Below are 43,299 nucleotides of genomic sequence, written 5' to 3'. Positions count from 1 at the left end.
AGTGACTAGAGCAAAGTGGTGTTCCCAGCTGGCATCGTTGAGGCTCCACACCACGCCGAGGTTTTCCAAGGCCACAATGCGCTCGGAGCTGATGGTACCCACGCGGTACGCCCTGCGCTGGGTCTGCAACCAGGTCCCAAGGTGAAGGCCTTGGTAGGTGCATCCATCTGGAGCATTCACGTGGCCATACTCTTCTCGGTAGGATTCTAATATCGAGAAGGCGTCCTTCCATGATCGTTTCTGGTCTCCCATGAGATTCCAGCCTTCTCTAACGACGCCACCCGTTCGGGGCTCAGCTGTCCACGCCTGTACTTCATCCGTTGTTTGCCTACCCAGACACCCAACGGGACACCATCGGTCACAAAAGACTGGGGCAACCTCTACATTGCCGTGCTGATCCCGATAGAGCAGCAACAGATCGTATCGCTTCGCCCACAGGCTTTGATGATGAGGCATCCACTCCATGCCAAGGTCAGCCAGCCGCGCGGCACGATCCGCGGCAGCTTTCCTTTTGCTTGAGATTCTCGTTGGGTTTTAACCCACCGACCAAGACTCATGCCACGAAAAATGAGGGTGTTCTTCACCTCCACAGTCCCATGAACATCTCGATAGTCCTCTAAGAGCAAGAACATTTCATCCCACACCAGATCACGGACGGTAGCGGTCTTCAGTGGAGATTAATCAGAGTAGTCATACTTCTTAGGAGGCAACTGCGGACTAATTATCACGCAACTCCTCAGAACTCGTTTCCGACGAGCTGCGGTTAGGCGGCGAGTAGGTGCCGGTCCCAGGCGCTGAGTTCGCCGTAGTCGTCGGGGACCCAAGAATCCATTCGGAAATTTCCTGGTCGTAGATGTCTTCCTCCCGGATCACCGGCTCAAGGAAGCGTTCGAGATAGCGTGCCAAGCCTGTCGTTGGCCCGTATCAGGGAGCACTGGTATTCATAGTCTTCTTGAACACCCAACCACTCCGCAATATGCCGCAAGTTGGTGGCGTGGAGGATCTGCCAAGCCCCGTGGTGTCGCTCGATCATGGACACCTCCGCCAGCGTCATCAGTTCCTTATGGACGGTGGGCCGGCTAAGACCGTTGCCCGCACAATATCCGCTGTGGTGGGGGAGTGGCGGCCACGTTCGATGGCTTCATAAACAAGTGCGGCTGGGGCACCCAGTGCCCTGAACACGGGGCGAATCCGTAGATCTTGCCCTTACGCCAGGCATGAGCTTTCGCAACGTCCTTCCACTGCTCTGGCAACCCCAACAGGTAGCTATCAGCGTGGCGGCCCTGGCGTCCTGAAGCTTGGAGAGCATTCCACCGGAGTGCCTAACCAGGCGGGGAAGAAGCGGGCAATAGTGCCATGGTGCTTACCCATCTCCCTAGCAAAAGACCGGCACCCCACATCAACCAATAGAGTTCCTTTAGCCCTAGCGAAACCAATCACAGCGCGCAGAAGGAACCGCAGGGTGATACCTTCACGCCCAGTTTCAGCTAGACGTTGGTCAAGGATCGCGTAGAGCACATTTTCAAGATCATTGATTTCAGCCATCACCGACGCGGGGAACGAACCTCAGCAGTGCCCCCGCCGTGGGTTAAGGGATGGCCTGTGTCGCATTTATTGCTATATTCTTTCCCAGCATTAGGGACTCCCTGTTTCTGGCTACCCACGCTTGGGCTTTGTCCATTCGAGGGGCAACAGCCGGCCTAGGTGTGCCATGTCTTGGTAGAGGGCAGCGAGACCAGCGAAGTCAGTTGTCAGGCGTTCCTGAACTTGGGGAAGAGTGATCGAGAAGTTAGAGAGGTGGACAGGACAGCCATACGAGCTTCCGAGGCGCTCTTGTAGCGGGCAGTGTCGTAGATCCCGGTGCGGGCAACCTTACGCAACACCGATGTGCCGCGAGCCGACAGAAGGCCGGTAGTTCTGGGTGTGGTGGCCACGGTCAGACCCGCTGTGGTGCGGGCATCTTTGCGTGTCCGCACCTGGCGGATAGATGCAGCCAGTGCGCGACGCAGGGCAGCCACGGCGGTGGCAGGGTTGCGTAGGCGCATGATGTCGTACGCCTCGTGCAGGGGAGTGTCGAGGACCTGGTGGCCCGTCATGGACTTATGCCAAGAACCCGGAGGGCGGATACAACCATCGGTGATGTTCTGGTGTGGTCCAGGGTCAAGACTCGGGAAACGAGACGCGAGAGCTTCCACAAGCTCGCGGGCATCCTCGGCCGCCAAACGTTCTACCAAGGGAATGTAGATGTGACGGCCACCGCTGGGAGAGTGGTCTGCCACGAACCGAAGCCCACACGAAGTCACTAGTGCGCTGATGGCGGCCGCGTCAGCATCCACCACGCCTTGCAGAGCTTTGGAAGTATCAAGATCCAAACACAATGTCTGCACGGATCCATCCGAGCCGTGAACCATGACGGCGGCCGCGCGGTTTGGCAGCGATCGTGTAATGCGAGGCGGGACCAACCGGGGGCGAGGGTACTTTCCTGCCCTCGTGGCAAAACGCATGACGGGAGCGCCGGCTATCAAGGACGCCAACGAGGCCCATGCCTGAGCATGGACAGATGCCTCGACTGACACTCCGTGTGTGTCAACTGAGCTGGTTGTACCCAAAAAAGCATGTGCGTGTATGATGGAGTTATTCCTTAGCAAGAGCGGGCATGACAAAGCCGCTGTTGTCGAACTAGTTTGAAACGGATTCCGGGAAGTTTCACGGTTTCAAACTAGAGAGTTTTTCAGTCAAGGCCCGCCTAGTGCGGGCCTTCTGCTTTAAGAAGCCTGCGCGATAGGCAAAGCCCCCTGCGTGCGTAGTTGTTCGAGGTCAACGGCATCGAGGTGGGCTTCGATGATGGGCGCCATGTAGTCGATACCATTTGTATCGAGAATTTCGAGCAGCTCAAAGAGCTTCGCAGTCCGCTCCATGTCGAGCTTGACTGTGAACGAATGCCGTTGTCCCTTGGAGGGTCGGCCAATACGAGATTTCGTCACTGGTGCCATAGGGTCAATTATGTGCGTTTCATCAAATGAAAATGGGCATTTGGCAACCGTTGGCGTGTCATCCGGTTGGACTCGCTGACAGGCGTGACGAGATTGGTCGCTACGAAGTGAGTCCTAGTCTTGGCACGGGACGCAGTTGACATGGTTTCCCTCTCTGCTCGTCGCTTGCCTCTAACACTAAGAATACATCTAAAGTGCAATTCTACGCTTTATCAGTACTTGGGTGCTCCATGCCCTGGCAACCAGGCAGCAGCTTCTAGGTCTTGTAGGTGCTTGAATGCAAGACCGGCGGCAGCATTGTCACCCTGAAAAATTTCGTGAAGCATTTGGGGTCCACTCTCCGAAGAGATTGCATGCCCGGTTACCCAAGCGTCACCAGTCGCAATCGCCATTCCGTCTTGGAGATTGAAGGCAGCATGGCCCGGGGTATGCCCTGGCGTCATGATCACCCTAGGACTCCCTGGCAGATCCAGCCTGTCGTGATTATGGAAGACCCCAGTCGGTTCCAGGGACACCTTTGTCAGGCCTCCAGCTTGTATCGCATCGTGCATCCAGACGGACACAAGTGGATCACCCTGGAGAGCAAGTACGTCATCAAGGGTTACCTGGGAAGCTACTACTCCCCGAAGAACATCTGCCTCTTGGTCGCTACAAAGAACAGGGATTCCGTACGTGCTCGACAGCAACTGGAGGGGGCCTACATGATCCACGTGAGCATGGGTGACCAAAATTGCAGTGCAATCGCTCCAAGACAGGTCCAGATGCGAAATGGATTTCTCGACATTGGCCAGATCTGCGGGGTATCCACAATCGATCAATGTGAAATCTCTGCCCTCCGTGGCGACAACCCAATTTGAACCCGGACCTTCAAAGTGATGGATTTGGTCAGCAACGGTTGTGGCTCGTTCAGCAGCTACCCAGTTTTCAAGACTCAAGGCAGCAGCTTCCCTGTTGATTCTTTAGCCACTGCTCGAACGAGGGCGCCACGATTTAGGCGAGCGGTTTCGGTATCCATGATGACTACTCCGTGAGATTGCAGCACTTCGAGGGCCTCCACAATCGACCCTTCCTTGAGCTGAGTTGCCTGTTCTATGTCCCTTGCAGATAGGGGCTTAGCTGATCTTCCGATCGTCCTCAGAACGATTGTGCAAGCCTCACTGAAGAGGGGCATTGCAGGATCACTTGGGAGGCAGTATTGGGTTTCACTCATGGATATCTCCGGGAGGTCTGTCATCGGAAACAGCCAACCGGGCATCCGCCAGGAGAGCATCAGTTCTGCAACTGCAGAAGCGAGATTAATTCCAGCGGTTGCATGAAAAATAAGTCAAATTGGTCACTTTCAGGCTGTCAAACGTGGATGCCAGTGTTTCTCCGGTAGGTTTGTATCCCTTCTTGAAGCCCGCGCTCCCTAATTCCTCCCGCGAATCCGGGCAATCGTTCCGGTTCGTTTAGGCTTACGGAGCCTTGGAGATCCTGACCTGAATGCAAGTGATGAGGGATGGAACCTTAGAACATTCATCCGATTGGACAGTTTTTGCGTTCAAGTGCGTAGATATTTCATCCGATTGGACAGTATTACCTGCGCTCTCTCCAAAAGTGCTCGAATTCGCGTACCAAAATCGGTGAATCGCACTCTTTATAGGTAGGGCATGAGGATTCTTCCGACCCATGACAGTTGGGCCCTAACGGCCGTAAAAGGATATTGAGAGGTGCCGGATGGAAAATGTGGAGTTGAGCGCAGCCGCTTGGATTCTGGTTGATGTCCTTGAGACGGGGGCGCTGGGCCTACTTTCTGTTGGTAGTTCCCATTTTCCGGGTTCATCAGTTAGGAAGAACCTGGACCAGAGAGCCAGATTGCTGCTCATGGAGAACCTGCGCACTGCAATCCAGCAAGGATCCTTGGTTGACAAGATTGAGGTCAATGAAGGGGCGACATGGCGAGTGCTCGTGGAGCCTATTAGGTCTCCAACCACGGGCCAAGTGGTGGCAGCGCATTGCATTTATGCTGCCCCGGATACAGCGTTGCCTCCTAAGCCAATCATCGGTTCCTTGGAATGGAAGATCGACCCAAAGACGGGTGCAATTGAATCCGAGTGGAATGCTGGGATGTACGAACTTTACGAACTCGTCCCTGACGCCGGACCTAGCCCAACTGGCGATATGACGCAGTGGGTCAATCAGTTCATTGCTCCCGAAGATCAAGCCATCATGAAGATGACGATTGACGCCTCTATCTCCGCTCATGACGGGGAACGGTACATCGTTTCTTACCGGATCAAAAACCGGTGGAGAAGACGGTGGCGTGAAGATCCTGCAAGTATCGGGGCGAGTCACCACATCCCCACTCAACGGATCAATATGGTTGCGAGCCATCACTCGGGAGATTGGCTCTATGGCATCAAGCATCATGCCGGAAGGTCTGAAAGTCGACACCTCAGGCCTTCTTCAAGCCCTGTTGAACCTCAGTGATGACATGATTTTCTTCGCTGTTGATTCCACAACCTGGCAAATCTTCATGCCCTCGCCCAACTTGGAAAGTCATGGGCTGGCCGTCGGCGAGGGCGGGTTCCTGGCAAATATGATTGCCCCTGCGGATCTTCAAGATTGTCTTGTGTACCTGACCAAACAGCTGACAGCAACCGCACCACTAGCATCCAGAAGGAAATTCAACTTCCAAACAGTTTCCGGGGTCAACGTGCCTATGACTATGGCTTCAGAGCCCTTTGCCACCGAGACGGACAAGGGTCGATACATAGCTTGCCGGCTTGTTCAGGAAGTCAATTCCCGCTGACGTAGTCCAGCCAAGCCTGTTGTAGCTCGTCACAACGGGCGGTATCAAGAGTGAACACTATGGCCCGTCTGCCCTGTTCTGAACGTAGCCGAGGCTTAATGACCCCCGTGCTTTCGAGCACGTCGAGGGCCCCGTTGAGGGTGGTGCTCAAAATGTTCAGGGAAGCCCGGATCTCAGCCTTCGTCGCGCCTTCAGGGCGCGATCGCAGAAAACGGACAACCCCAGCTCGCACACTGTTTCCCAGTGCCTGCACCGCAGCTTCAACGAGATCAGACCAGGCGGGATCTTCAGTGCGGATAATTCGGGGCATGTAGTTCATCATACGACCTTTCGCGTATAAGCGGTCGACACAACACATTGCAGATACCTCATGTGCGATCGAATTTCAATGTCTTAAATGTTGTTTACTTCTTAAACATAATCTACACTTAAAACATCACCAAGACAGTTTGAACCCGAGTTTGGACCCGTAGCGGTCTTTAAGCGTGAAATAACCATGACTGGAAGGCACGACTCCAACGCCTTTGTGTCAGCCAAGTCGTCCCGCGGAGAGCATAAAAGTCGACAAGTTCCCTCGCCGACAAAGAAGGCTACAGCCGGGACAGGATCGAAATTGATCACCCGTCTGACAGCGTGCGCTAGATACCTCCACGGTCGATACCTCAACACCCTTGATAGGACATACCTTCATGACGACTCCGGCAGTGGGCTCTACTTCTTTGTTCTCAGACGTAACACCAACACGACCGCTAACAGCTAAGGAACAGGCTGCTGTTCAGCTCACTCGACGAATCAGAATCAGTCTAGAAAGCGCCTACACACTGATTGTCGAAGCGTTTGAGTCCCGTGCGTGGGAAGCCCTTGGTTACCAAAGCTGGGATATGTACTGCAAGGGCGAATTCAGTGGCATGAACCTCCAACCACCTCTGGAGCAACGCGAACAGGTCATATTGTCGCATGCGTGAGGCAGGGATGTCCTCACGAGCAACCTATAATGGATTCTGCGTAACTCGATACTTCAGGAAGCTACTCGACCGTGGCAGGTAGATGCTCTTCGCCAGCGGAATTCTCTCTACCAGGTGTTGGCATGATGCAACACCTGGTAGATTCGCGCATTTCGAAGCAGTCCTGGGCCACGGTCGAGTCTAGTGAATAGCTCAGTCGCAGCAACCTAATGGCTCGTGAGGACATCCCTGCCTCACGCATCGGACAATATGACCTGTTCGCGTTTGCTCCAGAGGTGGTTGGAGGTTCATGCCACTGAATTCGCCCTTGCAGTACATATCCCAGCTTTGGTAACCAAGGGCTTCCCACGCACGGGACTCAAAACGCTTCGACAATCAGTGTGTAGGCGCTTTCTAGACTGATTCTGATTCGTCGAGTGAGCTGAACAGCAGCCTGTTCCTTAGCTGTTAGCGGTCGTGTTGGTGTTACGTCTGAGAACAAAGAAGTAGAGCCCACTGCCGGAGTCGTCATGAAGGTATGTCCTATCAAGGGTGTTGAGGTATCGACCGTGGAGGTATCTAGCGCACGCTGTCAGACGGGTGATCAATTTCGATCCTGTCCCGGCTGTAGCCTTCTTTGTCGGCGAGGGAACTTGTCGACTTTTATGCTCTCCGCGGACGACTTGGCTGACACAAAGGCGTTGGAGTCGTGCCTTCCAGTCATGGTTATTTCACGCTTAAAGACCGCTACGGGTCCAAACTCGGGTTCAAACTGTCTTGGTGATGTTTTAAGTGTAGATTATGTTTAAGAAGTAAACAACATTTAAGACATTGAAATTCGATCGCACATGAGGTATCTGCAATGTGTTGTGTCGACCGCTTATACGCGAAAGGTCGTATGATGAACTACATGCCCCGAATTATCCGCACTGAAGATCCCGCCTGGTCTGATCTCGTTGAAGCTGCGGTGCAGGCACTGGGAAACAGTGTGCGAGCTGGGGTTGTCCGTTTTCTGCGATCGCGCCCTGAAGGCGCGACGAAGGCTGAGATCCGGGCTTCCCTGAACATTTTGAGCACCACCCTCAACGGGGCCCTCGACGTGCTCGAAAGCACGGGGGTCATTAAGCCTCGGCTACGTTCAGAACAGGGCAGACGGGCCATAGTGTTCACTCTTGATACCGCCCGTTGTGACGAGCTACAACAGGCTTGGCTGGACTACGTCAGCGGGAATTGACTTCCTGAACAAGCCGGCAAGCTATGTATCGACCCTTGTCCGTCTCGGTGGCAAAGGGCTCTGAAGCCATAGTCATAGGCACGTTGACCCCGGAAACTGTTTGGAAGTTGAATTTCCTTCTGGATGCTAGTGGTGCGGTTGCTGTCAGCTGTTTGGTCAGGTACACAAGACAATCTTGAAGATCCGCAGGGGCAATCATATTTGCCAGGAACCCGCCCTCGCCGACGGCCAGCCCATGACTTTCCAAGTTGGGCGAGGGCATGAAGATTTGCCAGGTTGTGGAATCAACAGCGAAGAAAATCATGTCATCACTGAGGTTCAACAGGGCTTGAAGAAGGCCTGAGGTGTCGACTTTCAGACCTTCCGGCATGATGCTTGATGCCATAGAGCCAATCTCCCGAGTGATGGCTCGCAACCATATTGATCCGTTGAGTGGGGATGTGGTGACTCGCCCCGATACTTGCAGGATCTTCACGCCACCGTCTTCTCCACCGGTTTTGATCCGGTAAGAAACGATGTACCGTTCCCCGTCATGAGCGGAGATAGAGGCGTCAATCGTCATCTTCATGATGGCTTGATCTTCGGGAGCAATGAACTGATTGACCCACTGCGTCATATCGCCAGTTGGGCTAGGTCCGGCGTCAGGGACGAGTTCGTAAAGTTCGTACATCCCAGCATTCCACTCGGATTCAATTGCACCCGTCTTTGGGTCGATCTTCCATTCCAAGGAACCGATGATTGGCTTAGGAGGCAACGCTGTATCCGGGGCAGCATAAATGCAATGCGCTGCCACCACTTGGCCCGTGGTTGGAGACCTAATAGGCTCCACGAGCACTCGCCATGTCGCCCCTTCATTGACCTCAATCTTGTCAACCAAGGATCCTTGCTGGATTGCAGTGCGCAGGTTCTCCATGAGCAGCAATCTGGCTCTCTGGTCCAGGTTCTTCCTAACTGATGAACCCGGAAAATGGGAACTACCAACAGAAAGTAGGCCCAGCGCCCCCGTCTCAAGGACATCAACCAGAATCCAAGCGGCTGCGCTCAACTCCACATTTTCCATCCGGCACCTCTCAATATCCTTTTACGGCCGTTAGGGCCCAACTGTCATGGGTCGGAAGAATCCTCATGCCCTACCTATAAAGAGTGCGATTCACCGATTTTGGTACGCGAATTCGAGCACTTTGGAGAGAGCGCAGGTAATACTGTCCAATCGGATGAAATATCTACGCACTTGAACGCAAAAACTGTCCAATCGGATGAATGTTCTAAGGTTCCATCCCTCATCACTTGCATTCAGGTCAGGATCTCCAAGGCTCCGTAAGCCTAAACGAACCGGAACGATTGCCCGGATTCGCGGGAGGAATTAGGGAGCGCGGGCTTCAAGAAGGGATACAAACCTACCGGAGAAACACTGGCATCCACGTTTGACAGCCTGAAAGTGACCAATTTGACTTATTTTCATGCAACCGCTGGAATTAATCTCGCTTCTGCAGTTGCAGAACTGATGCTCTCCTGGCGGATGCCCGGTTGGCTGTTTCCGATGACAGACCTCCCGGAGATATCCATGAGTGAAACCCAATACTGCCTCCCAAGTGATCCTGCAATGCCCCTCTTCAGTGAGGCTTGCACAATCGTTCTGAGGACGATCGGAAGATCAGCTAAGCCCCTATCTGCAAGGGACATAGAACAGGCAACTCAGCTCAAGGAAGGGTCGATTGTGGAGGCCCTCGAAGTGCTGCAATCTCACGGAGTAGTCATCATGGATACCGAAACCGCTCGCCTAAATCGTGGCGCCCTCGTTCGAGCAGTGGCTAAAGAATCAACAGGGAAGCTGCTGCCTTGAGTCTTGAAAACTGGGTAGCTGCTGAACGAGCCACAACCGTTGCTGACCAAATCCATCACTTTGAAGGTCCGGGTTCAAATTGGGTTGTCGCCACGGAGGGCAGAGATTTCACATTGATCGATTGTGGATACCCCGCAGATCTGGCCAATGTCGAGAAATCCATTTCGCATCTGGACCTGTCTTGGAGCGATTGCACTGCAATTTTGGTCACCCATGCTCACGTGGATCATGTAGGCCCCCTCCAGTTGCTGTCGAGCACGTACGGAATCCCTGTTCTTTGTAGCGACCAAGAGGCAGATGTTCTTCGGGGAGTAGTAGCTTCCCAGGTAACCCTTGATGACGTACTTGCTCTCCAGGGTGATCCACTTGTGTCCGTCTGGATGCACGATGCGATACAAGCTGGAGGCCTGACAAAGGTGTCCCTGGAACCGACTGGGGTCTTCCATAATCACGACAGGCTGGATCTGCCAGGGAGTCCTAGGGTGATCATGACGCCAGGGCATACCCCGGGCCATGCTGCCTTCAATCTCCAAGACGGAATGGCGATTGCGACTGGTGACGCTTGGGTAACCGGGCATGCAATCTCTTCGGAGAGTGGACCCCAAATGCTTCACGAAATTTTTCAGGGTGACAATGCTGCCGCCGGTCTTGCATTCAAGCACCTACAAGACCTAGAAGCTGCTGCCTGGTTGCCAGGGCATGGAGCACCCAAGTACTGATAAAGCGTAGAATTGCACTTTAGATGTATTCTTAGTGTTAGAGGCAAGCGACGAGCAGAGAGGGAAACCATGTCAACTGCGTCCCGTGCCAAGACTAGGACTCACTTCGTAGCGACCAATCTCGTCACGCCTGTCAGCGAGTCCAACCGGATGACACGCCCAACGGTTGCCAAATGCCCATTTTCATTTGATGAAACGCACATAATTGACCCTATGGCACCAGTGACGAAATCTCGTATTGGCCGACCCTCCAAGGGACAACGGCATTCGTTCACAGTCAAGCTCGACATGGAGCGGACTGCGAAGCTCTTTGAGCTGCTCGAAATTCTCGATACAAATGGTATCGACTACATGGCGCCCATCATCGAAGCCCACCTCGATGCCGTTGACCTCGAACAACTACGCACGCAGGGGGCTTTGCCTATCGCGCAGGCTTCTTAAAGCAGAAGGCCCGCACTAGGCGGGCCTTGACTGAAAAACTCTCTAGTTTGAAACCGTGAAACTTCCCGGAATCCGTTTCAAACTAGTTCGACAACAGCGGCTTTGTCATGCCCGCTCTTGCTAAGGAATAACTCCATCATACACGCACATGCTTTTTTGGGTACAACCAGCTCAGTTGACACACACGGAGTGTCAGTCGAGGCATCTGTCCATGCTCAGGCATGGGCCTCGTTGGCGTCCTTGATAGCCGGCGCTCCCGTCATGCGTTTTGCCACGAGGGCAGGAAAGTACCCTCGCCCCCGGTTGGTCCCGCCTCGCATTACACGATCGCTGCCAAACCGCGCGGCCGCCGTCATGGTTCACGGCTCGGATGGATCCGTGCAGACATTGTGTTTGGATCTTGATACTTCCAAAGCTCTGCAAGGCGTGGTGGATGCTGACGCGGCCGCCATCAGCGCACTAGTGACTTCGTGTGGGCTTCGGTTCGTGGCAGACCACTCTCCCAGCGGTGGCCGTCACATCTACATTCCCTTGGTAGAACGTTTGGCGGCCGAGGATGCCCGCGAGCTTGTGGAAGCTCTCGCGTCTCGTTTCCCGAGTCTTGACCCTGGACCACACCAGAACATCACCGATGGTTGTATCCGCCCTCCGGGTTCTTGGCATAAGTCCATGACGGGCCACCAGGTCCTCGACACTCCCCTGCACGAGGCGTACGACATCATGCGCCTACGCAACCCTGCCACCGCCGTGGCTGCCCTGCGTCGCGCACTGGCTGCATCTATCCGCCAGGTGCGGACACGCAAAGATGCCCGCACCACAGCGGGTCTGACCGTGGCCACCACACCCAGAACTACCGGCCTTCTGTCGGCTCGCGGCACATCGGTGTTGCGTAAGGTTGCCCGCACCGGGATCTACGACACTGCCCGCTACAAGAGCGCCTCGGAAGCTCGTATGGCTGTCCTGTCCCACCTCTCTAACTTCTCGATCACTCTTCCCCAAGTTCAGGAACGCCTGACAACTGACTTCGCTGGTCTCGCTGCCCTCTACCAAGACATGGCACACCTAGGCCGGCTGTTGCCCCTCGAATGGGACAAAGCCCAAGCGTGGGTAGCCCAGAAACAGGGAGTCCCTAATGCTGGGAAAGAATATAGCAATAAATGCGACACAGGCCATCCCTTAACCCACGGCGGGGGCACTGCTGAGGTTCGTTCCCCCGCGTCGGTGATGGCTGAAATCAATGATCTTGAAAATGTGCTCTACGCGATCCTTGACCAACGTCTAGCTGAAACTGGGCGTGAAGGTATCACCCTGCGGTTCCTTCTGCGCGCTGTGATTGGTTTCGCTAGGGCTAAAGGAACTCTATTGGTTGATGTGGGGTGCCGGTCTTTTGCTAGGGAGATGGGTAAGCACCATGGCACTATTGCCCGCCTTCTTCCCCGCCTGGTTAGGCACTCCGGTGGAATGCTCTCCAAGCTTCAGGACGCCCAGGGCCGCCACGCTGATAGCTACCTGTTGGGGTTGCCAGAGCAGTGGAAGGACGTTGCGAAAGCTCATGCCTGGCGTAAGGGCAAGATCTACGGGATTCGCCCCGTGTTCAGGGCACTGGGTGCCCCAGCCGCACTTGTTTATGAAGCCATCGAACGTGGCCGCCACTCCCCCACCACAGCGGATATTGTGCGGGCAACCGGTCTTAGCCGGCCCACCGTCCATAAGGAACTGATGACGCTGGCGGAGGTGTCCATGATCGAGCGACACCACGGGGCTTGGCAGATCCTCCACGCCACCAACTTGCGGCATATTGCGGAGTGGTTGGGTGTTCAAGAAGACTATGAATACCAGTGCTCCCTGATACGGGCCCAACGACAGGCTTGGCACGCCTATCTCGAACGCTTCCTTGAGCCGGTGATCCGGGAGGAAGACATCTACGACCAGGAAATTTCCGAATGGGATTCTTGGGTCCCCGACGACTACGGCGAACTCAGCGCCTGGGACCGGCACCTACTCGCCGCCTAACCGCAGCTCGTCGGAAACGAGTTCTGAGGAGTTGCGTGATAATTAGTCCGCAGTTGCCTCCTAAGAAGTATGACTACTCTGATTAATCTCCCACTGAAGACCGCTACCGTCCGTGATCTGGTGTGGGATGAAATGTTCTTGCTCTTAGAGGACTATCGAGATGTTCATGGGACTGTGGAGGTGAAGAACACCCTCATTTTTCGTGGCATGAGTCTTGGTCGGTGGGTTAAAACCCAACGAGAATCTCAAGCAAAAGGAAAGCTGCCCGCGGATCGTGCCGCGCGGCTGGCTGACCTTGGCATGGAGTGGATGCCTCATCATCAAAGCCTGTGGGCGAAGCGATACGATCTGTTGCTGCTCTATCGGGATCAGCACGGCAATGTAGAGGTGCCCCAGTCTTTTGTGACCGATGGTGTCCCGTTGGGTGTCTGGGTAGGCAAACAACGGATGAAGTACAGGCGTGGACAGCTGAGCCCCGAACGGGTGGCGTCGTTAGAGAAGGCTGGAATCTCATGGGAGAACCAGAAACGATCATGGAAGGACGCCTTCTCGATATTAGAATCCTACCGAGAAGAGTATGGCCACGTGAATGCTCCAGATGGATGCACCTACCAAGGCCTTCACCTTGGGACCTGGTTGCAGACCCAGCGCAGGGCGTACCGCGTGGGTACCATCAGCTCCGAGCGCATTGTGGCCTTGGAAAACCTCGGCGTGGTGTGGAGCCTCAACGATGCCAGCTGGGAACACCACTTTGCTCTAGTCACTACGTACAAGGAGAAGCACAAGACAGCGAATGTCCCTACACGATTTATCGAGGGTGACGTGAAGCTAGGTACCTGGATCAAGAACCAACGCATCGCGTTCAAAAAAGGAACCTTACTCCCTGAACGGCAGGCACGTCTGGAATCATTAGGAGTCCGCCTCTAGCGACCCCTACTGAGCCCCAGAGGGAAGATTTTGAACACCATGTAAGTGATGAACAGTCCTACCAGGGCCATGCCTCTTCAGGGGGCTACTATTCTGGGGTTGAGTAGGAACTGAAGAAAGTTTAGCGCCAACCGCTGGTCCCAAGCCGGGACCAGACACCTTAAGGGTTCGTCGGTGGGAGGACCGACAATGGATCACGGTTGCTAAAAGGCAAGATGGTCCACCCTCGGAACTACGGCGAGGCTATCCATGCACAGTGACGGAGAATTTCCACACAGCTTTCCCGGTGTCGGTCATGATGAAGCACTGACTCGCGCGGGTCCAGGAAGAGTTCATCGTGAGGCGTTTCGTGTTGCATGCGGACTGCGTGCTGAAGCCCGCCGGGTACAGGTATGAGTAGCCCGCGGCCCGCGCGGGCGCAGCAACAGTGAGGCCTCCGGCAGCAAGTGCAATAGCGGCCGTAATACCGGCCATGGTATTCAGAGGCTTCAAAGGCATGTGATCCAACTCCTATACGCGAGTAATGCGGTCACTGTAAGCACGTTAGGCGGGTAACCGCCAGTCAGGACTCCGCGAGTCTAACCGCACTGCCCCTACGCTGGAACGGGGGTCTTCGTTCCAGCGTCTCTGTCCGGGCGGAGGGCAATGATCTTGAAAACGTTCTGTACTCGTTCCTTGACCACCGTCTCGCACATACTGGCTGTGAAGGTATAATCCTGAGGTTTGCTTTTTCGAGCGATCCTTGGTTTTGCCGGGGAAAGGGACACACACCACAGCACTATCGGGAGCCGGCTCCCTTCCTGGTCAAACACTCTGGTGGATGCTGTCTAAACTCGATGAAGCCCGCGGAAAGCGATCCGATAGTTACTTGTTAGTCCGGCCGGAGCAATTGGAGGATGATGCAAAAGCCACTGCTTGACGCAAAGGTAGGAATCCACGATCCGGACAGCATTCAGAGCCCCTGGGGCATCCTCAGCCCTCATCTAGGAGTCCGTGGAACGGGGGCGCCGCTCCCCCACAATGGCAGACATTGTCCGGGGCACCGGGTTGATCCGCCCCACCGCCTCCAAAGAACCCACCATCCCGGCAGAAGTGTCTATGGTGGAACGCCCGCACGGAGTTCGGCTGATCATTCACATCGCCAACCTGGCAAGAATCGCAGAGGGGTTAGTTGTCCAGGAAGACTACGAACTCCAAAGTGCTCTCATCCGGGCACAACGCAGGCAGTGTCACGCCCATCGTGAACGGTTCCCTGAGCAAGTGATCCAAGAAGAAGATATTTACGATCAAGAAAGCAACAAGGGCGACCCTGGATCCCCTACGACGACGAGAAATCAGCCCTACAACGGCACCGCCAAGCCGCTTACGCGGCTACTTCATGAGGATGACTCTCTCGCTCCCAAACACAGATCGTGACGAAAAATGACAGCGGACCTGTACATCATCGATTCTTACGCGGATGACGGCCACTGACTTACTGGCGTGGAACTGACAAACTTCAATGCCTATCCCCCCATCTTCCGTTCTCGTATACAGCACGAAGTATGACTCGAGAATAAACACGAATGAAAAATGATAGAGCACGGATTGAAATTAAATACGTCATGACAGATTGTTTGATTTGTGGCCACTTAGCGGATCAGCCAGTTGGACACTCGTTTGTCCGAGAGTAGGTACTGCAGCGGAATAGGTGTATGTGATCGGAGCGGCAAGGTACTCGCCCCTTCAGGCCCACTTCCGGTCAGGTTACAAACCGCCTCTAATGATAAGCGCATCTGAATATTAAATAATTATGTCATGACAGATTGATAGACATATATTAGCGACCGTCTGGTCAGGCGGAGACCGTGTCAAGGTGAGGGTCGCGTCGTGGGCAAAGTTTGCCTCGACACCTACGTTTCGCTGTTCCTTGGTGTAGTTCTCAAGAAAAAGCAGGATTGTTTGGATTTAAATAATTATGTCATGACGGATTGGTGGATTGATAGACATATATTAGCGATCGTCTGGTCAGGCGGAGACCGTGTCAAGGTGAGGGTCGCGTCGTGGGCAAAGTTTGCCTCGACACTTATGTGTCGTTGTTCCTTGGTGTAGTTCTCGAGAAAAAGCAGGATTGTTTGGATTTAAATAATTATGTCATGATGGATTGGTGGATTGATAGACATATATTAGCGATCGTCTGGTCAGGCGGAGACCGTGTCAAGGTGAGGGTCGCGTCGTGGGCAAAGTTTGCCTCGACACTTATGTGTCGTTGTTCCTTGGTGTAGTTCTCGAGAAAAAGCAGGATTGTTTGGATTTAAATAATTATGTCATGACAGATTGATTGACGTACGTCTAACATTCTGTCATGATGGCTTGACGCTATAAAAGGAGAACTAGATGACACCGACAGTGACAGCAATAGGCAATCGAAAAGGTGGCGTCGGAAAGACATCTGTCACCCTGGGACTGGCAATGGGTCTAGCGCTAATCGGGAGACGAGTCCTGGTTGTAGATCTTGATCCGCAATCCAACGCAACCACGGCGCTGGAAGCAGAGGGGGAGTTTGACATATTCGACGTCCTTTACGGCGGTGAAGCGGGAACTCTCGGCCAAGCCATAGTCTCAACATCCTGGGCAGGGGTTGATGCCGTATCGGGATCAGAATCCCTTTCACGGATTGAATCTGAAGTCCTTATGACACCCGAGCTCCGACTTAAAACTGCGGCATGGAACGCCCCGGAACTCGATGAATATGACCACATCCTTATTGATTTGCCGCCCGCTCTTGGTCGTCTGACACTGAATGGTCTGATCTGGGCCGATAGGGCCCTTATTGTCACTGAACCGACCGCCTTTGCAGTCAAAGGGGTTACCGAGTTCATGGACACGGTCAAAAAGGTTCAGTCGTTGCCGCACCTCAACCCAGCGTTGGAGTTCGCAGGGATAGTCATCAACAAAACAAGCTCACCCCTGACGGGTGAGCATGCGTACCAAATTGGTGAACTGCAAGGTGAGTACGGCGACGATGTGGCTATGCCGCTTTTGCCCCACCGAACGGCGATGCAAGATTCGGTTAGCTCGAGAGTTCCGCTTACCAAGTTGTCCAGTCGAGGCGCAGCCGCACTCACAGAAAAGTTTGTAGAACATGCCCGCCGATTGGATGGAGTGAAAAAATGACCCCCGTTGAAAGAAAGTCTTCGATTCGCAAAGCACCTCAGGCTGACGTGGTAGAAGCACTGACCCAGCAGTCCGCCGATGCCGCTGGGGCCGGTGGGGGAGGGGTAGCTTTCCTGCACACACAATCAAAGAGTCTTGAGCCAGCACCCATCGTTTACGAGACAAGACCGGGCCCTGGGCGGCCGAGGTCCAAACGACGAATGGAACCTTTCTCCTCAAAGATTGAGATTAGTCTCCGCGATGAGCTCGACAGGTACCTGAACGAACGCGGAATGACGGTTGTTGCATTCTTGGACGAAGCTATCCGAGACAGGCTTCTGAAGGAATAAATCTGTCAAGACGTAATTATTTGCATACTCGTCCATTAGATTGGATGCCTGGGCGAAGTGCGGAGGCGCTACTCCAGCTCGACTGCTCCCAATAAAGCGGATCCAAGTGGACTTCGAAAGTAGAGCACGCTGTGTCCGTCGCGGACGTATGGAATCAAATTAATCAGTCCAAGTTTCAGGGTCTATTCCACCCCTGCGCCAGGCGTGTCACATGGGTACGGATTTGTCTGTGTATTCACGGAATTGGTTGTTGGAAGTCGCCGCCGGGCTCAACGTTCGGCCCGCCCCCGTTACCTTTTTAGCAGCCCCTTAAAGAGTAAGAATTGGGGTTGTTGGCCTGTCGGTCCCGGCATGATTAAGTCCCCCAGTTATCAATAATCCGGGGGGTGTTGTCACCGAGATTCGATAGGCGCCAGGGGATCGCTAATGGGGACCGGACCAGCACGAGGACCAACGTGCAGGTCAGCCGTAACGTGGATGCCGAGCCTTGCCGCCGCAGGACATGCCAACACTGAATTTCAGACTCACAAATTCTGGGAGGTTTGCATTGATCAAGAACCACGAGGACATCGATATATTCATCGGTGTTGACGTCGGCAAGAGCGATCACCACGCGGTCGCTATCGACCGTACGGGTAAAAAACTTCTCGACCGGGCACTGCCTCAGGACGAGACTAAACTCCGCACCATTATCAAGGCAGTGGCAGGCAAAGGCTCCGTGTTGTTGGTCGTTGATCAGCCCTCGACCATTGGTGCCTTGCCGGTGGCCGTGGCCCAGGCTGAGGGCATCATGGTCGGCTATATTCCCGGGCTAGCGATGCGCCGCATAGCTGACCTGCACCCGGGCGAGGCCAAGACTGACGCCCGCGACGCGGCCATCATTGCTGAAGCAGCAAGATCCCTGCCGCACACCCTTCGTTCCATCGTGGTCGCTGACGAGCAAGCCGCAGAGCTGTCGATGTTGTGCGGTTTCGATGACGACCTAGCAAAGCAGGCCACCGCCACCTCGAACCGGATCCGAGGGTTGTTAACTCAGATCCACCCAGCCCTAGAACGGGTCATCGGAAAGCACCTGGATCACCCGGCCATGGCCGAATTACTGATCAAGTACCCGTCCCCGGACAGGCTCCGCAAAGCCGGCTTGAGCCGTGTCACGACCCTGCTGACAAAACATGCGCCGCGGGCCGGGAAAGGTTGGGCTACCGAGATCTTCACCGCCCTAGATCAGCAGACCGTGGTCGTTGCTGGCACCGGGGCGGCAGGAGTCGTCCTGCCCCAACTCGCGGCCATGCTCAAGCAGCTGCGCACAGCCCGCGATGAGCTCCTTGCCCAGGTTGAATCCCTCGTGGAGGCCCACCCTCTTCACCTCGTCCTGACTTCCATACCAGCGGTCGGGGTCAGGACGGAAGCCCGCATCATCACCGAGGTCGCGGGAAAAGAATTCAAGACCGCCGGGCACCTCGCTTCCTACGCCGGCCTGGCCCCGGTGACGTGGCGCTCCGGGACCTCGATCCGCGGAGATCACCCCTCCAAGAAGGGCAACAAGTCCCTCAAACGGGTATTCTTCCTCTCCGCGTTCGCGGCACTGAAAGACCCGCTCTCACGGGCCTACTACGACCGAAAACGCTCCGAGGGTAAACGACACAACCAAGCGCTGATCGCCCTCGCCCGGCGACGCTGCGACGTACTCTTCGCGATGCTCCGCGACGGCACCTTCTACGAAGCACCAACCCCGAAAACAACCTGATCACCACCAAGCAGCCGCTGGCGGACCCAGACCGCCAGTCATCGACTCCTGCCCAAAATCATTGCAACAAGAAACCTTGAAGAAAATCCGTCCAACCCCTTGACGAAAAACATAGGGACACCCCCCAGGATCCTGAGTGGAAAGACCCCCCGGGCAAACAATGAAACAGCTACTATCGGAACCAGTAAAACCTCTAGTGCGACGACCGATTGAACCCGCAAAGGTTCCTCGGGGCTTCTTTGTGGGCTTGGGCTCGATATGTTCTAGCTGGGGCTGATTTCTCCCGCTGGCGGCGCCGTGATATACACTGGTGAGCCGTAGTCGCTGAACGTCATGGTCGTTGAAAGTCCCTGACCCTGAACGTCCATCTTCTGGGTGAGCTTGACCGGGCGTCCGGACTCATCAATCCACATTTCGGTGGGAATGGAAGTGAGCCCGGCAGCTTCGAGCTGAGCCTTCTCCTGGCTGTCGGCGGGCAACTTGCTCGGGTCAACATCCACCTTGTAGTGGTTTGTCTTTACGCCGTCCACTGTCTCGGGACCAACAAGGGTGACCGATGACGTGGCCTGGATGAAATCCGAGTACGTGTCGACGGGCGACGACTCCAAGGTCGGCTTCAGGCTCGTCCACATCGCGGCGATGGCCGGGTTGCTGCTCGCTTCATCGACCTCAACCCAGGGCTGCTCCGCAGTGCCGAGCAGCATGGCCGCCGGGAGCTTGATGAAGACCTTGCCGTCCACGATGATCATGTCGATCTGTCCCATGTCACCCATTTTCTGGCTGATCTTTGCTGTTTCAACCTTGCCGCCGGACATCTTCTGTTGACCGCTTCCGGAAATGACCTGGCCGGCAACCGACATCTCTGAGGTGAAGGTGAGTGTTGTCAGTTTTTTCGTTGCCTCTTGAACGGTTATTGCCAGGCTAGCGGCGTCCTTAGGGGCCCCAGCTTCAGCCGCTGCCATAGTCGCAGAAGAACTCTGCGATGCGGTGGAGTTTTCCGCTGGAGGGGAGGAGCACCCGCCCAATGCCAAGGCTGGTGCGACAAGGAAGATAGCCGTGATTCTGAGGGTTCGCTTCTTCGTGAATGTGATTTGAAAATGAGTCATGATTTCGCTCAAGGGAAAATACTCAGTAGTTGAAGACGCAGTGATGAAGGGAGAGATGACCATTTCGGGAAACATGCCTCTCATCTACTTGGGAGTGTATCGTCGAGGAATTATGACGGTAGTTGGATAGGAATTCTTAGTCGATCAGCGGTTAGAAATTCTCATCAGCAGGCCCCCGCTGGTAGACCTGCTTCTTGGGGCTCCGACGATGTCCCGGAATTTTTGGCCCGTGTTTATCGCGTGTGTCGGTGAGTGGGAACTGAACGGCGTTTGACGCCAACCGCTGTACCGTTGGTCCCCAGGATGAGCATAGGGTTGATGCCTGTGATGTCAGGCGTAACAACAAACTGTCCCAGATCCTTGAGCACATTGAAGGGGCCGATCTCGGCACTGTCCGCGGTACTGTCCGCGGCGGTGGACACTGCAGGGACCGCCAATCATTCGTGACGCCGTCTCGTACCAATCCTTAGGACGACGCGTCTGCAGTCACGTGCGGATGCTCCCCAGTTCCCGCTCCGGAGGCGGGGACTGGCTTTTTTATGAAGCCCTTGGGCCCGTCGAGACCTGCGGGGGCGCGGCGATCCTGTTGCCCAGCCCCATCGCTGGGCGCCATCGGCGGTCTCATTCGGTCAGGCTCGGATCGGCAGTCAGAGAGACAACCGCCCAGATGTCAAGCCCCAAGGGCTCGAGTGCGGTAATCACTCCCCGTCGAACGGAGTCTTCATCGCCAACACTCCAATCGGACCCCGGCACGATGAAGTCAACCTCCACATAGAGTTTTCGGCCAACTTTCCCGGTGCGAATTAGTGGCAGCGGTAGAACAAATCTCCTGCGGACAGACTCCACCGCTTGGGCTACAGCGACAGTGATTTCCTGTGGCGGGGCTCCCTCGAGCAACTCGTTCAGGCCTGTCGTGATCATTCGAAGGGGGATGATTGCGACGATTGCCGAGGCGACCAAGACAAGAATGGGATCGATGTAGAGTGCCACTAGGTTCAAGCCAGCTGTCTGGAGGATTGCGGCCGCTGCGGCACCGACCATCATCATGACGCTGAGAGCGGCCCCTGCCCGCCATTGGGACACTTCAGCTGAAACGAGGTCCGAGGACGGAGCTTGGCGACGTACCCATCGGGCAACTAGAAATCCCGCGGCAGCGGTGGAGGCCCCGTAGATGCCGATTATCATCGGACTGACTGGCGACCCGCCGTCGCGGATAATGACCACGGCGTCCGCGGCCGCGAACAACAAGGTCCCCGCAATCGCAAGCCCTTGAAGTAGAACCACCAGAGGAGTGAGAGCGGCGCGGCCAAATGGAAAACGGGTGCTTGGCCCGGCAGATGAGGCCGAGGCTGCCCCCAAGGAAATCCATGTGAGGATAAGCCCGACTCCTATGTAAGCGCCGTCAAAGAGTATGATTCTGGTGCCGGAGACGATTCCCAAGAGGAGCGCTACAGCTGCTATTGCAACAGAGGTCCACAATGAAGAAAGCAAAGCGTGCCTTTCTGCACGAACAAATGCTGCATTTCGGTCAGCCAGCATCCGAGGCATCCTCCCGTAGGTTTTCCGAGTAACGACTCACACCCTGTGGGTTCAGTTTTGCTGTGTGGCACTTGCCAGTCAAGGGGATGGATTTCTTCTAGTTTCGGTGTGGCAACGGCAGTGCAAGCGGAAAGCAAGTGGGCGGATTACCGACAGGGCATGAAGCACAGCGAACAATTCGCCCTGACAGATCTTTAGAGTTACCTCTCCCGCTCCAATAATTGCGCTGGGACAACTCCGGCCCTTCTCTTCACGAGGAAAGGAGTTGAACCGTGGAGTGGCCAGAACATTCCCACTACTGGCGCGGCGTTAATTCCATCACCTGTTGACTCCCCAAGGTCGCGCGATCCAGGAGTAGCCACACGTTTAAGTTCTGGTCTCGAAACCAAAAGTGCCTCGCTTGCAGACCGTAGTGAGAGACGGCCAAACGAGAATGAACCTGGACCTGACGAATGCGTTCCAGGCCCTAGGGGCACGCTCTGTAATGCGTGAATGTTATGGCTTTTGCCGTTTCCTTGTGTAGGTCATCGTTGTAGCATATGGTCACCAATACGAAGCATTATTCCGCTCTTGAATGGACCATCCGAACATGGAAACGCTCACAGGAATATTGAAAGATGCTGAACTTGATTTGATCCGTGAGGTTGAAATCGAGCGCATGGGCCTGCTGGACGAAGATGAACTGCTGGCCCTACACAAGCGGGTGCGACGTGCCCGCAACAAGCACACAAAGAACTACCGCAGACGAGCTGCTGCTGGGGTTGCGGAGGAAGGTGCCCGGGGAGCCTCACGGCCACGCCATGGTAAGGCCGCCCAGCGTGCGGAAGTCTTTGAGGAAGCCCTGTCTCGAGTCAGCCTGCGCCTGGCCGCCACAGCTCAGGAAACCTACGAGGCACTGAAGGCCGAACGCCTCGAACGCGCTCGCGCAGGAAAGTCGTCGGGGCCCGAAACCTCGAAAATCCCCGGCACGGGAGGGGTTGGCCCAGGAACGACTCCCATGCACAAGACATCTCCGGGGGCACAAAAAATACAGGCTTCCTCACAAGCCGCCAACGCACAGAGGCAAGCCAAGCGGGATTCCCAATAGTCACAACCACGCCAGTGAGTCTGAATATGGGTCTGATTCAAGCCGATACACAGTTCTTGAATCCGCCCTGCCACAATCACCTGATTGTGGCAGGGCGGATTCTGGTCACCAAAGGGGATCCGATTAGATTGACGTGTGTCCCCGCGTGGGATGCACGTGATACTGTCCCGGCATGGGACAGCGAAGAGAGTTCAAGGAAATCACCAACGACCAAGCTGTCATCGCTTGGCAGTCCATCAGACAGGCTGACGCGGCCCGGGCCTTGGTCCTCAAAGACGTAGTGCACTTGTTGACAACGCGTGGTCTCAGCGTCCGGAAAATCGCCGCGGAACTAGGCGAGAGCAGGAGCCAAGTCAACCGCATCATCAAAGCCGGGCCAAAGCCCGTATTGCTCAGTGATGACCCGCGCGCGGACGAAACACTGATGTTCGCGGATGTTGCCTGGAAGGCCGTGGGCGGAAGGCCCATCGGGACCCCCTGGGCTGTTAAGACCGAGCGGTTAAGCGCAGCATTGGCAGACAAGTTCCCGGGCGAAACTTTAAGTACCCAGTTTTACGCACGAAACAACACAGTGTTCGTGATTCTCGAAGACGGCACCGGTCTTCGCTACAGCTGGGAAAGCGAGCTTCTGAGTCAGCACCAGCCGCAAACTGGTACGGAAGTCGTCCCGGAAGACCGCTACAAGCTCACCTTTGAATAACTGATTTCTGGGAGCTATGACAGGACCAATCACGATTCTTCCATTCCCGCATAGCATCACTAACATACAATTTTTCACTTTGTTACATGGCACCCCACTCAGGCTGCGTATGCCTGACAGCCGCAGGTACAGGTAATTGACCCTGTTATGACCTTGCTACTTGGGACGCTCTCAGTTATATGACCCGCGACAACGCGAACATTCCAGACTCATGGAACCATGCCGGTTCCTATCGGGTGGGTTGGGGGTCGGGGATTTCGTGGGGTAGGTATTTTGGTAGGCGGCTGGCGGGCAGGATGGCGATGGCGCTGAGGGACGCGAGGATGAGAAGGCCTATCTTCAGGGTGCTGAGACGGGCATCTGTGTTGATGGCGACGGCCGATTCAATTTGGGTCTCCGTCGCTGTTGTTTGGGTCAGTGTTTCGCGGAGGTCGTCGTTGCTGATGAAGTTAACGTTGTCTAGGTCCACTTGGGCGACTAGTGATGGTGGAAGGTCGACATTATTGAGTGTTGCTTGGCCGATGCTGAGTCCGAGTATTGTCACCAACATTGCCCCGGCGAGGGCAGTGCCAACAGCGCCGGCGAGGTTTTGGGTTGTTCCTCGAATAGAGCCGACGTCTCCTGCGAGTTCCTTCGGCGCGGCGGTGACTAGGACATTGAAGACGAGTGTGACCAAAGCGCCTTGTCCGACGCCGAAGACAAACAAGCCGAGAATGGTTGGCAGTGTCTCCCAATTGTTGTTGACAACTAGGGCCAGCCACGCCAGGGCAACTGTGGTGAGGATGAATGAGAATACGGCGATGGTGCGTGGGGCGAATCGGTTGTAGAAGCGCACGACGAGTGTGGCGGTGATGAAAACGGTCAGGTTGAACGGCATCATCGCGAGTGCAGTGTCGAAAGGGGTTCTGCCTTGAACGATCTGGATGTAGAGGGGAACAGTAAAGTTCAATGCTGCTTCCAGGGAAACGACAATGAACATCGCGTAGACGGCTGCGCGTTCAGACGAGGAGCCCAGGACCGCCAAACTGACTAGGGGTTCTTTGCCGTTTTTTGTCTGTCGCCTCGTCCAGACAAAGAAACCTTGGCCCAGAATAATTCCTGCTACGACGAGTAGTGGTGCGGGGGAAAGCCCCAGGATATTGAAGGGTGCGTTTGTGGTCGCAAGAAGTGGTCCCCAGGCGTTGAAGTTGTTGAAGCCCAAGGTGAGGGAGATGATTCCTGCGCCGATGAGCGCGGCCCCTACGATGTCGATCTTGACCGAAGGATTGCCTCTGTCGGCGTGGAGTCGGAAGCTGAAAATGAAAACTGTCACGGCAAGGAGTAGGACGATGCCAAATACTGGTCTCCAGCCCACTAGTGTTCCTAGCGTCCCTCCGATCAGGAAGGCGCTGACTCCCGAGAGTGCACGGGCTGAACCCAGTGAACCGATCGCCGTTGCTTGTTGGGTGCCGTGATAGTTTTCGGCGATCAGTGCAACTAGGGAAGGGACAATAATCGCGGCCGAAGCGCCCGCGAAGGCCTGAGCCGCAATCGCCCACCCAATGGTGGGGGCGAAGATCATCATCAGGGCCGAAACTGCGAAGAGCGCCACGACGACGCGGAAGATGACGACCCATCCGATGCGCTGGCCCAGTTTCGCACCCACCATGACAAGGGCCGCTACGACCAGCCCATACGTAACAATTACTGTACTGACGGTGGTGGGTGCGGCGCTAAAGTCCTGAACCATGCCCCCGAGTGACACGGGCAATGCAGCAACGTTGAATGACATGAGGACCTGGGCCAGGAAGAGTCCGACCATGGGTACCCAGGAGACTCTCGGTTCCCTCACGGACGTAGGCTGAGTTTTAGTCGACATTGAGGGTGTTGTCCTTCGGTTGTTTGGCGGCCGAGGCGAAGATGTTCAGGCCGAGGACGCGGGAGAGGTAGGCGGTTGCTTGTTGTCCACGTACGCTGTTGCCGGCCTGGTCCAATCTGGGTGAGAAGGTTCCTATGCCCGCTTTGCCAGGCGCGATGGTGATCAGGCCCCCAGCAACCCCGGATTTTCCAGGCAGACCGATCTCGAACAACCATTCACCGGAACGTTCATAGAGGCCGTTGGCGGCCAGGACGGCGAGGGTGTCGCGGCACACCTGGGCGGAGACAACGCGGACACCGGTAACCGGATTGACGCCACCGTCGGCAAGGGTGGCTGCCATGACGGCCAAGTCTCGGGCGCTGACACGCAGCGAACACTGCTTCGTGTACACGTCCACGACTTCCAGAGGTGGCCGTTTGATCCTTCCATAGCTTTCGAGCAGGCCTGCGATGGCGCGGTTGCGCGTGTTCGTCGCAGCCTCGGAACGATAAACGACCTGGTCCAGTTCCAGTTCACGCCCGGCGAAACTGGACAGGCCCGACTTGATGGCTTCCCACTGATCGGCAGCTGTCAACCCGCGCATAAGGGCCGTGGTGGCCAGTGCACCGGCATTGACCATCGGATTCATGGGGTGGCCATCATTTAGCTCAATGGCAATGACCGAATTGAACGCCAGCCCCGTGTTGTTCACGCCAACCAAGTCAGCGATGGCCTGATGACCGAACTCCTCGCACACAAGTGCATAGACGAAAGCCTTGGAAATTGACTGGATCGAGAACTCAGCAGCCGCATCACCAGCTGCATGTTCCCCACCGTCAACATCCACCACACAGACGCCGAACAACTCTGGATCAGCCTGCGCCAGCTCCGGGATGTAGTCCGCCACGGACCCGTCCTGGCAGGTGCTGTTGCGCTCGTGGGCTGCCACAACGAGATCATCAACGCGCCCCCACTCGGGAAGACTTCCTGTGGAGACCGCCTGCTCAACGCCATCAATGTTCACATCCAACACAAACTCCCCCTAAGTCACGAATCAGAACTCGATCCTATACAGAAGGGAGGCCGCTGGCAGGCTCGGCTGATACATTTCGACTCACATGCGCCAACCGGTGTGCACAAGGCTTTCAGAATTCACAATAGGGACAATCTTTACTGTTGTGTCGCAAGGCTTTGGGGGTTATGGGTACCTGGTTAGTTGCTGGCTCTTATTTGGTATAGGGAGTATGTTCGCCGTTCGTAGCGATCCGTTCGGCTGGGAATCTGGTGCAGGATCGTCGAGGAGTCCAGAATGGACTGCCAACACTGCTAGCTGGACGCGGTTGATGACGTTGAGCCGTTCCATGATTTTGACTAGATCGCCCTTCACCGTGGCTGGACTGACGTGCAGGAGGGCAGAAATTTGCTTGTTGGTATTTCCTCCTACTAGGGCTGAGATGAGTCGTTTGTCTCGTGAAGAGGTTGACATCAAAAGGTGGGCAGCGAGTTTACTTTCGTTGTCTGACTGTCTAGGGAAAGTCACCGCGTCGGTCGGTTTCGCGTAGATCACATTCCCTGCGTAGATCATCCGTAACGCCGCTGCTAAGTCGGTCCTAATGGAACATTTAGACAGATAGCTGGATGCTCCCGCAGAATGGGCCCGCGTCATAGTTTTGAGATCGCAAACGGATGAGAACATCACAACTTTGGTGCTTGGTACAGAGGCCAAAATATGTTGGGTGGCTTCCACACTGGATACATTGCGTAGTTGAGATTCCATGAGGACCAGATCAGGGTTGAGCCTTTGTGCTGCATCGATGGCTTCGTTGCCAGTGGAGCTAACTTCTTCGAGGCTAACTTCCCGAGATTCAGCAAGGAGACTCTCGAGTCCCTTGCATACCAAATAGTCGCTATCGGCGAGGAGGATTCGAATGGGCGATGGTTGCATGCCGCCCTAAACTGCTGGGTGAGGTGCGTTCAATTGTGAGATCAACACTGGTTGGTGATTCTTCGCGGACGTTCTTGCGGCGGCAACGATCTTTAGAGTTCGAATGCCAACGCCCCCGTCGGGCTGGGCCGAGATTTTTGGGGTTGAGCCAAAGACGGCCCTGCCAGAATGGCGAACTGCCGAAATAAATTCGGCGAGCAGAAGACGGTCCAGATTGGGTGAGCTGGTGACATGGAGGGGGCCGTCGGCACCAATTCCTGAGATGCTCTCAGTAAATGGTTCTATTTCGATCGTTCCTTTCGTACCGACGACCTGCAACGTCAAGCTACCCCAGGTCGCTGCGGAGTCGGGGAGGCTCCATGAACAGTCAATTGAAGCGATGAGGCCGCTTTCATAGGTGATCGTGACTAATCCGCCGGTTTCCACGCTGATGTTTTTATCAGCGTGGAGGATCGTATTTGCGACAGCGTAGACACTAAGGGGTTGTTCTCCGTCGGTCATTGAATCGATAAGGTCAGCGCAATGCACGATGTGGTCGATGAGTGCGCCACCGCCTGCCAGCTCTTGGTCAGTGAACCAGCCGCGAGAGGTGCTAGGTATTTTTCCGTTGTTGGTTCCGGATACTGAAATCGGTTCCCCCAAATGGCCGGCTGCTAGGTGGTTCTTTAGGGATGCAAATGCGGGAGAGAAGCGCACCGGATAGGCGATCATGAGTATTGCTCCAGCGTCGCGGCACGCCGCCACCATTGCCTCGGCATCTTTGATTTCCGTGGCGATTGGCTTCTCACATAGAATGTGTGCGCCCGCTCCTGCAGCGCGTTCGACTAGTTCTCGGTGACGAGAATTTTCGCTGGTTACTATGACTGCGTCGGGTTGCCAAGCGAGTAGGTCGCTATAGTCGTCGACGTAGTTGAGACCCATCTGGTGTGCTAACTCTGACCCCCTCGTGGCGCCATCGGTGGCCAGTGCACCGTCAGGGTCAGCTGTCAATATTTCAATGCCTGGCATTCTCGACAGGATCGATGCGTAACTGAGGGCGTGTTCGTGGGCAAAAGAGGCGATGGCAATTTTGATTGGCCGTTGTGTGTTCATGATGCAAATTTCTCAACAGGGAAGTTCGCGGCTACCTCTTCAGCCTGCCCTGTCGCTAGTGAGAGCCGGGCGGCCTGGACTAATTGAACGGCTGCAATTCCGTCCCGTGCAGTTACTCGAGGTTGCGGGCCGCCCCGTATGGCTTGCTCGAATTCTCGCAAAGCCAGTAGATGTGGACTTTCAAATTGGGGAGCCTTTGGATTCTCGAAATTTGCGCCACCGGAGCGTTGTATTTCGCCGGTAATGGTGAGGTCTTTGTCCGACGAGTAGCTGAGAGTTCCTTTGTCGCCCGCAATGGAGAATCCAGTTGAGAAGCGCGTCTTCAGTGGCCCCCAGGTTGCTCGGATACTGGATATTGCCCCGCCTTCGTGCTTGATAGTGACATGAGCCGATGTGACTTCGGGAACGCGGCCGGCGACAGTTTGAGGATTCTGGACGGCATAGATACTCTCCGCTGGACCGCAGTTCCACAGGGCTTGATCCAGGTCATGGATCATGAGATCCATGATGATCCCGCCGGAGAGATCTTCATTGCGAAACCATGACTCAGGGGCCGGTCGTGAGACGTTGCGGAAATATCTGGCGACTGCGATTTTTCCCAGGCGGCCCTTTTGGGTAGCGCGATGAGCAGCGAGGTAGGGCGCCGTGTATCTGACAACGTGGGCCGGATGTAGCTGCACGCCAGCATTGTTGGCAGCATTACTGACGTGGACGGCATCGGCCGTGGTTAGGCCTAGCGGCTTTTCGCAGATGACATGTTTATCTGCCCTTATCGCTTCGAGGGCAAGGTCCTTGTGGGTGTAGGAAGGGGTAGCAAGATCGACGGCGTCGACCCTTTGCAGGATTTCATCGTATGACTTGACTTGTTGGATGGAGTATCGCGATGCGACTTCAGGGGCTCCTTTTTCGGCATGGATGAGTAATGTAGCGCCGATCGCCTGCCATGCGCGGGCATGCGCGTGAGAAATCATTCCTGCACCGATGAGGCCAACAGTCAACGGTTTTCTGACGGTTGGGGCTGCATTAGGGGTCACCATGGTGAATGCTCTTTCCAGAATTTGACGAACAACATACGAACGAAGTGGGCTGCGGCGTCGTGAACAACTGACCATGTCAGAAGCGGTTTTCAGAGAAAGAAATTTCTGGAACCGGCACATCGCCCATGCCGAATAGCTCGGTCGCAGACTTGTGAAAAACTAGCGCAACTGCACCATATGTCGTGCCGTCTGCGCCGAGTGCAGAGGCGGCGAGGGTTGGCTTGGCATCGATCATTATTAGTCTGTGGATCTCTTCGCGCAACAGTTCGACAAAGAACTCGCCGGATCGTGAGAGTCCTCCACCGACGACAATGAGGTCAGGGTCAAAGGCAAGACTTATGGTGGCAATCCGAGGTGCGATGTCCCTTGTCAGTTGCTTAATCTCTTCGAGGGAAACGTTGTCTCCAGATTGCGCTTGGTCAAAAACTTGGACAGCTGTGGGCGCAGATGTCCAGGAAAGTAAACCGTCAACAGAACTGCCGGTCCAGCGCATTCCACGCAAACTACCGACTTCGCCGGCACTCCTATGGAACCCTTGGTGGATCTTTCCGTTGAAGGTCAGTGAAAGCGAAATTGTATTGCCTACTTGGAGGTACAAAGTGTTCTCGACGAGCTGCGATGCCCCAAGATGGTGCTCAGCAAACGCTGCAAGATTGATGTCGTTTTCCAAAAACGCGTGACAGTCAAAAGCCGCACCAATGCGTTTGGCAACGTCGGTCCCGTTCCATTCAGGCACGATGTAACTATTTGAGATGCGGCCATCGAATCCGACGATGCCAGGCACTCCGATGCAAGCGACCCGTAGCTTCGAGGCCGGGACATCAGCGGCTGCGAGGGCATCTCGGATTGTTTCAATGACGGCGTCCACGCGCTGGACTGCACTAATGCTCGCCATGATCCTGCGATGCGCCTGTCCAAGAATGCAACCTTGCAAATTTGCAATGAGCACTTTGATGTTCCGGGAGCCAGCGTCGACGCCAGCAACCACGGAACTATTTGCTTCGAAGAGGAAACGGCGAGCAGGCCGGCCACCCGAAGCAGTGACTGCGTCACTTGCCGCGGCCGAAACTAAATTTCGCTCTTCAAATGCCGCCATGACAGAGTCCACTGTTGGTCGCGACAGCCCGGTCCGCTGCACCACATCACTGATCGATAGTGCGCCAATTGCTGTTCGCAACACGTGGATGCAGGTCAAGGCGTTGGCATGTCTGATGCTCGCAGGTCCGGCCATGTTCATGTTTCTCCTTGCCATTCTCGGCGTCTCGTAGGTCGAGCAGCGCATGACTCACAATATAGCAGATATGAAAGTTGGTATCGAAACTCGAGCGCAAAGAGTATTTCGCTTGATCCGGCGCTAGTTAATTAAGACGGTTACCTATTAAAATTGACTCATGTTTGCCTAGTTTTGAGCGGAAGTAGACTCTTGCTCTTGACGTTACTAAAGGAGGGTGCAATACTTCAAGTGGCCCAGCTCACTGGATGTAAGCTCCGGTAGTTGCGTACAAATGAAACTAGGTAATCTAAGCGATCTTCCTCAAATGTTGATCGCTCAGGGAGCCATAGGTAGTGGATTACCACTGGCGGGGACTTGGGCGTATGAAGAAATGACGTTCCCAAGGGATGTTGAGGACAGCAGAACTAGCCTGGTCACCGTTCCTCCGGGCGAGTGCCCACCCACTTTAGACGAAAGACACACCATGAAAATGAGTAGTCGAACACAAATCTTGGCGCTGGGAGTTGCAGCGCTATTGACAGTTTCCGCATGCGGAACGGGAAACACGCCCTCGGCTGCTGAACCCGATACGGCGAACCTCCGCGTTTGGGTCATGGGTGATTCCGTTCCAGCTGCAGCGGCCACGTGGCTTGAAACAACTTTCGCGCAGGAGCACGAGGGATCGACCCTGAAGGTTGAAAGGCAGCCCTGGACAGGAATTGTCGCCAAACTTCAGACCAGTCTGCCGTCCAAGACTGAGACGCCGGACATCGTCGAGGTAGGAAACACCGGAGCGTCCACTTTCACCTCTGTGGGTGCCTTCTCGGCACTTGACGGGATTTACGAAGACCTCGGTGGCAAGAACCTGGTTCAAGGCGGGGTAGCGGCAGGCTCATGGGACGGAAAATTCTATGCCACCCCGTTCTATCAGGGCTCGCGGGTCATCTACTACCGCAAGGACCTGCTCAAGAAGGCCAACATCGCTGTGCCTACGACGATGGCAGAGCTGAACCTTGCCGCGGTGGCGCTCAATAAGGCGAATCCTGAGAAGACACCCAACTTCACCGGCATCTACCTGCCCGCAGTCGACTATCACACCCAAGAGGGGTGGTTGTTCACAAACGGTGGTAATTACGCCTCTCAGGATGCTGGCGGCAAATGGGTGGGTCAGCTGTCGACGCAGGAATCGTTGGAAGGGCTGAAGCAGGTCCAGGATCTCTCCCTGAACGCAACAACCTATGCCAGTGATTCCATTGAAGGTGTCAACGGTGCCCCAGATCTGTTCAACGCTGGAAAGATTGGCTTCCTCTCAGCTTTGAATTCGACCGAACAGCTCATCTCACCTGCGATGTGGAAAAATGACCAGGTTGGCGTGATGTCGCTGCCAGGCAAGACGCCGGGAACAGCTGGAATGACGTTTGCAGGCGGGTCAAACATTGGCATCTCCGCGATGTCTCCAAACCAGAAGCTTTCACAAGAAGCCATGAAGCTGATATTCAGCGAAACTTTCCAATCGTATTTGGCTTCGGATGGTTCCTGGATTCCGGGGAACCTCTCCTATGCTGCGGCCCTCACGGGTCTTTCATCTGCAGCTTCCACAGAAGCGGCAGCAGCATCGCGCCTCACTCCTGCTACCCCAGCATGGGGCGTGGCAGACAGTGCAGGATTCTCTACCGACTTTTGGACACGCATCGCCAAAGGTGAAGACGTAACTGCGGTAGCGAAAGAAACTGACGCGAAGCTCAATGACATCCTCAATAAGTAGGGATGACGGCGGGGCTGCCTCTATGGTGGCCCCGTCGGAGTCCACCGACGGTAAGAGATCACACTCGAAGCGGCTAGCTGGCAAGCCATCACCCTTGGCAACTTCGAACGGCAAACACTCGAACATTGGCCGGGGGCCAAAGTCGCGGATGACACCATATTTGCTCATCGCTTTGCCCGTGACATTAGTGGCGATTGCTTTGGGATATCCGCTGGTTCAGCAGCTGATCATGTCACTTCAGGAATTCGGGATGGCCCAACAGTTTGGCCAGTCGGCTCCATGGGTCGGTTTGTCCAATTACGCATCAATTCTTACCGATAGCTATTTTTGGATTGTCACGGCTAGGTCGTTGGCCCTTTGTGCAGTGTGTGCCTCCTTGACATTGCTGATCGGCGTCGGCATGGCGGTTCTCATGCAGCGTATCTGGTCGGGGGCGAGGCTTGTGCTGCAGTCAGCCCTCGTGCTGGCGTGGGCGATGCCGGCGATAGCGGCACTCGTCGTTTGGCAGTGGTTCATCGACGCCCGGTTTGGGCTTGTTAATTGGGCCTTGTCATCCATCGGATTCACCGGAATGGCGAACTTCAACTGGCTACAGGCAAGCACACTGACGTTCTATGCGGTTGCCGCTTCGGTCATCATTTGGGCCAGTGTGCCATTAGTAGCGCTGGCCACGTATGCGGCTTTAACTCAAGTTGATACCGAAATCGTTGAAGCGGCTCAATTGGATGGTGCTGGTCTCTACAGACAACTTATCGAAGTTGTTCTGCCCTTGATCAAACCAGTCCTGGTCCTACTGGCCATCCTGCAGATTATTTGGGACCTGCGAGTCTTTACCCAAATCAAGGTTCTGCAGGCAAATGCCGGGAACTCGAGCGATACCAATGTGTTGGGTACTTACGTATATCAGCTGGGCATAGGCGGTGGAAATTACGGGATGGCATCCGCACTTGCGATGCTCATGTTGGCCATGGTGCTCGTCATCACCTGGCGCTACGTCCGTATACTTTCCCGGCAAGGAGACATCACAGCATGACTGTCCTACAAAAAACCCGGCTAAATTCACGCCGCAGGATCGGGCCAAGAATAAGCGGCCGAACGATTGCCAGCCTGATTGCCATTGGTGTGGGACTGGTTTGGGCATTCCCACTTTACTGGATGATCAATACCGCCCTCGCTGCGCCTGACCAGCTACGTTCTAGCCCGCCAACTCTGTTTCCCTTTGCGCCGACTTTCGACTCCTTTGCCAAGGTGCTCTCGGACTCCTCGTTCTGGTCGTCGATGGCCATGAGCATGCAAGTCACACTGATCGCCGTCGTTGTTGCCTTGCTGTCAGCCACGCTGGCTGCGGTCACACTGAGCCGTTTTCGCTTTCGTGGACGGACAAGCATGATCGTCGCAGTTCTTGTCGTGCAGATGATTCCGGCCGATGCACTGTTTATCTCGCAATTTCGTATGCTTGGCGCCGTCGACCTGCTCAATACGGTGGCCGGCTTGTCGCTTCTTTATGTAGGTTCGGTGTTGCCGTTCACCGTCTGGATGCTCAAGGGATTCGTTGACGGGGTTCCGATTGAACTTGAAGAGGCCGCCATGGTCGATGGGTGCAGCAAGGTTGGTGCCTTCTTCCGAGTCACCTTTCCCTTGCTCGGTCCCGGAATGGTGGCAACAGGTGTCTTCGCTTTCCTCGCTGCCTGGAACGAATACACATTGGCGCTCGTGGTGCTCTCTTCCGGAACAGCCGTCACATTGCCAGTGTGGCTCCAAGGCTTTCAAACATCGTTGCGAGGCACAGACTGGGGTGGAGTCATGGCCGGTTCTACCCTGATTGCGGTTCCAGTTATCATCTTGTTCATCATTGTCCAGAACAAAATGTCCACGGGCATGACTGCAGGGGCCGTCAAGGGATGAAAATGATAAATACCCACACAGCACTTCTCAAGGAACCCGTTATGACTGAAACTTCTCTGTTTCCACGCCCGAGGAAAGTTGAAACCATCGGAGGGGCCGGAGCAGCTGCGAACACTTCAATCTCCGTAACGCAGGATGCCACACTAGCCTCGCAGGGGTATCGTCTGGACTATTCAGATAAAGGTATCCTGCTGGCCTTCTCTGACGCGGCGGGACTCCGCTATGGAATGCAAACCCTAGACCAGTTGCGTGCGCAACCTCGCCAACAGCAAGTCGCTGTTCACATCGAGGATTGGCCAGACTTCACGCACCGGGGCTTCATGCTCGATGTGAGCCGGGATCGAGTCCCTACTCGGGCCAGTCTTGCCAGACTCGTGAAGATTCTCGACCTGGCCCGCATCAACCATCTCGAAATCTACACTGAGCACACCTTCGCCTACAGAGGACATGAAAAAGTTTGGCGTGACGCGTCCCCGCTAACTCCGCAAGACGTCCGGTGGCTTGACGATTTGTGTGCATCGCATGGAATTGAACTGGTTCCGAATCAAAACACCTTCGGTCATTGGGAACGGTGGCTGGCGATCGAGCAATACCTTCCTCGTGCCGAAAACCAGTCGGGGATCCAGATTGGAAATGAGTTCCTGGCGCCATCAACATTGGCCCCCACATCTGACAACGCCGCCTTTGTAACGGAACTACTTGAGGAACTGACCCCCAACTTCCGTTCCAACCGGCTCAACATCGGAGCAGACGAGACATGGGAACTGGGCACCGGCGTCAGTAAATCCCGTGCTGAAAAGGAGGGTTTGGCAACCGTCTATCTCGACTACGTCACAGAAGTCATGGCGCCGTGGGTCGAACGCGACTACACAGTGGAATTTTGGGCGGACATTCTCGGCACCTACCCAGAATTGATGAGCCGAATTCCCAAGGGCACCATGCCAATTGTCTGGCACTATGATTCCCCAACTCTCGTCCAAGACACCATCGCCAATATGGGGGAGGAAGAGTGGACCCAATTGGCCGCACATGGGTACGGGCCTGAAAACCTGACAAAAGACTTCACCGACCGCGCAAAAGCCCTCGTTGCCGCCGGTGCGCCCTTCTGGGTTGCACCGGGGACCAGCACATGGCTTTCCATTCTTGGCAGGCTCCAGAACGCCAAAGAGAACATGATTGATGCCGCCGAGCTAGGAATCACACAACAGTCGACCGGGTACCTCAATACTGCGTGGGGGATAACGGCATGTTCGATCCGCCAGTGATCGCCTACGCACCAATCCTCTATGGAGGCGCAGTCAGCTGGGTGCTTGAGCCCAATCGGGACATAGATCTAGCCGAAGTCCTGAGCAAAAGGGTCTTCGATGACGAATCAGTGTTGATCGGCAAAATACTCGTCGCTCTTGGCAGCGTGACGGAGCAACTCAACGTGCCTATGCTCAATGGGAGTCCGCTTTTCCTTGTCCTACTGCAAGCTGAATCAATGGCTGAACGCCGATACCCGGCCGCGGCAGCCCTTGCCGCTGCCCGCGAGACTCTTCGGGAATCGCTGGAAGACCTGAAGCTGACACGTCCGGCAAGCCAAGACGGTCCTGCGATCATCGCGGAGATCACCCAAGCCATTAGGCTCTCCCTTCTGGCGGTGAAATTACTCGAGAGCAGATTGCTTACTCGGGACCCCAACTTGGCGGACGTTCAAGTTGCGCAGCAGTTATCGTCAGAGCTCGACACTGTCCTGGAATCCCAGCGCGAGGCATGGCTTCTTTCCTCGCGACCTGGCGGCCTCAGTAACAGTATTGCAAGGCTCGATCCATTGAAACACGCGCTAACTGCTCGCGCTTGCTTCCTGGAGTGATACCAAATTTGTCGAACCAAGAGTAAGGGAATTTAGTTAACATGAAAGTTGCGATTATCGGTGGCGGCGGGATCGGCTCCACACACGCCAACGCCTACCGTTCCATTGGCGCCAATCTGCTCGCTGTCGTTGAACCGTTGGCCGCTTCGGCCGAGGACTTCGCCAAGATGCATGGAGTCGCCGCGTACTCGAGTCTTTCTGAGCTCATCAGTTCAAAGGATCGACCAGACGCAATTAGCATCTGCACTCCGCCATTTACGCATCGGGAACTGGTGGAGGAGGCCGTAGCTGCCGGGATTAACATCCTGTGCGAGAAGCCCATGGCGCACACCTTGGAAGATGCTGAGGCGATCTACGTACTCACTCAGGGCTCCGGCATCGTATTTGCAACTGGATACTGCCAGCGCTTCCAACCGGAACTCGAAAGCATCCAGGAGTTAGTCGCTGGGGGCAAGATCGGAGAGGTACGAACGTTTTACAACTCATATTCAAGCCATCAAGATGGTATTGAAAATCGATGGTTTGGACGCAAGGAACTGGCTGGGGGTGGCGTCATCATCGACACCGCGATCCACTCGATCGACGTGTTCAGGTATTTGTGTGGTGAAATCATTGCTGCATCAGGGACTATGTCGACAGTGTTGGGGGAGTCCGACCTTGCGGTCGAACACACGGCAACCATTGGGCTCCGCTCCATTAGCGATGTCATTGGCACCATCGATTGTTCTTGGAAATTGCCCAACGGCACCTCGACAGTGTCCGTAGGGGGATCGGCAGGACGATTGACCTTCGACTACGACAAGGAAGGCGAGATCGTTTTCGAATCAGCCGATGGTTCCGTCGATACAATCCATGTGCCCACTGGCGATCGATTTGCCCGAGAAGTTGAGGCGTTCTTGGAATCTGTCCGCTACGGTTTGCCGGCTCGCACGGGTGCCTTCGACGGACTCGTGGGGCTGACGGTGGTCGATGCCATATATCGAATGCACGAGGCAAACACGATTTCACCCCTGCTGAGGTCAGGCAATGCCTGAACTTCGTGTCGGACTCATCGGGGCAGGAACGATTGCCCGTGTCCACGCTGCGGCATGGTCAAAAATCGGCGTTGACCTAGTCGTCTTCGCATCAAGTGCTGCGCAGGAGCTTGCCGACGCATATGGTGGGACAGCTGTCGCATCGCTTCCAGAGATGCTCGCGGGAGTTGACGTCGTCGACATATGCACACCGACGGCGAGCCATTCAGCAATCGCCAGGGCTGCACTCAACGCCAACTGCGACGTCATCTGCGAGAAGCCGTTGGCGCGTACCGTGGATGAGGCCAGACAGCTTGTGAACTTGGCCCGCGAACGAGGTCGGCATCTGCTGCCGGCCCATGTGGTCCGTTACTTCCCGGAATACGTAAAGGCACAACAGGCAATCGTGGCCGGGCGCCTCGGGCAACTGGCCGTGCTCCGATTCAGCCGAACTGGCGCGTTTCCGACAGCCGGGTGGTTTGCTGATGACAATGAATCCGGCGGTATCGTCTTGGACCAAATGATCCACGACATCGACCAAGCCATTTGGTTGGCAGGGCCAGTGACAACGGTGCACGGCAGTGAAAACCAAGTCACCACGGAAACTGGGGCTGTAACCACCGCGCATGCACTACTCACCCATGAATCCGGCGCCATCTCGCATTGCCGCAGTTTCTGGGGATCCCCAACAACTGAGTTCGCCTACACATTTCAGGTCGCTGGCAGCAGAGGAAACTTGGAATTCGATTCACGGACATCAACAGGAATCAGACTTGACGGCGGTGCCCGCTCGGCAGCTCCAACAAGTGACACTCATCTGCCCAAGATCGATGCCACAAATAGTCCGTACTTACACGAGTTGAGCAATTTCTTCCACCGAATCACCCTCGGATCAGCCTCAAGCGTCGAATCGCACGATGGCCTCAAAGCGGTAGAAATTGCTAGCGCAGTAAGTCAATCAATTAAATCTGGTAACCCCATAACAGTCCTGAACGAAGGAGAGCTCGCATGACTCAAAAACGCTTCAGAGTGGGCATCATGTCCTTCGCTCACCCACATTCCGGCGCCTACATCCAAAGCCTGCTCCGTCGTGGCGACGTAGACATCTGGGCTGCCGACCCTGACTCGCTAACCACCCTCAGTGATGAGCCCCGGGGTGCCGAAATGGCTGTGCAACTCGGGGTGGGATATGTGGAAACGTATACTGAATTGGTGGGTTTGGGCTTGGATGCGGTAGTCGTTTGCAACGAAAATACCCGCCACCGAGAAGCCGTAGAACTCGCCGCAGCAGCCGGCCTCAATGTGCTCTGTGAAAAGCCGTTGGCAACAGAAATTGAAGATGCCAAAGCCATGATTGAAGCATGCAGGACCACTGGCGCCAAGCTGATGACAGCGTTTCCGATCCGTTTTTCCCCCATGTTCAAAGAACTTCAGAGTGTCGTATCTAGAGGTGAGATCGGAGCCATCGTCGGGGTTACAGGTGCAAATATTGGGAAAGTACCCACGGGCCCCCACTCATGGTTCATCGATCCCGCCCTTGCCGGTGGCGGATCATTGATCGACCTTGCCGTCCATGTCGTGGATTTACTAGACGTACTCCTCGATCAAGACGAGCCCGCCAAGATATACGCCGTAACCAACGAAATCCTCCATGCCGATAAACCAGAGGTAATCACTGAAACAGGCGCACTGGTCAATATCAAATATGCGAATGGCGTAGTCGCAACTATCGACAGCTCATGGAGCCAAGCAGATTCGGCACCAAATTGGGGTGCACTGACACTCCAAGTCGTCGGAACACATGGCATCGCAGAGATTGACACATCCGTTCAGCATTTGGGGGGCTACGACCAGATTGGCAACCAAGAATTTTGGCTCGACTTTGGCCCCTCAGCCATCGACGAACTAGTCGACGAATTCCTGTCGTCCATTGTGGAGGACAGACAACCACAACCATCCGCCGAAGTTGGGCTGAGAACATTGCGAATTGTGAAAGCCGCCCAAGAGTCGGCGGCATCAGGAGAGACTGTTTTATCGTCGCCGTAAAACGCAGCTGAGGATTCTTTGCTTCTCCTGCGCACGCATAAAGAAGGCCCTGCCGGTAGTCCAGCAGGGCCTTCTTCGTTGATTTGCGGAAAGTTAGTTCTACCTCGCCCCTTTTTGAGCGTCGCCCGTTACGTTTTAGTGTCGCCGGATCCGGCCTCCGCCGAGGGCCATGAAAGCAGCGCCTGCCCGGAGCAAAACACCTGCATCGATGATTAATGGATTGCCGTTTGTGCCCGCATAAACCTGCTCCTAGCTATCGGTTGTTGCGGTTGAAGTTACGGACAGCCTCCCTGGATGGGGGTCTAGCGACGTGGGCCGTTGTCGGAGACGTAACAGCTGGACGTGTGGCTCGCGTAGTCTCGGCCCCAGTCGACGTGGTTTCAGTGGCGCTAGGGGCGTCGAGGTCTTGGCAGGAGTCGATACGGCGGGACTAGAAGTTTCCGTGGCTGGCACGGTCTCGACTCCATAAGCAGTTGTCTCCGCCGGGGAGTGGCTTTCGGTGCCATAGTCGCAGTCCCGATACCCGAGCCTGATGCGGTAGCCCGGACTTGCAGGGTTCCAACGGGGAAGTTCTGTCCCTTCACGGTCCCCAGACCTTATTTCATGCAAATGTCCTGGGGTGGGCTTGTCGGCGGGACTTGGACGTATGTTTGTGCGCACTCCTTGATCGGCAGGCTGGCCAGGAAGACTGTCAGGCCAACTGTCGTGCTATCGAACATGCTTGACGGATACAGAGTGCGGCGTTGGGTTCGGTACTGGCCCCGTCGGCCTCAGTTGTCTTGCTGACCACCATGTACTTGGATTGGAGGAAGCACTACTGGCCGGAGGCTAGGCGTGGTTTGCTCCTAGGGCACCACGAGGGTCGCAGTGATCGTTGCCCCGTGGAGCCCCTTGGACGTATCGACGAATCGCAATCCGAGGGTGTGATTTCCTGATGTGAGAGATGGTAGATCACGCGTGACCGGTTGGCCGTTCATTGGGTGGAAATTTCCTGTTGGTGTGCCGTCCAAGACTGCCTCTACAAGGGAGCCTGCCGGGCCCTCGAACGTGATCTGATGTACTCTGTCGGCGGTGTTCAGGGAAATGATCGTGGGTGTTTGCAACTGTAGGGGCGTCGTGGGAGCTGTGGTTGCAGAGGTGAGAGTGTTCAGGGTTTGGTAGGCGGTGAACTGCGTGGTTCCGCCGGGTCCTGGGATGGCTTCTGGTGTCACCGACCACGTACCGGCAGCATCGACGATGACCGCGGCTACTTCCTTTCCGTCTGCCAGTAGGTGGACAGTCGCGCCGGAGTTGCCGGTGCCACTGAGAAGCGGCAGGAACAGACCCCGATCCACAGTCGAAACGATCACGGGCTTCGCCAACACTTCCGGTGGAACCGATGGCGACGGCGTGGGGGAGGGGGGCGCGGACGGTGTCATTGAAGGGGTAGGTGACGGACTCGGTGTTGACTTCACGATCGGAGCCGAGGTTGGGGTGGGTGTCTGGCTTGGAGTGGGGGTCGGTAAAATGGACGGTACTTGTACGGCAACAGGGCTGGTGATTTCGGGTTCGGCCGCTGGCAGTTGGACAAGAGCGACAACCGCTGCTGGAGGAATCACGAGGGGATCCGTCACTGTCGTGCCAGTTTCGTGCTGTGTCTGGGGAGTCACGGCTTTCCGTGCGGCTGGCGGAGCTGGGGCCTGTGTGGGGGGATTGGTCCCTGACGGGGCCGGAGTAGCGGTCATCTGTGGTCCGGCCGCGGTGTCGTTGGCTACGGGGGTCATGGCTACTGCGGCAACAACGATCCCAGCGACAGCAACGGCAGCGCCGAGGAAGCCAAATCTTATCTGGGAACGCTTTAAAAGGTGGCTCGCTCCCGAACCTATCGCTGATACTCCTGCCACGGGCGCCCCGATAGTCCCTAGTGCGGCGACGTTCGTCATGCCGAGGGCGGACGGGCCAAGAAAAAGCGGCAGCAAAACGATGCCGAGGTTGCGTCCAACATGATCGAGTTCTTCGACCATAATGGAGCATTTGATGCAGGTAGTCAGGTGTTCTTGAACGCGGTCTCGATTACGTTGACTCAGCGACTTGCGGTTGTACTTACCCAATCGCTCGACAGTCCATTGGCAATCCTTATCTGCCTTGGTGTCGTTGAGATGTGCTTGTAGCCATGCCGCACGCAGCCCCTCGCGTGCACGGTACGTCAGGGCTGCGACTGTACTGGCCGTCAGTCCGAGCAGCGGGGCAATGTCCCGCGGGGTCATGCCCTCGACTTCGGAGTACCAAAGCACAGTGCGCCATTCGGGCCGGAGACTTGCGAAGGCGCGGCCGGTGATGGATTTGTCGATGATCTGGTTTTCAAACGAGGCAGCCGGGTCGGCAACATAATCCAGAGAATCGAGTTCTGTCGTGGTGCCATGAGGAGATTTCCAGCTCATGGAGATCGAGCGCAGAACCATGTAGAGGTAGGCCCGGAATACGTCACGAGGCCCGGCATTGTTGCGAATAGCGGTGAGGATTCGCAGGAAGGCTTCCTGCACCAGGTCTTCCGGGTCATAGTCGCTGGTGAGGGCGGTGGCGGCCCGTAATCCGGCCTGACGGTGGCGTTCCCAGAGCTCGCCAAAGGCTTCATTGTCTCCGGCGCGGGTGCGTTCGACCAATTCAATGTCTGAGGGCTTGGGTGAAGCTTCTTCAGCTAGTTGGAGTTGCGTTTCCATGGGGTTGCCGTTCGTAAGAAAGGATCCTGAAAAACGTCGCCTCAGGATTGGGGTCGCCGTGTCAGGCGCTTCAAAATAGGAATGAGAGCATAAGAATCGTTGAAAATTCGTTGTGACGGGGTTCTGTCGGTCTTTGGCGTCAGGTACCAACCTCTAGCGAGTTAATTTAGCACGGCTGAGCGACTCAAGCACCTCAACGAGTATCGCCGCCACGAGGGCGCTTGTGGCCCGCTCACGGGATTACGAAATCTTTTGCGAATTCACGTCATTATCAGCCGGCGAATCACTCTTTACTCATGAATGCTCTTCGACTCATCGCACGACCACCGGTGGGGCTGAGGCGAGGGGCGGATGGCGGAGGAACTTCAAACCTCCCTTGAAGGATGTCTTTGGTTGAGTAGAGAGAAGCGTGTCATGCAGGTTAGTCGGACTCCATTAGGAGTTGCCGGTGTGCGCCCTAGGCGCAAAGGGCTGTTGTCCCTATTCACGCTTTTCCTGTGCGTGGCGATTGTGACCCTTGGGCTGTCGGCCGTTCGCATCCTGGGCTCTACAACGCCGGCATCTGCCAACCCAGGGACTCCCGGGGTGACTCAGCCGGGGGTTCCCGTCTATTCGGAGGATTTCTCTGCTACGAGCGCAGCCGGTGTGCCGATTCAAATAGGAAACTATGTTGGGGGTGCGGCGGCCCTAAACGAGCAGTACAAGGCTGATGCGGCGTGGAGTCCTGGGGCGCAGGCCTGTAATGGTTGGATTTTGCGGCAGGGGACCCCTGTGCCGGCTAACCTGACATTGCTGGCACTGCCTCAAATTGGTGTCGTCACTAACAATGACCAGTGCGCGCGTAATACCGCTTTCACTGATCTGGGCAATATGGCCTATGCGATGGGCATTTACCAGGGTATGACGGTTGCGCAGGCGCAGGCTAACCAGATCCTTAGCGAATACACGAACTCCACGAGCGGTGCCCAGGCTGCCGGTATACAACTGGAAACCAAGACCGCAATCCCGGCTGTTGCCGGACATTTCTATGCAGTGTCGGGGATTTTTGGCGAAACGAATTGCCTTTCGCCCGCCCCTCAGGCGCAACAGAAATTCTCGATCCTTGTGAACGGGGTTGCGACGGTGGTCGGACAGAACCTCAATCCGTGTACAGATCCCTCGGCGCAGGTGGTCAATGGAGTCAAGATCGCGAGGCTGCAATCGGGTGCGATCCAGGTTCCCTTGACGGGCACCCCGACCCTGGGCCTCCGGGTGGAGAATACTCAGGCCAACGGCGCTGGCAACGATGTTGGCTTCGACCTCCCACAACTGGTGGATGTCACC

Annotated in this window: 42 protein-coding genes (1 of these 42 running past the window's edge); 22 read left to right on the top strand and 20 right to left on the bottom strand. The window is 55.6% G+C overall.

The genetic code is table 11. The annotated features are described in order from the left end of the window. The 7 genes from BLV41_RS23160 to BLV41_RS23145 all read right to left on the bottom strand — a co-directional run. A partial coding sequence (locus BLV41_RS23160) for a helicase associated domain-containing protein (protein ID WP_170835561.1) occupies positions 1–252 on the bottom strand: 252 nt, incomplete at its 3' end. Beyond that, entirely contained in the window at positions 207–362 is a 156-nt protein-coding gene (locus BLV41_RS23155) for a helicase associated domain-containing protein (protein WP_170835560.1), read from the bottom strand. The genes BLV41_RS23155 and BLV41_RS23160, both read right to left, overlap by 46 nt. 18 nt (positions 363–380) lie before the next feature. Next, complete coding sequence (locus tag BLV41_RS23150) at positions 381–644, bottom strand: helicase associated domain-containing protein (RefSeq protein WP_139244554.1); 264 nt, start codon at positions 642–644, stop codon at positions 381–383. A gap of 233 nt (positions 645–877) precedes the next feature. After that, the gene (locus BLV41_RS22255; protein WP_170835559.1) at positions 878–1,054 is read right to left on the bottom strand and encodes a hypothetical protein; all 177 of its coding nucleotides are present in this window, start codon (positions 1,052–1,054) and stop codon (positions 878–880) included. 697 nt (positions 1,055–1,751) lie between these two features. Beyond that, the gene (locus tag BLV41_RS21325) at positions 1,752–2,576 is read right to left on the bottom strand and encodes a hypothetical protein (protein WP_139244553.1); all 825 of its coding nucleotides are present in this window, start codon (positions 2,574–2,576) and stop codon (positions 1,752–1,754) included. Between the two features lie 189 nt (positions 2,577–2,765). Next, positions 2,766–2,993: a hypothetical protein gene (locus BLV41_RS21320; protein WP_139244486.1), complete on the bottom strand. Its 228-nt coding sequence runs from the start codon at positions 2,991–2,993 to the stop codon at positions 2,766–2,768. 212 nt (positions 2,994–3,205) lie between these two features. Next, the gene (locus BLV41_RS23145; RefSeq protein ID WP_170835536.1) at positions 3,206–3,928 is read right to left on the bottom strand and encodes an MBL fold metallo-hydrolase; all 723 of its coding nucleotides are present in this window, start codon (positions 3,926–3,928) and stop codon (positions 3,206–3,208) included. Between the two features lie 781 nt (positions 3,929–4,709). On the opposite strand from BLV41_RS23145, the gene BLV41_RS21305 reads away from it, so the two are divergent. Both BLV41_RS21305 and BLV41_RS21300 read left to right on the top strand, forming a co-directional pair. After that, positions 4,710–5,462 carry a hypothetical protein gene (locus tag BLV41_RS21305; RefSeq protein ID WP_074713835.1) on the top strand — a complete coding sequence of 251 codons (753 nt, stop codon included), beginning with the start codon at positions 4,710–4,712 and terminating at the stop codon, positions 5,460–5,462. Positions 5,463–5,466: 4 nt separating this feature from the next. Continuing rightward, complete coding sequence (locus tag BLV41_RS21300) at positions 5,467–5,784, top strand: hypothetical protein (protein ID WP_074713834.1); 318 nt, start codon at positions 5,467–5,469, stop codon at positions 5,782–5,784. On the opposite strand, the gene BLV41_RS21295 is transcribed toward BLV41_RS21300, so the two are convergent. Then, positions 5,771–6,094 carry a helix-turn-helix transcriptional regulator gene (locus BLV41_RS21295; RefSeq protein WP_139244489.1) on the bottom strand — a complete coding sequence of 108 codons (324 nt, stop codon included), beginning with the start codon at positions 6,092–6,094 and terminating at the stop codon, positions 5,771–5,773. The two genes, BLV41_RS21300 and BLV41_RS21295, sit on opposite strands and share 14 nt — an antisense overlap. Before the next feature lie 1,544 nt (positions 6,095–7,638). On the opposite strand from BLV41_RS21295, the gene BLV41_RS21290 reads away from it, so the two are divergent. After that, positions 7,639–7,962 (top strand): helix-turn-helix transcriptional regulator, encoded by a 324-nt coding sequence (locus BLV41_RS21290; protein WP_139244489.1) that lies wholly within the window; start codon positions 7,639–7,641, stop codon positions 7,960–7,962. Here the strand turns inward: BLV41_RS21290 and BLV41_RS21285 are convergent. Continuing rightward, a complete protein-coding gene (locus BLV41_RS21285; RefSeq protein WP_170835537.1) occupies positions 7,949–8,689 on the bottom strand; it encodes a hypothetical protein in 741 nt (246 codons plus the stop codon). The genes BLV41_RS21290 and BLV41_RS21285 overlap by 14 nt on opposite strands. A 711-nt stretch (positions 8,690–9,400) precedes the next feature. Here BLV41_RS21285 and BLV41_RS21280 point away from each other — a divergent pair. The 5 genes from BLV41_RS21280 to BLV41_RS21260 all read left to right on the top strand — a co-directional run bounded on the left by BLV41_RS21280 (position 9,401) and on the right by BLV41_RS21260 (position 13,905). Next, complete coding sequence (locus BLV41_RS21280) at positions 9,401–9,805, top strand: hypothetical protein (RefSeq protein ID WP_139244487.1); 405 nt, start codon at positions 9,401–9,403, stop codon at positions 9,803–9,805. Continuing rightward, entirely contained in the window at positions 9,802–10,524 is a 723-nt protein-coding gene (locus BLV41_RS23140) for an MBL fold metallo-hydrolase (RefSeq protein ID WP_170835536.1), read from the top strand. Before BLV41_RS21280 ends, BLV41_RS23140 begins: the two co-directional genes overlap by 4 nt. Positions 10,525–10,737: 213 nt before the next feature. Continuing rightward, the gene (locus tag BLV41_RS21910) at positions 10,738–10,965 is read left to right on the top strand and encodes a hypothetical protein (RefSeq protein ID WP_139244486.1); all 228 of its coding nucleotides are present in this window, start codon (positions 10,738–10,740) and stop codon (positions 10,963–10,965) included. Positions 10,966–11,154: 189 nt separating this feature from the next. Then, positions 11,155–12,978 (top strand): LexA family transcriptional regulator, encoded by a 1,824-nt coding sequence (locus BLV41_RS21265; protein WP_244517040.1) that lies wholly within the window; start codon positions 11,155–11,157, stop codon positions 12,976–12,978. 69 nt (positions 12,979–13,047) lie between these two features. After that, complete coding sequence (locus tag BLV41_RS21260) at positions 13,048–13,905, top strand: helicase associated domain-containing protein (RefSeq protein ID WP_074713454.1); 858 nt, start codon at positions 13,048–13,050, stop codon at positions 13,903–13,905. Positions 13,906–14,148: 243 nt separating this feature from the next. On the opposite strand, the gene BLV41_RS21255 is transcribed toward BLV41_RS21260, so the two are convergent. Further along, positions 14,149–14,403: a hypothetical protein gene (locus BLV41_RS21255; protein WP_074713833.1), complete on the bottom strand. Its 255-nt coding sequence runs from the start codon at positions 14,401–14,403 to the stop codon at positions 14,149–14,151. Positions 14,404–16,281: 1,878 nt separating this feature from the next. Between BLV41_RS21255 and BLV41_RS21245 the strand changes: the two genes are divergently transcribed. The 3 genes from BLV41_RS21245 to BLV41_RS21235 all read left to right on the top strand — a co-directional run bounded on the left by BLV41_RS21245 (position 16,282) and on the right by BLV41_RS21235 (position 19,137). Beyond that, the gene (locus BLV41_RS21245; protein WP_074713831.1) at positions 16,282–17,061 is read left to right on the top strand and encodes a ParA family protein; all 780 of its coding nucleotides are present in this window, start codon (positions 16,282–16,284) and stop codon (positions 17,059–17,061) included. A 200-nt stretch (positions 17,062–17,261) separates the two neighbouring features. Continuing rightward, positions 17,262–17,390, top strand: a complete 129-nt coding sequence (locus BLV41_RS22905; RefSeq protein WP_280138656.1) for a hypothetical protein — start codon at positions 17,262–17,264, stop codon at positions 17,388–17,390. A 547-nt stretch (positions 17,391–17,937) separates the two neighbouring features. After that, positions 17,938–19,137, top strand: coding sequence for an IS110 family RNA-guided transposase (locus BLV41_RS21235; protein WP_244517063.1), 1,200 nt, complete (start codon positions 17,938–17,940; stop codon positions 19,135–19,137). Positions 19,138–19,400: 263 nt separating this feature from the next. Here BLV41_RS21235 and BLV41_RS21230 read toward each other — a convergent pair whose 3' ends face one another. The 3 genes from BLV41_RS21230 to BLV41_RS21220 form a co-directional block, all read right to left on the bottom strand. Next, complete coding sequence (locus BLV41_RS21230; protein ID WP_483073316.1) at positions 19,401–20,243, bottom strand: SCO4651 family lipoprotein; 843 nt, start codon at positions 20,241–20,243, stop codon at positions 19,401–19,403. 233 nt (positions 20,244–20,476) lie between these two features. Next, positions 20,477–20,665 carry a hypothetical protein gene (locus BLV41_RS21225; RefSeq protein ID WP_074713827.1) on the bottom strand — a complete coding sequence of 63 codons (189 nt, stop codon included), beginning with the start codon at positions 20,663–20,665 and terminating at the stop codon, positions 20,477–20,479. 199 nt (positions 20,666–20,864) lie between these two features. Further along, entirely contained in the window at positions 20,865–21,734 is an 870-nt protein-coding gene (locus tag BLV41_RS21220) for a cation efflux transmembrane domain-containing protein (protein ID WP_170835557.1), read from the bottom strand. 637 nt (positions 21,735–22,371) lie between these two features. Between BLV41_RS21220 and BLV41_RS21215 the strand changes: the two genes are divergently transcribed. Together BLV41_RS21215 and BLV41_RS21210 are read left to right on the top strand one after the other, a co-directional pair. Then, entirely contained in the window at positions 22,372–22,869 is a 498-nt protein-coding gene (locus tag BLV41_RS21215; protein WP_074713826.1) for a hypothetical protein, read from the top strand. A gap of 172 nt (positions 22,870–23,041) precedes the next feature. Further along, positions 23,042–23,569: a helix-turn-helix domain-containing protein gene (locus BLV41_RS21210; protein ID WP_074713825.1), complete on the top strand. Its 528-nt coding sequence runs from the start codon at positions 23,042–23,044 to the stop codon at positions 23,567–23,569. A 229-nt stretch (positions 23,570–23,798) separates the two neighbouring features. Here BLV41_RS21210 and BLV41_RS21205 read toward each other — a convergent pair whose 3' ends face one another. From BLV41_RS21205 to BLV41_RS21180, 6 genes are all read right to left on the bottom strand, one after another. After that, positions 23,799–25,400 (bottom strand): MFS transporter, encoded by a 1,602-nt coding sequence (locus BLV41_RS21205; protein WP_244517062.1) that lies wholly within the window; start codon positions 25,398–25,400, stop codon positions 23,799–23,801. Between the two features lie 16 nt (positions 25,401–25,416). Further along, positions 25,417–26,439, bottom strand: coding sequence for a glutaminase A (gene glsA, locus BLV41_RS21200; protein WP_074713823.1), 1,023 nt, complete (start codon positions 26,437–26,439; stop codon positions 25,417–25,419). A gap of 165 nt (positions 26,440–26,604) precedes the next feature. Further along, the gene (locus BLV41_RS23135; protein WP_074713822.1) at positions 26,605–27,351 is read right to left on the bottom strand and encodes a response regulator transcription factor; all 747 of its coding nucleotides are present in this window, start codon (positions 27,349–27,351) and stop codon (positions 26,605–26,607) included. A 6-nt stretch (positions 27,352–27,357) separates the two neighbouring features. Then, positions 27,358–28,443 (bottom strand): Gfo/Idh/MocA family protein, encoded by a 1,086-nt coding sequence (locus tag BLV41_RS21190; RefSeq protein WP_074713821.1) that lies wholly within the window; start codon positions 28,441–28,443, stop codon positions 27,358–27,360. After that, on the bottom strand, positions 28,440–29,555 hold the full coding sequence (locus BLV41_RS21185) for a Gfo/Idh/MocA family protein (RefSeq protein ID WP_211481683.1): 1,116 nt from the start codon (positions 29,553–29,555) through the stop codon (positions 28,440–28,442). Before BLV41_RS21185 ends, BLV41_RS21190 begins: the two co-directional genes overlap by 4 nt. A gap of 1 nt (position 29,556) precedes the next feature. After that, entirely contained in the window at positions 29,557–30,762 is a 1,206-nt protein-coding gene (locus tag BLV41_RS21180; protein WP_083361045.1) for an ROK family protein, read from the bottom strand. 421 nt (positions 30,763–31,183) lie between these two features. Here BLV41_RS21180 and BLV41_RS21175 point away from each other — a divergent pair, with 421 nt between their 5' ends. The 8 genes from BLV41_RS21175 to BLV41_RS21145 all read left to right on the top strand — a co-directional run bounded on the left by BLV41_RS21175 (position 31,184) and on the right by BLV41_RS21145 (position 39,277). Further along, positions 31,184–32,458 (top strand): extracellular solute-binding protein, encoded by a 1,275-nt coding sequence (locus BLV41_RS21175; RefSeq protein ID WP_211481682.1) that lies wholly within the window; start codon positions 31,184–31,186, stop codon positions 32,456–32,458. 178 nt (positions 32,459–32,636) lie between these two features. Further along, positions 32,637–33,491 carry a carbohydrate ABC transporter permease gene (locus BLV41_RS21170; RefSeq protein WP_244517061.1) on the top strand — a complete coding sequence of 285 codons (855 nt, stop codon included), beginning with the start codon at positions 32,637–32,639 and terminating at the stop codon, positions 33,489–33,491. After that, positions 33,488–34,363 carry a carbohydrate ABC transporter permease gene (locus BLV41_RS21165; protein ID WP_074713816.1) on the top strand — a complete coding sequence of 292 codons (876 nt, stop codon included), beginning with the start codon at positions 33,488–33,490 and terminating at the stop codon, positions 34,361–34,363. The genes BLV41_RS21170 and BLV41_RS21165 overlap by 4 nt, the downstream gene beginning before the upstream one ends. A 41-nt stretch (positions 34,364–34,404) precedes the next feature. Beyond that, on the top strand, positions 34,405–35,628 hold the full coding sequence (locus tag BLV41_RS21500; protein WP_170835556.1) for a family 20 glycosylhydrolase: 1,224 nt from the start codon (positions 34,405–34,407) through the stop codon (positions 35,626–35,628). Then, on the top strand, positions 35,610–36,218 hold the full coding sequence (locus tag BLV41_RS21495) for a hypothetical protein (protein ID WP_139244551.1): 609 nt from the start codon (positions 35,610–35,612) through the stop codon (positions 36,216–36,218). The genes BLV41_RS21500 and BLV41_RS21495 overlap by 19 nt, the downstream gene beginning before the upstream one ends. 41 nt (positions 36,219–36,259) lie before the next feature. Next, positions 36,260–37,252, top strand: a complete 993-nt coding sequence (locus BLV41_RS21155) for a Gfo/Idh/MocA family protein (RefSeq protein WP_074713815.1) — start codon at positions 36,260–36,262, stop codon at positions 37,250–37,252. Then, the gene (locus tag BLV41_RS21150; RefSeq protein ID WP_074713814.1) at positions 37,245–38,243 is read left to right on the top strand and encodes a Gfo/Idh/MocA family protein; all 999 of its coding nucleotides are present in this window, start codon (positions 37,245–37,247) and stop codon (positions 38,241–38,243) included. Before BLV41_RS21155 ends, BLV41_RS21150 begins: the two co-directional genes overlap by 8 nt. Beyond that, positions 38,240–39,277 (top strand): Gfo/Idh/MocA family protein, encoded by a 1,038-nt coding sequence (locus BLV41_RS21145; RefSeq protein ID WP_074713813.1) that lies wholly within the window; start codon positions 38,240–38,242, stop codon positions 39,275–39,277. Before BLV41_RS21150 ends, BLV41_RS21145 begins: the two co-directional genes overlap by 4 nt. A gap of 845 nt (positions 39,278–40,122) precedes the next feature. Here BLV41_RS21145 and BLV41_RS22900 read toward each other — a convergent pair. Beyond that, on the bottom strand, positions 40,123–41,976 hold the full coding sequence (locus BLV41_RS22900; protein ID WP_074713812.1) for an RNA polymerase sigma factor: 1,854 nt from the start codon (positions 41,974–41,976) through the stop codon (positions 40,123–40,125). A gap of 501 nt (positions 41,977–42,477) precedes the next feature. On the opposite strand from BLV41_RS22900, the gene BLV41_RS21135 reads away from it, so the two are divergent. Next, a protein-coding gene (locus tag BLV41_RS21135; RefSeq protein ID WP_170835555.1) for a DUF7927 domain-containing protein crosses the window boundary here: on the top strand, positions 42,478–43,299 show its beginning. The gene runs 1,848 nt beyond the window's last position; the window shows 822 of its 2,670 coding nt (coding positions 1–822); it begins with the start codon at positions 42,478–42,480; the stop codon falls past the right edge of the window.

The organism is Arthrobacter alpinus, assembly GCF_900105965.1.
Classification (GTDB): domain Bacteria; phylum Actinomycetota; class Actinomycetes; order Actinomycetales; family Micrococcaceae; genus Specibacter; species Specibacter alpinus.
The sequence above is the reverse complement of the archived record's forward strand: the minus strand, read 5'-3'. Positions and strand labels throughout refer to the sequence as shown.

Excerpts from the sequence above, each read along its gene's own strand:
- BLV41_RS22255 (WP_170835559.1), bottom strand. The coding sequence starts at position 1,054 with ATGACGCTGGCGGAGGTGTCCATGATCGAGCGACACCACGGGGCTTGG.
- BLV41_RS21320 (WP_139244486.1), bottom strand. The coding sequence starts at position 2,993 with ATGGCACCAGTGACGAAATCTCGTATTGGCCGACCCTCCAAGGGACAA.
- BLV41_RS21305 (WP_074713835.1), top strand. The coding sequence starts at position 4,710 with ATGGAAAATGTGGAGTTGAGCGCAGCCGCTTGGATTCTGGTTGATGTC.
- BLV41_RS21300 (WP_074713834.1), top strand. The coding sequence starts at position 5,467 with ATGATTTTCTTCGCTGTTGATTCCACAACCTGGCAAATCTTCATGCCC.
- BLV41_RS21295 (WP_139244489.1), bottom strand. The coding sequence starts at position 6,094 with ATGCCCCGAATTATCCGCACTGAAGATCCCGCCTGGTCTGATCTCGTT.
- BLV41_RS21290 (WP_139244489.1), top strand. The coding sequence starts at position 7,639 with ATGCCCCGAATTATCCGCACTGAAGATCCCGCCTGGTCTGATCTCGTT.
- BLV41_RS21910 (WP_139244486.1), top strand. The coding sequence starts at position 10,738 with ATGGCACCAGTGACGAAATCTCGTATTGGCCGACCCTCCAAGGGACAA.
- BLV41_RS21260 (WP_074713454.1), top strand. The coding sequence starts at position 13,048 with ATGACTACTCTGATTAATCTCCCACTGAAGACCGCTACCGTCCGTGAT.
- BLV41_RS21255 (WP_074713833.1), bottom strand. The coding sequence starts at position 14,403 with ATGCCTTTGAAGCCTCTGAATACCATGGCCGGTATTACGGCCGCTATT.
- BLV41_RS21245 (WP_074713831.1), top strand. The coding sequence starts at position 16,282 with ATGACACCGACAGTGACAGCAATAGGCAATCGAAAAGGTGGCGTCGGA.
- BLV41_RS22905 (WP_280138656.1), top strand. The coding sequence starts at position 17,262 with ATGGAACCTTTCTCCTCAAAGATTGAGATTAGTCTCCGCGATGAGCTC.
- BLV41_RS21230 (WP_483073316.1), bottom strand. The coding sequence starts at position 20,243 with ATGACTCATTTTCAAATCACATTCACGAAGAAGCGAACCCTCAGAATC.
- BLV41_RS21215 (WP_074713826.1), top strand. The coding sequence starts at position 22,372 with ATGGAAACGCTCACAGGAATATTGAAAGATGCTGAACTTGATTTGATC.
- BLV41_RS21210 (WP_074713825.1), top strand. The coding sequence starts at position 23,042 with ATGGGACAGCGAAGAGAGTTCAAGGAAATCACCAACGACCAAGCTGTC.
- BLV41_RS23135 (WP_074713822.1), bottom strand. The coding sequence starts at position 27,351 with ATGCAACCATCGCCCATTCGAATCCTCCTCGCCGATAGCGACTATTTG.
- BLV41_RS21190 (WP_074713821.1), bottom strand. The coding sequence starts at position 28,443 with ATGAACACACAACGGCCAATCAAAATTGCCATCGCCTCTTTTGCCCAC.
- BLV41_RS21185 (WP_211481683.1), bottom strand. The coding sequence starts at position 29,555 with ATGGTCAGTTGTTCACGACGCCGCAGCCCACTTCGTTCGTATGTTGTT.
- BLV41_RS21180 (WP_083361045.1), bottom strand. The coding sequence starts at position 30,762 with ATGCGCTGCTCGACCTACGAGACGCCGAGAATGGCAAGGAGAAACATG.
- BLV41_RS21175 (WP_211481682.1), top strand. The coding sequence starts at position 31,184 with ATGAGTAGTCGAACACAAATCTTGGCGCTGGGAGTTGCAGCGCTATTG.
- BLV41_RS21165 (WP_074713816.1), top strand. The coding sequence starts at position 33,488 with ATGACTGTCCTACAAAAAACCCGGCTAAATTCACGCCGCAGGATCGGG.
- BLV41_RS21500 (WP_170835556.1), top strand. The coding sequence starts at position 34,405 with ATGACTGAAACTTCTCTGTTTCCACGCCCGAGGAAAGTTGAAACCATC.
- BLV41_RS21495 (WP_139244551.1), top strand. The coding sequence starts at position 35,610 with ATGTTCGATCCGCCAGTGATCGCCTACGCACCAATCCTCTATGGAGGC.
- BLV41_RS21155 (WP_074713815.1), top strand. The coding sequence starts at position 36,260 with ATGAAAGTTGCGATTATCGGTGGCGGCGGGATCGGCTCCACACACGCC.
- BLV41_RS21150 (WP_074713814.1), top strand. The coding sequence starts at position 37,245 with ATGCCTGAACTTCGTGTCGGACTCATCGGGGCAGGAACGATTGCCCGT.
- BLV41_RS21145 (WP_074713813.1), top strand. The coding sequence starts at position 38,240 with ATGACTCAAAAACGCTTCAGAGTGGGCATCATGTCCTTCGCTCACCCA.
- BLV41_RS22900 (WP_074713812.1), bottom strand. The coding sequence starts at position 41,976 with ATGGAAACGCAACTCCAACTAGCTGAAGAAGCTTCACCCAAGCCCTCA.